This window comes from Streptomyces sp. NPDC001858 (genome assembly GCF_053594615.1).
The window spans coordinates 57,672-113,136 of record NZ_JBSFEV010000026.1 but is presented as its reverse complement, the minus strand read 5'-3'; the positions used below and the strand labels follow the sequence as shown (position 1 = coordinate 113,136).

At 71.8% G+C, this 55,465-nt stretch carries 51 protein-coding genes (2 of these 51 only partly in view); 18 read left to right on the top strand and 33 right to left on the bottom strand.

Annotation, left to right across the window (positions count from 1 at the left end; translation table 11 throughout):
* On the top strand, positions 1-1,027 hold the 3' portion of the coding sequence (locus ACWCPF_RS30395) for a bifunctional metallophosphatase/5'-nucleotidase (RefSeq protein ID WP_451048300.1). 785 nt of this gene lie to the left of the window's left edge; the window shows 1,027 of its 1,812 coding nt (coding positions 786-1,812); its start codon lies beyond the left edge, outside the window; the stop codon is at positions 1,025-1,027.
* 90 nt (positions 1,028-1,117) lie between these two features.
* Here ACWCPF_RS30395 and ACWCPF_RS30390 read toward each other — a convergent pair whose 3' ends face one another.
* From ACWCPF_RS30390 to ACWCPF_RS30365, 6 genes are all read right to left on the bottom strand, one after another.
* On the bottom strand, positions 1,118-2,533 hold the full coding sequence (locus ACWCPF_RS30390) for a lysine N(6)-hydroxylase/L-ornithine N(5)-oxygenase family protein (RefSeq protein WP_451048299.1): 1,416 nt from the start codon (positions 2,531-2,533) through the stop codon (positions 1,118-1,120).
* Positions 2,530-4,224 (bottom strand): aminotransferase class V-fold PLP-dependent enzyme, encoded by a 1,695-nt coding sequence (locus ACWCPF_RS30385; RefSeq protein WP_451048298.1) that lies wholly within the window; start codon positions 4,222-4,224, stop codon positions 2,530-2,532. The genes ACWCPF_RS30390 and ACWCPF_RS30385 overlap by 4 nt, the downstream gene beginning before the upstream one ends.
* 122 nt (positions 4,225-4,346) lie before the next feature.
* Positions 4,347-6,560, bottom strand: coding sequence for a hypothetical protein (locus ACWCPF_RS30380; protein WP_451048297.1), 2,214 nt, complete (start codon positions 6,558-6,560; stop codon positions 4,347-4,349).
* Positions 6,561-6,735: 175 nt separating this feature from the next.
* Positions 6,736-7,371, bottom strand: coding sequence for a DUF3800 domain-containing protein (locus ACWCPF_RS30375; protein WP_451048296.1), 636 nt, complete (start codon positions 7,369-7,371; stop codon positions 6,736-6,738).
* Between the two features lie 398 nt (positions 7,372-7,769).
* A complete protein-coding gene (pepN, locus tag ACWCPF_RS30370; RefSeq protein ID WP_451048295.1) occupies positions 7,770-10,253 on the bottom strand; it encodes an aminopeptidase N in 2,484 nt (827 codons plus the stop codon).
* A gap of 133 nt (positions 10,254-10,386) precedes the next feature.
* Entirely contained in the window at positions 10,387-10,734 is a 348-nt protein-coding gene (locus tag ACWCPF_RS30365; protein WP_451048294.1) for a chorismate mutase, read from the bottom strand.
* 79 nt (positions 10,735-10,813) lie between these two features.
* Between ACWCPF_RS30365 and ACWCPF_RS30360 the strand changes: the two genes are divergently transcribed.
* On the top strand, positions 10,814-11,710 hold the full coding sequence (locus tag ACWCPF_RS30360; RefSeq protein WP_451048293.1) for a hypothetical protein: 897 nt from the start codon (positions 10,814-10,816) through the stop codon (positions 11,708-11,710).
* A 76-nt stretch (positions 11,711-11,786) separates the two neighbouring features.
* Here the strand turns inward: ACWCPF_RS30360 and ACWCPF_RS30355 are convergent, their stop codons facing one another.
* Positions 11,787-12,692, bottom strand: coding sequence for an SDR family oxidoreductase (locus ACWCPF_RS30355; protein WP_451048292.1), 906 nt, complete (start codon positions 12,690-12,692; stop codon positions 11,787-11,789).
* Between the two features lies 1 nt (position 12,693).
* A complete protein-coding gene (locus ACWCPF_RS30350; RefSeq protein ID WP_451048291.1) occupies positions 12,694-13,452 on the bottom strand; it encodes an SDR family oxidoreductase in 759 nt (252 codons plus the stop codon).
* Between the two features lie 54 nt (positions 13,453-13,506).
* Between ACWCPF_RS30350 and ACWCPF_RS30345 the strand changes: the two genes are divergently transcribed.
* The 4 genes from ACWCPF_RS30345 to ACWCPF_RS30330 are packed head-to-tail and all read left to right on the top strand — an operon-like array spanning position 13,507 to position 16,874.
* Positions 13,507-14,265 carry an enoyl-CoA hydratase family protein gene (locus ACWCPF_RS30345; RefSeq protein WP_451048290.1) on the top strand — a complete coding sequence of 253 codons (759 nt, stop codon included), beginning with the start codon at positions 13,507-13,509 and terminating at the stop codon, positions 14,263-14,265.
* Entirely contained in the window at positions 14,258-15,094 is an 837-nt protein-coding gene (locus tag ACWCPF_RS30340) for a CoA transferase subunit A (protein ID WP_451048289.1), read from the top strand. Before ACWCPF_RS30345 ends, ACWCPF_RS30340 begins: the two co-directional genes overlap by 8 nt.
* Positions 15,091-15,825, top strand: coding sequence for a CoA-transferase subunit beta (locus tag ACWCPF_RS30335; RefSeq protein ID WP_451048288.1), 735 nt, complete (start codon positions 15,091-15,093; stop codon positions 15,823-15,825). Before ACWCPF_RS30340 ends, ACWCPF_RS30335 begins: the two co-directional genes overlap by 4 nt.
* The gene (locus tag ACWCPF_RS30330) at positions 15,825-16,874 is read left to right on the top strand and encodes an NAD(P)H-dependent flavin oxidoreductase (protein WP_451048287.1); all 1,050 of its coding nucleotides are present in this window, start codon (positions 15,825-15,827) and stop codon (positions 16,872-16,874) included. Before ACWCPF_RS30335 ends, ACWCPF_RS30330 begins: the two co-directional genes overlap by 1 nt.
* 63 nt (positions 16,875-16,937) lie before the next feature.
* Here the strand turns inward: ACWCPF_RS30330 and ACWCPF_RS30325 are convergent, their stop codons facing one another.
* The 3 genes from ACWCPF_RS30325 to ACWCPF_RS30315 are packed head-to-tail and all read right to left on the bottom strand — an operon-like array spanning position 16,938 to position 19,573.
* Positions 16,938-18,095 (bottom strand): acetyl-CoA C-acetyltransferase, encoded by a 1,158-nt coding sequence (locus ACWCPF_RS30325; RefSeq protein WP_451048286.1) that lies wholly within the window; start codon positions 18,093-18,095, stop codon positions 16,938-16,940.
* Between the two features lie 34 nt (positions 18,096-18,129).
* Positions 18,130-18,741 (bottom strand): TetR/AcrR family transcriptional regulator, encoded by a 612-nt coding sequence (locus ACWCPF_RS30320; protein ID WP_451048285.1) that lies wholly within the window; start codon positions 18,739-18,741, stop codon positions 18,130-18,132.
* A 22-nt stretch (positions 18,742-18,763) separates the two neighbouring features.
* Positions 18,764-19,573 carry an SDR family oxidoreductase gene (locus ACWCPF_RS30315; RefSeq protein WP_451048284.1) on the bottom strand — a complete coding sequence of 270 codons (810 nt, stop codon included), beginning with the start codon at positions 19,571-19,573 and terminating at the stop codon, positions 18,764-18,766.
* 85 nt (positions 19,574-19,658) lie between these two features.
* On the opposite strand from ACWCPF_RS30315, the gene ACWCPF_RS30310 reads away from it, so the two are divergent.
* On the top strand, positions 19,659-20,798 hold the full coding sequence (locus ACWCPF_RS30310; RefSeq protein ID WP_451048283.1) for an acyl-CoA dehydrogenase family protein: 1,140 nt from the start codon (positions 19,659-19,661) through the stop codon (positions 20,796-20,798).
* Positions 20,798-21,748 carry an acyl-CoA dehydrogenase family protein gene (locus ACWCPF_RS30305; protein ID WP_451048282.1) on the top strand — a complete coding sequence of 317 codons (951 nt, stop codon included), beginning with the start codon at positions 20,798-20,800 and terminating at the stop codon, positions 21,746-21,748. Before ACWCPF_RS30310 ends, ACWCPF_RS30305 begins: the two co-directional genes overlap by 1 nt.
* A 27-nt stretch (positions 21,749-21,775) precedes the next feature.
* On the opposite strand, the gene ACWCPF_RS30300 is transcribed toward ACWCPF_RS30305, so the two are convergent.
* Positions 21,776-22,267, bottom strand: coding sequence for an FBP domain-containing protein (locus ACWCPF_RS30300; protein ID WP_451048281.1), 492 nt, complete (start codon positions 22,265-22,267; stop codon positions 21,776-21,778).
* Between the two features lie 94 nt (positions 22,268-22,361).
* Between ACWCPF_RS30300 and ACWCPF_RS30295 the strand changes: the two genes are divergently transcribed.
* Both ACWCPF_RS30295 and ACWCPF_RS30290 read left to right on the top strand, forming a co-directional pair.
* Positions 22,362-22,931 carry a TetR/AcrR family transcriptional regulator gene (locus ACWCPF_RS30295; RefSeq protein WP_451048318.1) on the top strand — a complete coding sequence of 190 codons (570 nt, stop codon included), beginning with the start codon at positions 22,362-22,364 and terminating at the stop codon, positions 22,929-22,931.
* Positions 22,928-24,133, top strand: coding sequence for a GDSL-type esterase/lipase family protein (locus ACWCPF_RS30290; RefSeq protein ID WP_451048280.1), 1,206 nt, complete (start codon positions 22,928-22,930; stop codon positions 24,131-24,133). Before ACWCPF_RS30295 ends, ACWCPF_RS30290 begins: the two co-directional genes overlap by 4 nt.
* Here the strand turns inward: ACWCPF_RS30290 and qcrB are convergent.
* The 3 genes from qcrB to ACWCPF_RS30275 all read right to left on the bottom strand — a co-directional run bounded on the left by qcrB (position 24,093) and on the right by ACWCPF_RS30275 (position 27,133).
* Positions 24,093-25,769: a cytochrome bc1 complex cytochrome b subunit gene (gene qcrB / locus ACWCPF_RS30285; RefSeq protein WP_451048279.1), complete on the bottom strand. Its 1,677-nt coding sequence runs from the start codon at positions 25,767-25,769 to the stop codon at positions 24,093-24,095. The two genes, ACWCPF_RS30290 and qcrB, sit on opposite strands and share 41 nt — an antisense overlap.
* Positions 25,770-25,853: 84 nt before the next feature.
* Complete coding sequence (locus ACWCPF_RS30280) at positions 25,854-26,417, bottom strand: HutD/Ves family protein (RefSeq protein WP_451048278.1); 564 nt, start codon at positions 26,415-26,417, stop codon at positions 25,854-25,856.
* On the bottom strand, positions 26,414-27,133 hold the full coding sequence (locus ACWCPF_RS30275) for a vWA domain-containing protein (protein ID WP_451048277.1): 720 nt from the start codon (positions 27,131-27,133) through the stop codon (positions 26,414-26,416). The genes ACWCPF_RS30280 and ACWCPF_RS30275 overlap by 4 nt, the downstream gene beginning before the upstream one ends.
* 116 nt (positions 27,134-27,249) lie before the next feature.
* Between ACWCPF_RS30275 and ACWCPF_RS30270 the strand changes: the two genes are divergently transcribed.
* Positions 27,250-28,080: a chitosanase gene (locus tag ACWCPF_RS30270; protein ID WP_451048276.1), complete on the top strand. Its 831-nt coding sequence runs from the start codon at positions 27,250-27,252 to the stop codon at positions 28,078-28,080.
* A gap of 317 nt (positions 28,081-28,397) precedes the next feature.
* On the opposite strand, the gene ACWCPF_RS30265 is transcribed toward ACWCPF_RS30270, so the two are convergent.
* Positions 28,398-29,858 (bottom strand): glutamate synthase subunit beta, encoded by a 1,461-nt coding sequence (locus tag ACWCPF_RS30265; protein ID WP_451048275.1) that lies wholly within the window; start codon positions 29,856-29,858, stop codon positions 28,398-28,400.
* On the bottom strand, positions 29,851-34,452 hold the full coding sequence (gene gltB / locus ACWCPF_RS30260; protein WP_451048274.1) for a glutamate synthase large subunit: 4,602 nt from the start codon (positions 34,450-34,452) through the stop codon (positions 29,851-29,853). Before gltB ends, ACWCPF_RS30265 begins: the two co-directional genes overlap by 8 nt.
* Before the next feature lie 658 nt (positions 34,453-35,110).
* Here gltB and ACWCPF_RS30255 point away from each other — a divergent pair.
* From ACWCPF_RS30255 to ACWCPF_RS30230, 6 genes are read left to right on the top strand one after another with little or no spacing between them, the layout of a single operon-like run.
* Positions 35,111-36,145, top strand: a complete 1,035-nt coding sequence (locus ACWCPF_RS30255) for an ADP-ribosylglycohydrolase family protein (protein ID WP_451048273.1) — start codon at positions 35,111-35,113, stop codon at positions 36,143-36,145.
* Positions 36,142-37,437: an ADP-ribosylglycohydrolase family protein gene (locus tag ACWCPF_RS30250; RefSeq protein WP_451048272.1), complete on the top strand. Its 1,296-nt coding sequence runs from the start codon at positions 36,142-36,144 to the stop codon at positions 37,435-37,437. Before ACWCPF_RS30255 ends, ACWCPF_RS30250 begins: the two co-directional genes overlap by 4 nt.
* Before the next feature lie 8 nt (positions 37,438-37,445).
* Entirely contained in the window at positions 37,446-38,621 is a 1,176-nt protein-coding gene (locus tag ACWCPF_RS30245; protein ID WP_451048271.1) for an ADP-ribosylglycohydrolase family protein, read from the top strand.
* Complete coding sequence (locus ACWCPF_RS30240; protein ID WP_451048270.1) at positions 38,609-39,982, top strand: ADP-ribosylglycohydrolase family protein; 1,374 nt, start codon at positions 38,609-38,611, stop codon at positions 39,980-39,982. Before ACWCPF_RS30245 ends, ACWCPF_RS30240 begins: the two co-directional genes overlap by 13 nt.
* A gap of 7 nt (positions 39,983-39,989) precedes the next feature.
* Positions 39,990-41,222, top strand: a complete 1,233-nt coding sequence (locus ACWCPF_RS30235) for a CaiB/BaiF CoA transferase family protein (protein ID WP_451048269.1) — start codon at positions 39,990-39,992, stop codon at positions 41,220-41,222.
* Entirely contained in the window at positions 41,219-42,058 is an 840-nt protein-coding gene (locus ACWCPF_RS30230; RefSeq protein WP_451048268.1) for an HpcH/HpaI aldolase/citrate lyase family protein, read from the top strand. Before ACWCPF_RS30235 ends, ACWCPF_RS30230 begins: the two co-directional genes overlap by 4 nt.
* 172 nt (positions 42,059-42,230) lie before the next feature.
* On the opposite strand, the gene lgt is transcribed toward ACWCPF_RS30230, so the two are convergent.
* The 11 genes from lgt to hisI all read right to left on the bottom strand — a co-directional run bounded on the left by lgt (position 42,231) and on the right by hisI (position 51,205).
* Positions 42,231-43,283, bottom strand: a complete 1,053-nt coding sequence (gene lgt / locus ACWCPF_RS30225) for a prolipoprotein diacylglyceryl transferase (RefSeq protein WP_451048267.1) — start codon at positions 43,281-43,283, stop codon at positions 42,231-42,233.
* 95 nt (positions 43,284-43,378) lie between these two features.
* On the bottom strand, positions 43,379-44,155 hold the full coding sequence (locus ACWCPF_RS30220) for a thioredoxin domain-containing protein (protein WP_451048266.1): 777 nt from the start codon (positions 44,153-44,155) through the stop codon (positions 43,379-43,381).
* Positions 44,156-44,246: 91 nt separating this feature from the next.
* A complete protein-coding gene (trpA, locus tag ACWCPF_RS30215; RefSeq protein WP_451048265.1) occupies positions 44,247-45,065 on the bottom strand; it encodes a tryptophan synthase subunit alpha in 819 nt (272 codons plus the stop codon).
* Positions 45,062-46,345 carry a tryptophan synthase subunit beta gene (trpB, locus tag ACWCPF_RS30210; RefSeq protein WP_451048264.1) on the bottom strand — a complete coding sequence of 428 codons (1,284 nt, stop codon included), beginning with the start codon at positions 46,343-46,345 and terminating at the stop codon, positions 45,062-45,064. The genes trpA and trpB overlap by 4 nt, the downstream gene beginning before the upstream one ends.
* Positions 46,346-46,424: 79 nt before the next feature.
* Complete coding sequence (gene trpM / locus ACWCPF_RS30205; protein WP_451048263.1) at positions 46,425-46,649, bottom strand: tryptophan biosynthesis modulator TrpM; 225 nt, start codon at positions 46,647-46,649, stop codon at positions 46,425-46,427.
* 21 nt (positions 46,650-46,670) lie between these two features.
* Positions 46,671-47,480 (bottom strand): indole-3-glycerol phosphate synthase TrpC, encoded by an 810-nt coding sequence (gene trpC / locus ACWCPF_RS30200; RefSeq protein ID WP_451048262.1) that lies wholly within the window; start codon positions 47,478-47,480, stop codon positions 46,671-46,673.
* A 144-nt stretch (positions 47,481-47,624) separates the two neighbouring features.
* Positions 47,625-48,059, bottom strand: a complete 435-nt coding sequence (locus ACWCPF_RS30195; RefSeq protein WP_451048261.1) for a DUF2752 domain-containing protein — start codon at positions 48,057-48,059, stop codon at positions 47,625-47,627.
* Positions 48,060-48,138: 79 nt separating this feature from the next.
* Positions 48,139-48,399: an HGxxPAAW family protein gene (locus ACWCPF_RS30190; RefSeq protein ID WP_451048260.1), complete on the bottom strand. Its 261-nt coding sequence runs from the start codon at positions 48,397-48,399 to the stop codon at positions 48,139-48,141.
* Between the two features lie 184 nt (positions 48,400-48,583).
* Positions 48,584-49,234, bottom strand: coding sequence for a TIGR02234 family membrane protein (locus ACWCPF_RS30185; RefSeq protein ID WP_451048259.1), 651 nt, complete (start codon positions 49,232-49,234; stop codon positions 48,584-48,586).
* A gap of 70 nt (positions 49,235-49,304) precedes the next feature.
* Positions 49,305-50,783, bottom strand: coding sequence for an anthranilate synthase component I (locus ACWCPF_RS30180; RefSeq protein WP_451048258.1), 1,479 nt, complete (start codon positions 50,781-50,783; stop codon positions 49,305-49,307).
* Between the two features lie 11 nt (positions 50,784-50,794).
* On the bottom strand, positions 50,795-51,205 hold the full coding sequence (gene hisI, locus ACWCPF_RS30175) for a phosphoribosyl-AMP cyclohydrolase (RefSeq protein ID WP_451048257.1): 411 nt from the start codon (positions 51,203-51,205) through the stop codon (positions 50,795-50,797).
* Positions 51,206-51,306: 101 nt separating this feature from the next.
* On the opposite strand from hisI, the gene ACWCPF_RS30170 reads away from it, so the two are divergent.
* Positions 51,307-51,942, top strand: coding sequence for a TIGR03085 family metal-binding protein (locus ACWCPF_RS30170; RefSeq protein WP_451048256.1), 636 nt, complete (start codon positions 51,307-51,309; stop codon positions 51,940-51,942).
* A 9-nt stretch (positions 51,943-51,951) separates the two neighbouring features.
* Here the strand turns inward: ACWCPF_RS30170 and ACWCPF_RS30165 are convergent, their stop codons facing one another.
* The 5 genes from ACWCPF_RS30165 to priA form a co-directional block, all read right to left on the bottom strand.
* Positions 51,952-53,202: an MFS transporter gene (locus ACWCPF_RS30165; RefSeq protein WP_451048255.1), complete on the bottom strand. Its 1,251-nt coding sequence runs from the start codon at positions 53,200-53,202 to the stop codon at positions 51,952-51,954.
* Positions 53,203-53,210: 8 nt separating this feature from the next.
* Entirely contained in the window at positions 53,211-53,801 is a 591-nt protein-coding gene (locus tag ACWCPF_RS30160; protein WP_451048254.1) for an ArsR/SmtB family transcription factor, read from the bottom strand.
* 111 nt (positions 53,802-53,912) lie between these two features.
* The gene (gene hisF, locus ACWCPF_RS30155; RefSeq protein ID WP_451048253.1) at positions 53,913-54,668 is read right to left on the bottom strand and encodes an imidazole glycerol phosphate synthase subunit HisF; all 756 of its coding nucleotides are present in this window, start codon (positions 54,666-54,668) and stop codon (positions 53,913-53,915) included.
* Positions 54,665-55,063, bottom strand: coding sequence for a RidA family protein (locus ACWCPF_RS30150; protein WP_451048252.1), 399 nt, complete (start codon positions 55,061-55,063; stop codon positions 54,665-54,667). Before ACWCPF_RS30150 ends, hisF begins: the two co-directional genes overlap by 4 nt.
* Positions 55,060-55,465, bottom strand: the 3' portion of a protein-coding gene (priA, locus tag ACWCPF_RS30145; protein WP_451048251.1) for a bifunctional 1-(5-phosphoribosyl)-5-((5-phosphoribosylamino)methylideneamino)imidazole-4-carboxamide isomerase/phosphoribosylanthranilate isomerase PriA. 320 nt of this gene lie beyond the right edge of the window; 406 of the gene's 726 nt are visible here — the last part of the coding sequence; the start codon falls outside the window, past its right edge; it ends in the stop codon at positions 55,060-55,062. Before priA ends, ACWCPF_RS30150 begins: the two co-directional genes overlap by 4 nt.

Sequence of the window (55,465 nt, the reverse complement as noted above, 5' to 3'; positions counted from 1 at the left end):
GTCGTCGTACGGTGATCAGTTGCCGTACATCGAGAATTCGGCGGCGTTGGTGGCGCAGCAGGTGCCGGACATCGACGCGATTCTGGTGGGGCACGCGCATGTGGAGATCCCGGAGCTGAAGGTCACGAACGCGAAGTCGGGGAAGACGGTGGTGCTGTCGGAGCCGCTGGCGTACGCGGAGCGGTTGTCGGTCTTCGACATCGCGCTGGTGTTCGAGAAGGGGCGGTGGGCCGTCGAGTCCGTCGCGTCGAAGGTGCTGAACTCCAACACCGTCGCCGACGACCCGAAGATCACCAGGCTGCTGAGCGATGAGCACGCGAAGGTCGTGGCGTACGTCAACCAGGTGGTCGGTACGGCGACGGAGACGTTGACGACGGTGGAGGCGCGGTACAAGGACGCGCCGATCATCGATCTGATCACCAAGGTGCAGGAGGACGTCGTCAAGGCGGCTCTGGCCGGTACGTCGTATGCGTCGCTGCCGGTGCTCGCGCAGGCGTCGCCGTTCTCGCGGACGTCGGAGATTCCGGCGGGCGAGGTGACGATCCGGGATCTGTCGAGCCTGTATGTGTACGACAACACGCTGGTGGCGAAGTTGCTGACGGGTGCGCAGGTGCGGGCGTATCTGGAGTACTCGGCGCAGTATTTCGTGCAGACGGCGGCGGACGCGGTGGTCGATCCGGAGAAGCTGACGAATGCGGCGGGGCGTCCGGACTACAACTACGACTATGTGTCGGGGCTGGCGTACGAGATCGACATCGCGCAGCCGGCGGGTTCGCGGATCAGGAATCTGACGTACAACGGCGCTGCTCTGGACGACGCTCAGCAGTTCGTGTTCGCGGTGAACAACTATCGGGCGAACGGCGGTGGCGCGTTCCCGCATGTGGCGTCGGCGCAGGAGCTGTGGGCGGAGTCGACGGAGATCCGTACGCGGATTTCGGAATGGGTGACCGCGAAGGGTGTGCTGGACCCGAAGGACTTCGCGTCGGTGGACTGGAAGCTGACGCGTGCGGGCACGCCGGTGTTCTAGCGGTTGGTGTGACGTCGTTCGGTGTGACGTCGTTCGGTGTGACGTCGTTGGTGTGCGGCGCCGGCTTTCGAGCCGGCGCCGTCGGCGTGTTCAGCGTCGGTCGACGAGGGGGGTGAGGGTGGGTGGGGCCTGGCGGGCGTGCGGGATTCGGGGTTGTGGTTCGAGTCCGAAGGTCGTGAAGGCGGTTCGGGTGGGGAGGGGGTAGGTCTCTTTGCCGGTGAGGGTGTTGAGGATGGTGGCGCTGCGCCAGGCGGCGAGGCCGAGGTCGGGGGCGCCTACGCCGTGGGTGTGGCGTTCGGCATTCTGGACGTAGACGTTGCAGCCGGTGGCGGTGACGGAGGGGTCGAGGACGAGGCGGAAGTGCTGGTCGACGCGGGGGCGTTCGCTGTTGTCGCGGCGGAGGTAGGGGTCGAGGCCGACGAGGAGGCGGTCGAGGGGGCGTTCGCGGTGGCCGGTGGCGAGGACGACGGCGTCGGTGGTGAGGCGGGTGCGGGTGTTCTGCTGGATGTGTTCGAGGTGGAGTTCGATTTTGGTGGTGGCGATGCGGCCTGCGGTGCGGACGCGGACGCCGGGGGTGAGGACGGTGTCGGGCCAGCCGCCGTTCAGGGTGCGGCGGTAGAGCTCGTCGTGGATGGCGGCGAGGGTGTCGGCGTCGATGCCCTTGTGGAGTTGCCATTGGGTGGTGACGAGGCGGTCGCGGACGCCTTCGGGGAGGGCGTGGAAGTAGCGGGTGTAGTCGGGGGTGAAGTGTTCGAGGCCGAGTTTGGAGTACTCCATGGGGGTGAACGCGTCGGTGCGGCCGATCCAGTGGAGTTGTTCGCGGCCGGTGGGGCGGTTGCGGAGGAGGTCGAGGAAGACTTCGGCGCCGGACTGTCCTGAGCCGACGACGGTGATGTGGCCGGCGGTGAGGAGGGTGTCGCGGTGGGCCAGGTAGTCGGCGGCGTGGATGACGGGGACGCCGGGGGCCTCGACGAGGGGGCGCAGGGGGTCGGGGATGTAGGGCTCGGTGCCGATGCCCAGGACGATGTTCGTGGTGTAGGTGCGGCCGAGGGCTTCGGCTTCGCCGTCGGGGTCGAGGTGGGTGAAGTCGACTTCGAAGACGTCGCGTTCGGGGTTCCAGCGGACGGCGTCGACCTGGTGGCGGAAGTGGAGTCCGGGGAGGTTGTCGGCGGCCCAGCGGCAGTAGGCGTCGTATTCGGCGCGTGGGATGTGGAAGCGCTCGGCGAAGTAGAAGGGGTAGAGGCGTTGGTGGGTTTTGAGGTAGTTGAGGAAGGTCCAGGGGCTGGTGGGGTCGGCGAGGGTGACGAGGTCGGCGAGGAAGGGGACCTGGATGCGGGCGCCGTCGATGAGGAGGCCGGGGTGCCAGTCGAAGCGGGGGCGTTGTTCGTAGAAGACGGCGTCGAGTTCGGCGAGGGGGTGGGCGAGGGCGGCGAGGGAGAGGTTGCAGGGGCCGATGCCGATGCCGACGAGGTCGCGGGGGGTGTCGGGGTGTGGGGGCGTGTTCATGCGGGGGTGTGTCCTTCCACCAGGCGTAGGAGGGCGGTGAGGTCTTCGGTCCGGATGTGGGGGTTGAGGAGGGTGGTCTTGAGCCAGAGTCGGCCGTCGAGACGGGCGCGGCCGAGGACGGCGTGGCCGTCGGTGAGGAGGCTGCGGCGGATGTCGGCCACGGTGTGGTCGGTGGCGTGTGCGGGGCGGAAGAGGACGGTGGTGATGGTGGGTGGGGAGTGGAGTTCGAGGTGGGGGTGTGCGGTGACGAGGGCGGCGAACTCCTCGGCTTTTTCGCAGACTTGGTCGATGAGGGCGGCGAGTCCGGTGCGGCCGAGGGTTTTGAGGGTGACGGCGATTTTGACGGCGTCGGGGCGGCGGGTGGTGCGCAGGGAGCGGCCGAGGAGGTCGGGGAGGCCTGCGTCGGTGTCGTCGTCGGCGTTGAGGTAGTCGGCGTGGTGGTGGAGGGGGTGCAGGTCGTGGGGGTCGCGGAGGGCGAGGAGTCCGGCGGCGATGGGTTGCCAGCCGAGTTTGTGCAGGTCGAGGGTGAGGGTGTGGGCGGTGTCGAGGCCGGTGAGTTTGGTGCGGTGGCGGGGGCTGAAGAGGAGTGCGCCTCCGTAGGCGGCGTCGATGTGGAGGCGGGCGCCGCGGTCGCGGCACAGGGTGGCGATCTCGGGGAGGGGGTCGATGAGTCCGGCGTCGGTGGTGCCGGCGGTGGCGGCGACGAGCACGGGGCCGTCGGGGAGGGCGGCGGCGAGGGCGGCGGGGTCGAGGGTGCCGGTGGGGGTGGGGACGACGACGGGTTCGGGGAGGCCGAGGAGCCAGGCGGCGCGGGGCAGTGAGTGGTGCGCGTTGGCGCCGCAGACGAGCCGTAGTTCGCGTCCATGCGCTTCGCGAGCGAGGAGAAGAGCAAGCTGGTTGGCTTCGGTGCCACCGGTGGTGATGACGGCTTCGCCGCGATACCCGGAGCCGGACCGGCTGGGCACGCGGCCGCCGGAGGAGGAGCCGCCCGGCGTGCGACTGCCGTGAACGGAGCCACCCGGCATGCCACCGCCGGAGGCGAAGCCGCCCGGCGTGCGACTGCCGTGAACGGAGCCACCCGGCATGCCACCGCCGGAGGCGGAACCGTCCGGCATGCCACCGCCGGAGGAGGAGCCGCCCGGTGTGCCGCTGGCGGGAACGGAGCCACCCGGCATGCCACCGCCGGAGGCGGAGCCGTCCGGTGTGCCAATGTCGGGCGGGTGGCTGGGCCGCAGGCTGGCGGGGGTGCTGGCGGGGGTGTCGGCGTCGGGTGCGCGGCCGTAGATCTCGGTGGCGAGCGTCCGGGTGAGGAGTGCTTCGAGTTCGGAGGCGGCCGGGGCCTGGTCCCAGGAGTCGAGCGAGGGGTTGAGGGCGGAGACCGCAAGGTCAGCTGCAGCCGCGACAGCGAGGGGCGGGCAGTGGAGGTGGGCGGCGCAGTGGGGGTGGGCGGGGTCGGCGGAGCCTGCGGCGAGGGCCCGGACGAGGGTGGCCAGGGCGTCCGGGTCGCCGTGTTCGGGGAGCAGGTCGCCGGCGGCGTGGCGCAGGCGGGCGGCGACGGCTGGGGGGCCGCCGGCCGGCAGCGGGCCGCCCCGCGCCCGCGCACCGGTGTCGAGTGCGTCGAGGACGTCCGCGAGCAACGGCCGTAGCGCGTCGGCGCCTTGGGGTCCGGAAGCGAGCGGCTGGGTGCTCATGATGTCCTCCGGAGGGCCGCGTATGACTGGGGTTTCCAGCTTGTACACGGCCGCGAGGACACGCCCGGAGAGAACGGCGATCGGTACCCGAAAGGGGGTAGGAGATCGTCGGGAGCGGCGGATCAGTCCGCGAACTCTTCGTCCTGGTCGTCTTCGTCGTCCTGCGGTTCCCCGTCGGCCGTCTGCGTGTGCAGGGTGATCCGACCGACGAGTTGCCGCACCTCGGCGATCATCCGGTCCAGTTCCTCCTGCGATCCGAAAGGGTGGACGGTGGTGGCTCTGGCCTCGGGGCCGTCCGCGATTTTCAGCAGGCGCTCCACGGCGAACCGGGCTTCGGTCACGGCCTGCCGCAGGGCACGTCGTTCGACAGCGAGTTGCTCGGAGACGGTCTGCTGGGAGCCGGCGGCGTCCTGGTCCTTCTGCTGCCGCTCCTGTTCGGCCTGCTGTGCCTTGTCGGGGTTGGAGAGAGCGACGACGGTCCACTGGTCGAGAGGTTGGACCGCTCGGCCGCCGGCGTCCCGTGCCACCTTGTCCGCTGCCGCAAGGTCGACGGCCGGGATGGTGTACATGTCGGCCGGGTTGCGCGCCAGGAGCTGAGCGTCGGTGAAGGAGTTCAGGCACTCCCGCCTGGCTTCGAAGGCGCCGGCCGCGAGGGCCAGACTCCACAGTCCCTTCTCCGATTCGGCGAGGCCGGCCACGATCTGGTCGGTGTTGGCGCGGAACGGAACGGTCCTGCCCACGGCGGAGCCGACGTTGCGGGTGATGAGCTTGTCCGCGATGAGCGCGATTCCGCCCGCGACCGCGAGGGTCTGGCGGGCGTCGTTGTTCCCCTTCAGCGCCGGCTCGACGAGATCGGTGAAGTCCGTGACCGGGGTGGGCTGCCAGCCGCCCAGAACCCCCTTGGTGAGGACGCCGCCGTTGGCCCAGGCGTTGCGTGCCTGCTGGAGCGAGCCCACTTTGTGGCCGCGCCAGGGCAGATCGATGACGGGACCGAGGAGTTCGGCGTACCCCGAGGTCTTCATCTGGCTGGTGCCCTTGATGTCCTTGGCGAACCTCTTCACCTGCTCGAAGACCTCGGGCCGGGTGAGGAAGTGGGTCAGGTAGACGGCGCGCCAGAGGGGGGTTCCCGGGATGTCGCTCCTGCCGAAGACGGCGGACAGGTCCTCCGGCTTGCGGCGCCCCAGGGCGAGGCCGATGATCCCGTCGAGGAGGCTGTTCTGCGGGAGTCCTGGGAGCCGTACCCGGCTGATGGCACGGCTGCCGACCTCCACGTTCTGTGCGGCGGCCTCCCAGTGCCGGAATTCGACGTGGATCGAGGCGAGGATGGAGCGGACGGCGTCGTCGAAGACCTCCTCGGCAGAGAGTCCCGCAGAGCCGTGCCGGTGAATCCCGACGGTGACCTGGGCGGGCACGACGAGCGTCTGGCCGAGCCGTACGGATCGGTCCGCGGGCTGGGGCTGATTGACACCTCGCTGGAACTCCGCCAGGAGCCCGTTGAGCGCTTCTTGCCGGCCCAGTGCCATGCGCTGGCTGAGGGACCTCTCGGCGGAGCCTCGGCGCTGTGTCTTCTCGGCGGTCAGGATGCGTAGCGCCGTGGCGGCGATGTCGTCGGCGTAGGGTGCCGCGCCGTCGGTGAGCAGGGCCCAGGCGCTGGTCAGCCGGGTGATGCCGTCGCGTACGGCGAGGACGTCCATGTGTTCGTCGCCGTCGGCGAATTCGAGTCGGCAGGGGTGCGCGATGACGGCCCGGGTGATGCGCCGGGCGAGGATCGAGCGGTCGTAGGGGTTGGGGTTGGCGTGCCTGGTCTGTTCTATGGTCTGGGCGAGGTGGTCGCGGAGATGCTTACGGTCGCGGTAGCGGTAGACGACGCGGGCGTAGGGGCGTCCCTCTTCGTCGATGTCGCCGTGGACCTCTGGGTCGTCGACGGGCAGGGCACCCTGGCTGGTGCGTGGCTGGTGCCCGGGGAACAGTTCGGTCAGCCAGACCCGGGTGTGCAGGGAGCGCAGGGTGGCGCCTTCGACGTGCTCCTCGATCAGGGCCGAAGCTTGTCCCTTGGCGGAGCGCAGCTGGGCGGCTGCGGCCTCGGGCGAGATGATGGCGCGGGCGACGGCGTGCCATGCGTCCTCGTCGAGGGCGGCGCCTTCGGCGAGCAGGCCGGCCTTGACGAGCTGGGCGCGATCGCCAGGGGTGGAGGGAACGGGCAGGGTGCGTTCGAAGCCCGAGACGGTGAATTCCTCACCTTCGAAGGTGAACGAGATCGTCTCGGGGCCCCCTTCGACGTCTTCGATACTGTGATCGAAGTCGACCTGGTCCTGTGATTCGGTGGATGCGCTCACGCTCTTCCTTTCTTTGGGCTACCGATGTCCCATAAATCGCTCGCCTGTTCACTGGCCCGAGGCCACCCAGGCCGGTAGACTTGGCTGTGCAGTCAGGGCCGCGCAGGAGCGCGCGCCAGGTCTGCTTCCACGAACCCCGGCCATCGGCCGGGGTTCGTCATGTAGTGGGTGGCGGTCAGCACCGCTCGGGCGCGGGCGCCTTGGGCAGGTGCCGGCCGTACCAGCCCCACATGAACTGCCTGTTCTCCCGCCGGGCGATCGTCTGGCACCCGCAGTACGCCACGAGGTCGGCCATCTGCAGCCACGGGGAGGCGTGGGCCGGGACCGCCACGGCCGGGGCCGGGATGCGGCTCGGGCGCAGGTTCAGGTGCACCTCGTCGTAGAGGTGCTCGCTGCCGTCTCCGTCGACGATCAGTTCGGCGGTCTCGCCCCTCTCGGCCAGCCGCTGGTCGAGCGCGCGCAGAAGCCGGTCGTAGGCACGTCGCTTGGCCCGCCCCCAGTGGGCTGTGTCCTGGGTGTAGACGGTGACGATGTCGAGGCCAGGCTGCGCCGCGATCACCTCGAGGGCTTCCTGGGCCATGCGGTAGCGCTCTATCTTGAGCGGGTTGCGGCCACCGGGACGCCCGCGGCCGGCGAGAAAGCCGTTCGCGTGGAGCTCGTACTCGGGAGGGATTCCGTGGTCACGCGACCAGCGGTCGCGCAGTTCCTGCCAGGCACGCAGAACACGTGCGGCTTCGGCCTTCGGGACGCCCACAGCGGTGTAGAGCGCGAGGCCGGTGCTGGGAATGCCGGAGTCGTCGATGTGGTACACACGATCGACCGGCTGAGGTGCGCTGATGGCTGTTCCTGGCCTTCCGCTCGAATCCGCAGGGTCATCAGAACGACAGGTGGCTGCACCGCGTCGAAATGATTACTCCAGCCGGCCTTCGGGCCGGTCAGGCAAACGGATTCGGGCGATACGCGCTGCGTCGTCCATCGCTTCGCTCCTCGTCCTCTCCCTCGGTAGCCCGCTGAGATTCAAGTGATCTCTGGGGTCCACCAGTTCGAGTGCGAGTGGCATCTGGCCTGGTGCCGTCTGCTTGGTCGCGGAGCAATGAAGGGCTCGTACTCCTTTTAGGCTAGACCCACATCTTTCACACCGTCAACTTCGCTATAGAGCTCCGAAGTGGCGCTCCCCACCGCGTCCGAGCGGAGGGAGCGCCTCCGGGTTCAATCGCCCCTCACCCGCAACACCCGTGCCAGGTCGTCCAGTTGGTCGATGAGTTTGCGGCGGAGGGCCGGGGTGGGGTCGGCGTCGGTGAGGCATTCGTGGCCGAGGCGGAGGGTGTCGGGGTCGGCGGCGTGGGCGGGGAAGGCCCAGCGGCCCACGGCGTCGGCGATGGCGGGGCCGCGGCGGGCGGCGACGGCGACGGCGTCCTTGTAGAAGCGGGGGACGTATGCGCGTACGAGGTCGGCCTGTTCGGGTTGCCAGAAGCCTTGGGCGGTGGCGGTGAAGAGGTAGTTGGAGAGGTCGTCGTGGTCGAACATGGCGACCCAGGCGGTGTGTTTGGCGTCCGGGTCGGGGAGGGCGGCGCGGCAGCGGGCGGCGCCTTCGCGGCCGGTGGCGGAGGGGTCGCGGGCGAGTTCGGCGGCGATGGCGGTTTCATCGGTGGCGCCGAGGACCGCGAGTCGGGCGAGGACGCGCCAGCGCAGGTCGGGGTCGAGTTCGGGTCCGCCGGGGACGGTGCCGTCGGCGAGCCAGGCGGTGATGGTCTCGGGGTGGGCGGCGACGTCGATGAAGTGGCGTACGGCGATCAGGCGCAGGCCGGGGTGGTCGCCGTCCTCGGTGCGGCGGATGAGGTCGCGGCACAGGGCGGTGAGGGTGGCGAGGGCGGCGGGGCGCCGGTCGGGGGTGAGGTAGCGGTCGGCGACCTGGCCGGAGGCGAAGGCGAGGACGCCTTGGACGAGGGCGAGGTCGGTTTCCTGCGGGAGGTGGGCGCGGGCGGCTTCGAGGTAGGCGGTGGGGGCGAGTTCGCCGTCGCGGACGGCGTCGCGCAGGGCGTTCCAGACGACGGCGCGGGTGAGCGGGTCGGGCAGGCCGGAGAGGTTGGTGCGGACGGTCTCGAAGGATTCGGGGTCGAAGCGGATCTTGGTGTAGGTGAGGTCCTGGTCGTTGAGGAGGAGCAGGGCGGGGCGTTTGCCGATGGGCTGGGGTGCGCTGTGCGGGATGTCGATGTCGAGGCGTCGGCGCAGGGTGAGGTGGCGGCCTTGGTCGGCGAGGTCGAGGTCGTAGAGGCCGACGGCGATGCGGTGGGGGCGGCTGCCGTGGTGTGCGACGGTGAGGGTGCGGTCGCCGTTGGAGCCGTTGACGGTGGGGGTGAGGGTGTCGACGCCGGTGGTGCGCAGCCAGGCGTCGGCCCAGGCGTGGACGTCGCGGTCGGTGTGGGCGGCGAGGGAGTCGATGAAGTCGGTGAGGGTGGCGTTGGCGAACTTGTGCCGGGCGAAGTGGGTGTTGATGCCGGCGAGGAAGTCGTCCTGGCCGAGCCAGGTCACCAACTGCCGTAGCGCGGAGGCGCCTTTGGCGTAGGAGATGCCGTCGAAGTTGAGGAGGGCGGCGGCGGTGTCGTCGACGTTCTCGGGGGCGACGGGGTGGGTGGAGGGGCGTTGGTCGGCGTCGTAGCCCCAGGCTTTGCGGACGACTCCGAAGTCGGTCCAGGTGTCGGTGAAGCGGGTGGCCTCGGTGAGGGTCTGGTAGCCCATGTACTCGGCGAAGGACTCGTTGAGCCAGATGTCGTCCCACCACTGGAGGGTGACGAGGTCGCCGAACCACATGTGGGCCATTTCGTGCGCGATGACCATGGCGCGGGTCTGGCGTTCGGCGTCGGTGACGGCGGAGCGGTAGACGAACTCGTCGCGGAAGGTGACGAGGCCGGGGTTCTCCATGGCGCCGGCGTTGAATTCGGGGACGAAGGCCTGGTCGTAGGAGTCGAAGGGGTAGGGCTCGTCGAACTTCTCGTGGTAGCGGTCGTAGCACTGCCGGGTGATCTCGAGGAGTTCGTCGGCGTCGGCGTCGAGGTGGGGGGCGAGGGAGCGGCGGCAGTGGATGCCGAAGGGGAGTCCGCGGTGTTCGGTGCGCACGGAGTGCCAGGGGCCGGCGGCGACGGCGACGAGGTAGGTGGAGATGAGGGGGGTGGGGGCGGCCTGCCAGCGGCCGTCGCCGAGGTGTTCGGTGATGCCGTTGGCGAGGACGGTCCAGTTTTCGGGGGCCTTGACGGTGACCTCGAAGACGGCTTTGAGGTCGGGCTGGTCGAAGGCGGCGAAGACGCGCTGGACGTCGTCCATGAAGAGCTGGGTGTAGAGGTAGGTCTCGTCGTCGGTGGGGTCGGTGAAGCGGTGCATGCCCTCGCCGGTGCGGGAGTAGTGCATGCTGGCCCGGACGCGCAGTTCGTGGTCGCCGGCGGTGAGGTTGTTCAGGGGGAGCCGGTTGCCGTCCAGCGTCCGCGGGTCGAGGGGCTCGCCGTCGAGGGTGACGGAGTGCAGGTGGGCGGGCCTGACCTCGACGAAGGTGTCTCCGCCCGTGCGCGCGGCGAACCGGATGACGGTGTGGGACTCGAAGGTCTCGCCGCTGGTCGTCACATCGAGCTCGATGGTGTAGCGGTGGACGTCGAGGAGCGTGGCACGGCTCTGCGCTTCGTCGCGCGTCAGTACGGACATGCACGACATGCTGCCTGATACCGCAGCTCGGGCACAGGGGCGGATCGGTACGCGTGCAATGTCCGTTCCCGCGCCGGAGCGCCGCTGCGGGTCGGCCGGTGGGGCGGGGGTGGAGCGGGGGTGGGCTCGCAGGTCAGCTGGGGGCGGAGCCGTTGACGGTGTCCTCGGCGATGCGCTCGTGGTGGCGGATGACCTCGGCGATGATGAAGTTGAGGAACTTCTCGGCGAAGGCGGGGTCGAGCTTGGCGTTCTCGGCGAGGGTGCGCAGCCGGGCGATCTGAGAGGCCTCACGGGCCTGGTCGGCGGGCGGCAGGTGATGGCGGGCCTTGAGGTGGCCGACCTGCTGGGTGGCCTTGAAGCGTTCGGCGAGCATGTGGACGACGGCGGCGTCGATGTTGTCGATGCTGTCGCGCAGCCGGGCGAGCTCCTCGCGGACGGCGGGGTCGACGTCTGCGGGTCCGGGGGTGTTGCTGGTGGTCATGGGCGTCCAGCCTAGTGCGCCGGGTCCTCGTACAGTGGAACCGGGTGTACTGGGTGCACGGCGTCTTGGGGGTGCGGACGTGGCGAACGGCGGTCCGGTCGAGCACGGGTACCCGCATCTGGAGACGGTGCGGGCCGCTGTCACGGCGTTGTACAAGCGGTTGTCGTACGACACGATCCACCAGTTCGCGGCCAGTGTGGCTCCGGCGGACGTGGCGTTCTGCGATGCGGACGATCTGCATCTGGGGGCGCAGCGGGTGGCGCGTGAGCTGGTGCGTCACTATCGGTTGCCGGATGCGCGGATGATCGTCGCGTTCCGGGAGATGGAGCATGCGGCGAACGTGGAGCTGACCGCGGGGCCGGAGTACTTCGTGGAGCTGAACGATCGTTTCCGTAACCATCGGCAGGACATCGGTGCGGCGCTGGCGCACGAGATCATGCATGTGTATCTGCATCGGGTGGGGCTGTCGTTCCGGGGCACGCGGGACAACGAGATCCTGACGGACACGGCGACGGCGTATCTGGGGGCGGGCTGGCTGCTGCTGGACGCGTATCGGGAGGACGCGGCGTCGTCGCAGAAGCTGGGGTATCTGACGCCGGAGGAGTTCGGGTATGTGCTGGCGAAGCGGGCGCTGGTCTTCGGGGAGGATCCGTCGGTGTGGTTCACCAGTGCGCAGGCGTACACGGCGTATGCGAAGGGGTCTGCGCGGGCGCGGGAGGACGGGGAGCAGCCTCCGCTGACGGGGGCGGGGTGGGCGGGGCGGCGGCGGTATGCGCGGGATCGGCACCGCGCGCAGGATCACCGTCCGGTGGCGGCCGCCGGGGAGTCGCCGTACGCGTTCGCGCCCGGCCCGGAGGGCCCGTTGCGGGTGACGTTTCCCTGTCCCACGTGCCATCAGCGGATCAGGGTGCCGGTCAGGGGGCGGGTGCGGGCGCGGTGCGGGTTGTGCCGGACGGTGCTGGAGTGCGACACGTGAGCGCTGCGTTGCGGGCGGGTGCGGGTGCGTCGTGGCTGGGCGCGCAGTTCCCCGCGCCCCTTCGGGGCGCTGCCGGCTACGTTCCGTACACCGCCCCGGGGGGCTCCGCCTCGGCCAGGAGTTTCTGTACGGCCTCCCCCGCCTCCGCGGGGCTCCAGCGGGCTCCCTTGTCGGCGGTGGGGCCGGGTCGCCAGCCCTCCATGACGGTGATCCGCCCGGCCTCCGCCTCGAAGACGCGGCCGGTGACGCCCTCGCTCGCCGCGGAGCCGAGCCAGACGACGAGGGGGGAGACGTTCTCGGGGGCCATGGCGTCGAAGCCGGTCTCGGGGGCTGTCATGGTCGCGGCGAAGGTCTGTTCGGTCATGCGGGTGCGGGCGGCCGGGGCGATGGCGTTGGCCTGGACTCCGTAGCGGGCGAGTTCCGCGGCCGCGACGAGGGTCAGGGCGACGATGCCGGCCTTGGCGGCGCTGTAGTTTCCCTGGCCGACCGAGCCGAGGAGTCCCGCGCCGCTGCTGGTGTTGACGATGCGGGCCACGGGGGTGCGGCCGGCCTTGGCTTCGGCGCGCCAGTGGGCGGCGGCGTGTCTGAGGGTGAGGAAGTGGCCCTTGAGGTGGACGCGCAGGACGGCGTCCCAGTCGTCCTCGGCGAGGTTGACGAGCATGCGGTCGCGCAGGAAGCCGGCGTTGTTGACGAGGGTGTCGAGCCGCCCGTAGGTGTCCAGGGCGGTCGTGACGAGGGAGGCGGCGCCCTCGGGGGTGGCGATGTCGCCGCCGTGGGCGACCGCCTCGCCGCCGGCCGCGCGGATCTCCGCGACGACCTGCGCGGCGGGGCTGTCGGGGCCGGGCGCGCCGTCGAGGCCGACGCCGAGGTCGTTGACGACGAGCCGCGCGCCCTGGGCCGCGAACGCGAGGGCGTGCGCGCGTCCGAGGCCGCGGCCCGCGCCGGTGACGACGACGACCCGGCCTGCACAGATTCCGCTCACTTCACTCCTCCTTGTTGGCGGCGTCCTTCTTGTTGGCGGTCGCGGCGTCGAGGAACGCGGGGCGTTCCCCTCCGCCGTGCACGAGCAGGCTCGCCCCGCTGATGTACGCGGACGCGTCGGAGGCGAGGAAGACGGCTGCCGCGCCGACGTCGGCGGGCTGGGCGAGGCGGCCGAGCGGGACGGTCCGCGAGACGGCCTCGACGCCCTCGGCGCCGCCGTAGTGGAGATGGGCCAGCTCGGTGTGGACCATGCCCACGACGAGTGTGTTGACCCGTACCTCGGGCGCCCATTCGACGGCCATGGAGCGGGCGAGGTTCTCCAGGCCGGCCTTGGCGGCTCCGTAGGCCGCCGATCCGGGCGAGGGGCGGCTGCCACTGACGCTGCCGATCATCACGACGGAACCCGCGGCCCGTCTGAGGTGTTCGTGGGCGGCCAGGGAGACGGTCAGCGGGGCCAGCAGGTTGAGCTCGATCACGCGCGCGTGGCGTGCGGCGTCGGCCTGGACGAGCGGCCGGTAGGGCGCGCCGCCGGCGTTGTTGACCAGGACGTCGAGCCGGGGCAGCCCGGCGAAGAAGTCGCGTACGGCGTCGGCGTCGCGTACGTCGAGGCCGATGAACTCGGTTCTGGGCAGGGGGACTTCGGGTGGGCGGCGGGCGACGACCACGACCTCGGCGCCGGCGCGCGCGAAGGAGCGCGCGATGCCGGCGCCCACTCCGCGGGTGCCGCCGGTGACGACGGCGACCTTCCCGTCCAGCTCCATTCGCTGCTACCTTTCACCTAACAAACGTTTGGTGGAAAGGTAGCTGATGCTTCCATGACTGTCTCCACCTCGTCCCCCGAAAAGGGGATTTCGGTACTGACCGTTGACTTCCCGCCCGTCAACGCGCTGCCGGTGAGCGGCTGGTTCGCGCTGGCCGACGCCGTGCGCGCGGCCGGCCGCGATCCGGGGACCCGGTGCGTGGTGCTGGCCGCCGAGGGGCGGGGGTTCAACGCGGGCGTGGACATCAAGGAGATACAGGCGCGGGGCGCGGGCGCGCTCATCGGCGCGAACCGCGGCTGCTTCGAGGCGTTCGCGGCGGTGTACGAGTGCGAGGTCCCGGTGGTGGCGGCGGTGCGGGGGTTCTGTCTGGGCGGCGGCATCGGCCTGGTGGGCAACGCGGACGTGATCGTGGCGAGCGAGGACGCCGTGTTCGGGCTGCCCGAGCTGGACCGCGGCGCGCTCGGCGCGGCCACCCACCTGTCCCGGCTGGTCCCCCAGCATCTGCTGCGCGCCCTGTACTACACCTCGCGCACGATCACCGCGGCCGAACTGCATGCGCACGGCTCGGTGTGGCGGGTGGTGCCCCCGGCCGAACTGCACGCTGCCGCACTGGAGTTGGCCGGCGAGATCGCCGCGAAGGACGGCGAGCTGCTGCGGCTGGCCAAGGCGGCCCTCAACGGCATCGACCCGGTCGACGTGCGCCGCAGCTACCGCTTCGAGCAGGGCTTCACCTATGAGGCGAGCGTCGGCGGGGTCGCCGACCGGGTCCGGGACACCTTCGGCAAGGACAGGGAGGGGCGTGGGCGTGAGTGACAAGACCATGACCGCCGAGGAGGTCGTCTCCCGGCTGGAGAGCGGCATGACCCTCGGCATCGGCGGCTGGGGCTCACGCCGCAAGCCGATGGCGCTGGTGCGGGCGCTGCTCCGCTCGGAGGTCACCGACCTGACGGTGGTGTCGTACGGCGGCCCGGACGTGGGGATGCTGGCGGCGGCCGGGCGGATCCGCAAGCTGGTCGCCGCGTTCGTCACGCTCGACTCGATCCCCCTCGAACCGCACTACCGCGCGGCCCGTGAGCGCGGTGCGTTCGAGCTGATGGAGATCGACGAGGCGATGTTCATGTGGGGGCTGCGGGCGGCCGCGAACCGGCTGCCCTTCCTGCCGGTGCGGGCGGGCCTCGGCTCGGACGTGATGCGGGTCAACCCCGGTCTGCGGACGGTGACTTCGCCGTACGACGACGAAGAGACGTTCGTCGCGATGCCCGCGCTGCGCCTCGACGCGGCGCTGGTGCACGTCAACCGGGCCGACCGGCTGGGCAACGGGCAGTACCTGGGCCCGGACCCGTACTTCGACGACCTGTTCTGCGAGGCGGCGGACACGGCGTACGTGTCGTGCGAACGGGTCGTCGACACGGCCGAGTTGACGAAGGAGGCGGCCCCGCAGTCGCTGCTGCTGAAGCGAAATGTGGTGACGGGTGTCGTCGAGGCCCCGAACGGGGCGCACTTCACGTCCTGCGCCCCCGACTACGGCCGGGACGAGGCGTTCCAGAAGCGGTACGCGACCACGCCCTGGCCGCAGTTCGCGGCCCGGTATCTCGCGGGCGACGAACAGGCGTACCGGTCGGCGGTCGGGGAGGAATCATGACGCAGCCCACAGATCGGGCCGTGACGCGCGCGGAGTACTGCGTGATCGCCTGTGCCGAGGCCTGGCGCGGCGCGGGCGAGATCGTGGCCAGCCCGATGGGCCTGATCCCGTCCGTGGGGGCACGCCTCGCGCGGCTCACCTTCGCGCCGGACCTCCTGCTCACCGACGGCGAGGCGCTGATCGTCCGTCCGGACGGCACCGCCGAGGGCTGGCTGCCCTACCGGCAGCACCTGACGCTGGTCACGAGCGGGCGGCGGCACGTGATGATGGGCGCGAGCCAGATCGACCGGTACGGCAACCAGAACATCTCCTGCATCGGCGACTGGGCGCGGCCGACGCGGCAGCTGCTCGGGGTGCGCGGAGCGCCGGTCAACACCCTGAACAACCCGACGAGTTACTGGATACCGCGGCACTCCCGGCGGGTGTTCGTCGAGAAGGTCGACATGGTGTGCGGGGTGGGCTACGACCATGCGGCCGGCGCCCGCTTCCACCGCATCCCGCGGGTCGTGTCCGACCTGGGCGTCTTCGACTTCGCCACGCCCGACCGCTCGATGCGACTTGCCTCGCTGCATCCGGGCGTCACTCCGGCCGAGGTCCGGGAGGCGACCGGCTTCGAGCTGACCGTCCCGGACGATGTGCCGACGACCCGTGAGCCCACCGCCGAGGAGCTGCGGCTGATCCGTGAGGTCCTCGACCCCGCCGGGGCCCGCTCCCGGGAGGTCCCCGCCTGATGGACACGCCACTGACCAGACTCGTGGGGGTCCGCCATCCGATCGTGCAGACCGGGATGGGCTGGGTGGCGGGCCCGCGCCTGGTGTCGGCGACGGCGAACGCGGGCGCGCTGGGCATCCTGGCCTCCGCGACGATGACCCTCGACCAGCTGCGGTCGGCGGTGCGCGAGGTGAAGTCCCGCACAGGCGCGCCGTTCGGGGTCAATCTGCGGGCCGACGCGGCGGACGCCGGCGACCGGGTGCGGATCATCGTCGACGAGGGGGTGCGGGTCGCGTCCTTCGCCCTCGCGCCCTCCCCCGAGCTGATCGCCGAGCTCAAGGAGGCGGGGGTCGTCGTCATCCCCTCCATCGGGGCCCGCCGGCATGCCGAGAAGGTCGCCGCGTGGGGCGCGGACGCGGTGATCGTGCAGGGCGGCGAGGGCGGCGGCCACACCGGGGAGGTGGCGAGCACGGTGCTGCTGCCGCAGGTGGTGGACGCCGTGGACATCCCGGTCGTCGCGGCGGGCGGCTTCTTCGACGGACGGGGGCTGGTGGCGGCGCTGGCGTACGGGGCGGCGGGCGTCGCGATGGGCACGCGGTTCCTGCTGACGTCCGACTCGACGGTGCCGGACGCGGTGAAGGCCCGCTATCTGGCGGCGACGGTCCGGGACGTCACGGTCACCCGGGCGGTGGACGGCCTGCCGCACCGCATGCTGCGCACGGAGCTCGTCACCGACCTGGAGGCCGCCGGCCGCACCAGAACCCTGCTACGGGCCCTGCGCCACGCGGCCGGCTTCCGCAAGCTGTCCGGCCTCACCTGGCCGCAACTGGTCCGCGAGGGCCTGGCGCTGCGCCACGGCAAGGAGCTGTCCTGGAGCCAGGTGCTGCTCGCCGCCAACACCCCGATGCTGCTGAGATCGGCGATGGTGGACGGCCGCACGGACCTCGGGGTCATGGCCTCCGGGCAGGTCGCCGGGGTGCTCGACGACCTGCCGTCCTGTGCGGAACTGGTGGACCGGATCATGAAGGAGGCGGACCAGGTCACAGCCCGGCTCACCGCCTCCCGCTGACCGCCCCGCCCCCCGCCACAGCCACCGTCACACCCTCCGTCACAGCTGCCGTCACACCCTCCGTCACAGCCGCTCGATGATCGTCACGTTCGCCTGACCGCCGCCCTCGCACATCGTCTGGAGGCCGAACCGGCCTCCTGTCCGCTCCAGTTCGTGCAGCAGGGTCGTCATCAGCTTCACGCCCGTCGCGCCCAGCGGGTGTCCGAGGGCGATCGCGCCGCCGTTGACGTTGACCTTGTCCGGGTCGGCCCCCGTCTCCTTCAGCCAGGCCAGGACGACGGGCGCGAAGGCCTCGTTGATCTCGACGAGGTCGATGTCGTCCATGGACAGCCCGGTCTTCTTCAGGGCGTGCGCGGTGGCCGGGATCGGGGCCGTCAGCATGCGGATGGGGTCCTCGCCGCGTACGGAGAGGTGGTGCACGCGCGCGCGTGGCGTCAGCCCGTGCTCGCGCACCGCCCGCTCGGAGGCGAGCAGCATCGCGGCCGACCCGTCGGAGACCTGCGAGGAGCAGGCGGCGGTGACGGTCCCGCCGTCGATGACGGGCTTCAGCGCGGCCATCTTCTCCAGGGTGGTGTCCCGGCGCGGCCCCTCGTCGGCGGTCACCGGCCCGTGGGCGACGGTCTCGCGGGCGAACCGGCCCTCGTCGATCGCGCGCACCGCCCGCTGATGCGAGCGCAGGGCGAACTCCTCCTGGTCCTGCCTGCTGATGCCCCACTTGGCGGCGATCATCTCGGCCCCCGCGAACTGGTTGACGGGCCGGTTCCCGTACCGGGCGCGCCAGCCCTCGCTGCCGGCGAAGGGCCCTTGGGTGAAGCCGAGCGGCTCGGCGGCCTGCCGGGTGGCGTAGGCGATGGGGATCTGCGACATGTTCTGCACGCCGCCCGCGACCACCAGGTCCTGCGTCCCGGACAGCACGCCCTGGGCGGCGAAGTGCACGGCCTGCTGCGAGGAGCCGCACTGCCGGTCCACGGTCACGCCCGGCACCTCCTCGGGCAGCGCGGCGGCCAGCCAGCAGGTGCGGGCGATGTCCCCGGCCTGCGGCCCGACCGCGTCCAGGCAGCCGAAGACGACGTCCTCGACGGCCGCCGGGTCGATGCCCGAGCGGGCGACCAGCTCCTTGAGGACATGCGCCCCGAGGTCGGCCGGGTGCACCCCGGACAGACCTCCCCCGCGCCGCCCCACGGGCGTGCGGACCGCTTCGACGATGTAGGCCTCGGCCATGGCGACTCCCCAACGAGTACCGGTGAACAGTGGGTTATGTGCGTACGGCGATCCCGTCCAGCACCATCGACAGGTACTGCCGGGCGATCTCCTCCGGGCTGTGCTGTCCGCCGGGCCGGTACCAGGAGGCGGCGACCCACACCGTGTCGCGGACGAAACGGTAGGTGAGGCGGACGTCGAGGTCGGCCCGGAAGACCCGCTCCTCGACCCCGCGCTCCAGCGTGGACAGCCACGCCTTCTCGAACCTTCGCTGCGAGTCGGCGAGGAACGCGAACCGTTCCTGCGCGACCAGCTGCTTGCTCTCCTTCTGGTAGATCGCGACGGCGGCGCGGTGCCGGTCGATCTCCCGGAACGACTCGGTGACCAGCGCCTCCAGCGTCTCGCGGGGGCCGCTCCCGGCGTCCAGGACGGTGTCATAGCCGTCCCAGAGTTCGTCGAGGAAGGTGCGCAGGATCTCCTCCAGCATCGATTCCTTGGAGTCGAAGTGGTAGTAGAGGCTGCCCGCGAGCATGCCCGCGTGGTCGGCGATCTTGCGCACGGTGGTGGCGTTGTAGCCCTGCTCGGCGAAAACCTCGGCGGCGGTGTTCAACAGCTCGCCGCGGCGGGCCGGGGCGGCGGTCACCTGGGGCTTCTTCTTGGTCGGCACGCGTCCATTGTCGTCGGTCGCCCTACGGGTGCTGGCTGCTGACGGAGACGACCTCGCCGGTCAGGTACGAGGAGTAGTCCGACGCCAGGAACACGATCACATTGGCCACCTCCCACGGCTCGGCGTATCTGCCGAAGGCCTCGCGCTCGGTCAGCTCCGCCAGCAGTTCGGGGGTGGTGACCTTGACCAGGTGAGGGTGCATGGCGAGGCTCGGCGAGACGGCGTTGACCCGTACCCCGTACGCGGCCGCCTCCATGGCCGCGCACCGGGTCAGCGCCATCACGCCCGCCTTCGCGGCGGCGTAGTGCGCCTGACCGGCCTGGGCGCGCCAGCCGACGACGGAGGCGTTGTTGACGACGACGCCTCCCGCGCCGGCCTCCCGCATCAGGCGCAGGGCGGCTCTGGTGCAGCGGAAGGTGCCGTTCAGCGTGACGTCCAGGACCCGCGACCACTGCTCGTCTGTCATGTCCACGAGCGGTGAGGTCCCGCCGAGTCCCGCGTTGTTGACGACGATGTCCAGCCGCCCGTGCGCGGCGACGGCCGTGTCGAACAGCGCCCGCACCTGGCTCTCGTCGGTGACGTCACAGGGCAGCGCCGCCACGGCCGCCGCGCCGAACTCCTCGGCCAGTTCGGCCTCGTGGGCCTTGAGCCGCCGGGTGTGGGCGTCGCTGATCAGCACGCGCGCGCCCTCCTCCAGGAAGCGGCGCGCGGTCGCCCCGCCGATGCCCGCGCCGGCCGCCGCGGTGACGACGGCGGTGCGGCCCTTCAGCAGCCCGTGTCCGGGCACGTAGGCCGGACTCTGCGCACTGCCCGGACTCTCGACGCCTGTCATGGCTCCACGCTAACCTACCAAACACTTGTTAGGGAAGAAGCGGCAGCAGACGAGCAGCGGCAGCAGACCGGGAGGGACGGGGCGTATGGATCTCGCCGTCACGCAGGAGGACGACGCCTTCCGCGCCGAGGCCCGCGCCTGGCTCGCCGCACATATGCCGCGCACTCCCCTGCCGTCCCTGGAGACGGCCGAGGGCTTCGCCGCGCACCGCGTGTGGGAGGCCGAACTGGCCGCGGACCGCTGGTCGGCGGTGAACTGGCCGGCGGAGTACGGCGGCCGGGACTCGGGGCTGATCCGGTGGCTGCTGTTCGAGGAGGAGTACTGGGCGGCGGGCGCGCCCGGACGCGTCAACCAGAACGGGATCAGCCTCCTGGCGCCCACCCTCCTCGACCACGGCACGCGCGAGCAACGCGCGCGTGTGCTGCCGCCGATGGCGGCCGGCGAGGTGGTCTGGGCGCAGGCCTGGTCGGAGCCGGAGGCGGGCTCCGACCTGGCCGCGCTCCGATCGAGGGCGGTCCGCGCGGACGGCGGCTGGCTGCTGAGCGGCCAGAAGACCTGGTCCTCCCGCGCGGCCTTCGCCGACCGCGCCTTCGGCCTGTTCCGCAGCGATCCGCAGGCCCCGAGGCCCCACCAGGGCCTGACCTACGTCATGTTCGACCTGCGCGCCCCGGGCGTCACGGTCCGCCCGATCGGCCGGCTGGACGGCAGGCCGGCGTTCGCCGAGCTGTTCCTGGACGAGGTGTTCGTGCCGGACGAGGACGTGATCGGGGAGCCCGGCGCGGGCTGGCGGATCGCGATGTCCACGGCGGCCAACGAGCGCGGCCTCACCCTGCGCTCCCCCGGCCGCTTCCTCGCCGCCGCCGACCGGCTGCACGCCCTCTGGCAGGCGCAGGGCAGCCCCGCCGCGGCGGCGGACCGGGTCGCCGACGCGCTCATCGGCGCACGCGCCTACCAGCTGTTCACGCAGGCGGCCGCGTCCCGTTTCCTGGCGGGGATACGGCTCGGCCCGGAGTCCAGCCTGAACAAGGTCTTCTGGTCGGAGCTCGACATCGCGCTGCACGAGACGGCACTCGACCTCCTCGGCGAGGAGGGCGAGCCGGGCGACACCGACTGGGCGGAGGGCTATGTGTTCGCCCTCGCCGGGCCGATCTACGCGGGGACGAACGAGATCCAGCGCGACATCGTCGCCGAGCGCCTGCTCGGCCTGCCGAAGGGACGCCGCTGATGCGTTTTCTCCTCGACCCCGAGCAACGGGCGTTCGCGGACTCCCTGAACGCCCTGCTGACGGCGGCCGACACACCGGGGGTGATCCGGGAGTGGAGCCGCGGCGAGCACGCGCGCGGGCGCGCCCTGTGGTCCCGGATCGCCGAGGCCGGCGTGTTCGCGCTGGCGGTGCCGGAGGCGTACGAGGGTCTCGGGCCGCGGCCGGTGGAACTCGCCGTCGCCTTCGTCGAGCTGGGACGCCACGCGGTGCCGGGGCCGCTGGCGGAGACGGTGACGGCGGCGGCCCTGATCCGGGAGCCGGGCCCGGCGAAACGGCTGCTGCCCGCGCTGGCCTCGGGCGAGTCGATGGCGACGGTGGCGTACGCGGGGTCGTACGCGCCGGACGGCGACGCGGCGGACGTCCGGCTGTCGTTGGCCCCCGACGGTCTGCGCCTCGCCCCCGGTCACGACGCCGTACGGCCCTCCCTGGACCCGGCGCGGCGGCTCACCCGGCTCGCGCCGGGCGGGGAGCTCCTCGCCGTCGGCCCGCCCGTGTCGCAGGCGCTGCTGTGGGCTCGGCTGGCGACCGCCGCGCAGGCCCTCGGCGTCGGACTGGCGCTGCTCGACCGGACGGTGGCGTACGTCGGGCAGCGCACGCAGTTCGGGGCGCCCGTCGGCTCGTTCCAGGCCGTGAAGCACCGGCTGGCCGATGCGAAGATCGCGCTGGAGTTCGCCCGGCCGCTGGTGTTCGGGGCCGCCGTCACGATGAGCGCGGCGGATGTCGCCGCGGCGAAGGCGAGCGCCTGCGAGGCGGCCTACCAGGCCGCCCGTGCCGCGCTCCAGCTGCACGGCGCGATCGGCTACACGGCGGAGTACGACCTGTCGCTGTGGCTGACCAAGGCCCGCGCCCTGCGCACGGCGTGGGGCACACCGGCGCAGTGCAGAGCCACCGTGCTCGCCGCCCGCACATGACGGTCGGGCGGTCGGGAGCCGATGCGGTCAGGCGGTCACCTTGGCGATGAAGGCGGCGAGGTTGGCGACGGTCCGCGCGATCTTCTCCTCCAGCGTGAGCGTCTCGTGCAGCCGCGCGCCGATGCCCGCGTCCCGCTTGCCGCGCACGTACAGCGAGCAGGCGAGGTCGCTGCAGATGTAGGCCCCCACCGAGTTGCCCTGCTGGCCGGCCCGCCCGGCCTTCGGCGCGACCAGCAGCGAGACGCCGCCGGAGTGGGTGGTCAGGCACATCGTGCACATGCTGCGCCGGGACTGCCCGACCGCGCCCGGCGAGGCCCGTAGGGCGAGCGCTTTCAGGTCGCCGTCCAGTTCGGCGACGAGGTAGGCGCGGTCGGGGGCCTGGGGGTCGCGCCAGCCGAGGTAGTCCAGGTCGTCCCACGGGCTCTCGGCCAGGTCGCGCGGCACGGACAGACGCTTGGCCTCGCCCTTCGTGCAGTTCACGAAGGCGGCGCGGATCTCTTGCTCGGTCAGCGGCTTCATAAGCATGAGGCTAAGTTGCCTAAATCTTTTAGGCAAATGCATAATGAATTCAGGCTGATGAAGGCTGATGCAGGCTGTTGAAGGGACGACGACCATGGGGCGCGTAGGGCTGACCACGGACCGCCTGGTCCGGGCCGGAGCGGAGTTGGCCGACGAGGTCGGCTTCGACGAGGTGACCGTCTCGGCGCTCGCCAGGCGGTTCGACGTCAAGGTCGCGAGCCTGTACTCGCACGTGAAGAACTCCGACGACCTCCGGACCCGGATCGCCCTGCTCGCCCTGGAGGAGCTCGCCGACCGGGCCTCCGACGCGCTGGCGGGCCGGGCCGGCAAGGACGCCCTGACCGCGCTGGCCAACGTCTACCGCGACTACGCCCATGAGCACCCCGGCCGCTACGCCGCCGCGCAGCTCAGACTCGATCCGGAGACGGCCGCCGCGAGCGCGGGCGGGCGGCACGCGGAGCTGACCCGGGCGATCCTGCGCGGCTACGACCTCACGGAACCGGACCGCACGCACGCGGTCCGGCTGCTCGGGAGCGTCTTCCACGGGTACGTCAGCCTGGAGCTGGGCGGCGGCTTCAGCCACAGCGCCCCCGACACGGACGAGACCTGGACCCGGGTCCTGGACGCCCTGGACGCCCTGCTGCGCAACTGGCCCGCAGCATGAGCGGCACGAGCGGTGCGGCCGAGCACGAGTGGATCACCACACCCGTCACCGCCGAGCTGCTGCGCGGCGCGCTCGACGTGGAGCGCACCACGCACGGCGTGCTGCCGCACCGGCTGCCCGCACGCGCGCGTGCCCAGTGCGCCGACCCGCAGCTCGCGATGGCCGAGTCCCAGCCCTCGGGCGTGCGGCTGGTCTTCCGCAGCGCCGCCACCGCCGTCGAGCTGACGGCCCTGCCCACCCGGCGGATCTATGTGGGCGCGCCGCCCAGGCCGGACGGCGTGTACGAGCTGCTCGTGGACGGCCGCCGGGCCGGACAGGCCGGCGTGACGGGCGGCGGCCGCACGGTGACGATCGACCTGGCCGCGGGCACCACCGAGCTCCGGGCCGGGGAGCCCGGCGTCGTCCGCTTCGCCGGACTGCCCGAGGGCGTCAAGGACGTCGAGATCTGGCTCCCGCACAACGAGACGACCGAACTGCTCGCCCTGCGCACCGACGCCCCCGTCGAGCCCGCCCCGCCCAGCGGCCGCCCGGTCTGGCTGCATCACGGCAGCTCGATCAGCCATGGTTCGGACGCCGTGCTCCCCACGGCCGTCTGGCCCGCGCTCGCCGCGTCCCTCGGCGGAGTGGAGCTGATCAACCTGGGCCTGAGCGGCGGCGCCCTGCTCGACCCGTTCACCGCCCGGGCGCTGCGGGACACCCCGGCCGATCTGATCAGCGTCAAGCTCGGCATCAACGTCGTCAACACCGATCTGATGCGGCTGCGGGCGTTCGGGCCGGCCGTCCACGGCTTCCTCGACACCGTCCGCGAGGGCCATCCGACCGCGCCGCTGCTGGTCGTCTCGCCGATCCTGTGCCCGATGCACGAGGAGACGCCCGGCCCGACCGCCCTGGACTTCACCGCCGTCGCCGAGGGCCGGCTGTGGTTCCAGCCCATGGGCGACCCGGCCGAAGTCGCGCACGGGAAGCTGACCCTGCGCGTCATCCGCGCGGAACTGGCCCGGATCGTGGCCCAGCGCGCGGCCGACGACCCGAACCTGCACTACGTCGACGGCCGCGATCTGTACGGCGAGGCCGACGCCGCCGAGCTGCCGCTCCCCGACGGCCTGCACCCGGACGCGGCCGGCCACCGGCGGATCGGCGAGCGCTTCGCGCAGCGGGTGCTCAGTGCCCATGTCCTCCCGAGTGCCCGGACCCGCTCGTGAGTTCGCGGTACTCCTCCGGCGTCGGCTTGGGGACGTGCGTGTCCTGACCGAACATGGCCCGCGCCAGCCGGGCCCGCACCCGCTGGGCGGCGGTGACCGGCCGGCGCACGCCGTTGTGGTCGACGAGCGGCCCGATCGCGTACGGCGGTTCCTGCTCGTGCTGGGTGAGGGTGAACAGCTCGGCCTGGCCCAGGGGCTCATGGACCTCGACGTACTCGCCGTGCGGCAGGCGCTTGATGGTGCCCGTCTCGCGGCCGTGCAGGACCTTGTCGCGGTCCCGGAGCTGCAGTCCCAGACAGATCCGCTTGGTCACCATGAAGGCGAGGACGGGGCCGGCGAACACGGACACCCGGACGAACCAGGTGATCGCGTTGATGGACAGATGCAGATGCGTGGCCACGATGTCGTTGCCGCCGCCGATCAGCAGCACCGCGTACAGGGTGAGCCAGGCCACGCCGAGGCCGGTGCGCACGGGCGCGTTGCGCGGCCGGTCGAGGATGTGGTGTTCCCGTTTGTCGCCGGTGATCCAGGCCTCGATGAACGGATAGAGGCCGATGGCGAGCAGGATCAGCGGGAACAGCGAGAACGGGATGAGGACGCCCAGTGCCAGGGTGTGGCCCCAGGCGTTGATCTCCCAGCCCGGCATCACCCGGATCAGCCCCTCGGAGAAGCCGAGGTACCAGTCCGGCTGCGCGCCGGTGGTGACCAGGTCCGGCCGGTAGGGGCCGAACGCCCACACGGGGTTGATGCTGGCGACGCCGCCCATCAGCGCGAGCACGCCGAAGACCAGGAAGAAGAACCCGCCCGCCTTCGCCATGTAGACCGGCATGAAGGGCATGCCGACCACGCTCTTCTGGTCGCGTCCGGGCCCGGGGTACTGGGTGTGCTTGTGGAAGAACACCAGGATGAGGTGGGCGACGACGAGCCCCAGCATGATCCCCGGCAGCAGCAGCACATGGATCGGGAAGAACCGCGCGATGATGTCGTGCCCCGGGAACTCCCCGCCGAAGAGGAAGAACGAGAGGTACGTCCCGACGATCGGGATGGACAGGATCGCGCCGTCGGCGAACCGGACGCCGGTGCCGGACAGCAGGTCGTCGGGGAGGGAGTAGCCGGTCAGACCGGTGAGGATGCCGAGGAACAGCAGGGTCCAGCCGAACAGCCAGTTGATCTCGCGCGGCTTGCGGAACGCGCCGGTGAAGAACACCCGCATCATGTGCACGAGCATGCCGGTGACGAAGACGAGCGCCGCCCAGTGGTGGATCTGCCGGATCAGCAGCCCGCCGCGCACATCGAAGCTGATGTCCAGCGTCGACTCGTACGCCCTGGTCATCGTGATGCCCTGGAGCGGGACGTAGGAGCCGTTGTAGACGACCTCGGCGCTGCTCGCCTCGAAGAACAGGGTGAGGTAGACGCCGGTGAGGATCAGGACCAGGAAGCTGTAGAGGCAGATCTCGCCCAGCATGAAGGACCAGTGGTCCGGGAACACCTTGCGCAGGTTGGCCTTGGCCACCGCGTACAGCCCGAGCCGGCTGTCCGCCCAGTCGGCGACCTTCTCACCCTTGCCGGGCTCGCCTCGCCGTCTCGAACTCCCGTCGTCCGCCGCGTGGTTCACCGCTTGCGCACCGTCGCTCATAGCTGGTCGTCCTCCCCGTCGGATCATCCTCAGGGTGGCACGGCGGCGCGGCTGAGCCAACGGTGCGGACAGCGGAGATCGCCGTTATGGCCTAAGGCCGACGACCGCCGTCCGGCCGTGCGCGTGCAGCAGCGCGTTCTCCCCGGTCAGCAGGACGGCGTCATGGCGCCCGAGCCGCACTCCGCGCCCGCCCTCACCGGCCTCCACATCGACGTCCGCGTCGGCTTCGAGGGAGACGATCAGGGCGTGCGCCGCCCGCAGGGCGAGCCGGCCGCGGACGACGGCGACGGTCGGGGCCGGCGCGCCCCGGCGCCACATCACGTTGAGGTTGACGACGGGCCCGTCGAGCAGCCGGCAGTCGGTGGGCACGTCGCCGGGGAAGTCCTGGGGCGCGTAGCGGGTGTCCACGAGCCGTCGCCGCCCGCCCAGGGTCAGGTCCATGCCCGCGCCCTCGACCAGGGTGAGGGTCCGTTCCACCTCGGGGAACGCGGAGAACGGCCCGTCGGCCGCGACCTCGGCGAGGCTGACGCGCCAGGCGAAGTCGGCCATGCCGGCGCCCGCCGGGGAGACGGCGAGCTCACGGGTCACCCCGCCGCCGTTCTTCCAGGCCACGGCCGCGCGGTCGGCGGCGGGCAGCAGGACGCTCATCGGGCGATCCCCTGCGCCCGGGCGGCCACCAGCCACTTCGGGAACTCCCCCACCAGCCGGTCGTACAGTTCCGCGTCCGGCATCTTCGCCGGTTCCGGACCCGCGTGGAAGAAGCCGGCGTTGTCGACCGCGCGCTTCGTCGGCACGGGCAGCTCGTCGAGCTTGCGCAGGAAGTCGAACTGTTTGCTGCCCCGGTCGCCGAAGCCGATGAACTGCCAGAACAGCGGCAGTCTGGACGCCTTGCAGAGGTAGCGTTCCGCGGCGAGCTTGTTGATGGGGCCGCCGTCGGTCTGGAAGACGACGAGCGCGGGCTGTCGCGACCCGCTGTCGAGATAGTGGTCGATGACGGCGTCCATGGCGAGGTGGTAGCTGGTCTTGCCCATGTGCCCGAGCCCGGCCACGATGCGGTCCACCCGGCCCTGATGGTCGGCGAGGGCGATGTCGGTGACGGCGTCGACGTCGGTGGAGAAGAAGACCACCGGCACCCGGCCGTCGTCGTCGAGGTGCGCGGACAGCCCCAGCACCCGGTCGGCGAGCGCCTGGACACTGCCGTCCTGGTAGAACGGCTTCATCGACCCCGAGTAGTCGACGACGAGGTAGACGGCGGCCCGCTGCCCGTCCAGGCCGTGCTTGGTGAGAGACACCCCGGCGCTCTTGTACAAGTCGACCAGCGCGGGTGCGGTCTCCTGGACCTTGGTGAGACTGATCGCGACCATGGCCGACAGCCTCCCACACCCCTTCGTCACGCCTTCCATTCGCCTATTTGTTCGTTCATCAGCTAATTAGGATGGAATGACAAGGAACACGACATTCCGGCCTTAGGGTGTGCGGCATGAAACGTGCCGCCGTCCTGGTCTGCGCCGCCGTCGCCTCGACGGCGTGCCTCTTCACTCCCGCCCGGCCCGCCCAGCCGACCACCGGCATCGTGGCGACGAGCGAGGTGCGGGCCACCCCGCCGAGCCTCGCCGCCCCGGCGCAGAAGGAACTGGCCCAGCAGATCGTGGCCAGCGCCGAGAACGGCACCCTGAACTGGCGCAGCGCATACGCCTACATCGAGGACATCGGCGACGGCCAGGGGTACACGGCGGGCCTGATCGGCTTCTGCACCGGCACCCACGATCTGCTCACCCTGGTCGAGCGCTACACCCGCGACCATCCGGGCAACGCCCTCGCCCGCTATCTCCCCGCCCTGCGCCGCGTCGACGGCACCGCCTCGCACGCCGGTCTGGACCCGGGTTTCCCCGCCGCCTGGCGGACCGAGTCGGCGGTGCCCGCGTTCCGGGCCGCCCAGGACAAGGAGCGCGACCGCGTCTACTTCAACCCGGCGGTCGGCCGCGGCCGGTCCGACGGCCTGGGCGCGCTGGGCCAGTTCGTCTACTACGACGCCCTGGTCTTCCACGGCCCCGGCCCGGGCCCGACCAGCTTCGACGGCATCCGCGCGCGGGCCGTGCAGCAGGCCCGCACCCCCGCCCAGGGCGGCGACGAGGCCGCCTACCTGAACGCCTTCCTCGACGCCCGCCGCCGCGCCATGCTGAGCCGGCACCCCGGCATCGACACCTCCCGCGTCGACACGACCCAGCGCCGCTTCCTGCGCGAGGGCAATCTGGAACTGCAGCCGCCGCTGCAGTGGCAGATGTACGGGGAGACGTACCAGGTGCGGTAGCGCTCCGCTGCAGGTGCCGTGATGTGCCGTCGTTTCGCTGCGGCGCCGTTGTGGCTGGTCGCGCAGTTCCCCGCGCCCCTTCGGGGCGCTGCCGCACCGCAGCCGACTTCGCCCGGCCCGCTTCGCCCCAGGTTCCCGGCACTCGGTTCCTGCGGCGCCGTCGTGGCTGGTCGCGCAGTTCCCCGCGCCCCTTTGGGGCGCTGCCGCAGCCGCGACGGCGCCTGCCCGGTCGTCCGGTCGGGGACTGTTGGGCAGGCGCTGTCCGTGTTCCGCACGCCTTTGTGCGGGACGTATGGGGGCCCTGGTCGGCGGGGCCGTCAGACCATCAGCGAGCGGTCCGTCGGGCGGATCGGGGCGGGCAGCTCGCTGGCGCCCGTGAGGAACCGGTCGACACCGCGGGCGGCCGAGCGGCCCTCGGCGATCGCCCACACGATGAGCGACTGGCCGCGGCCCGCGTCACCGGCGACGTACACGCCGGGCACGTTGGTCTGGAAGTCGGCGTCGCGGGCGATGTTGCCGCGCTCGTCGAGCTCCAGGCCGAACTGCTCCACCACGCCGTTCTCCCGGTCGGTGCCGGTGAAGCCCATCGCGAGGGTGACCAGCTGGGCGGGGATCTTGCGCTCCGTGCCCGGCTTCGAGGTCAGCTTGCCGTCGACGAACTCGACCTCGCTGAGGTGCAGCCACTGGACGTTGCCGTCCTCGTCGCCCTCGAAGTGGGCGGTGGAGACGGAGTAGACCCGCTCGCCGCCCTCCTCGTGGGCCGAGGTGACCTTGTACAGCGTCGGGAAGGTCGGCCACGGCTGGTGCGACGGGCGGTCCTCGCTCGGCTGGGGCATGATCTCCAGCTGGGTGACCGAGGCCGCGCCCTGGCGGTGGGCGGTGCCCACGCAGTCCGCGCCGGTGTCGCCGCCGCCGATGACCACGACGTGCTTGCCCTCGGCCGAGATCGGGGGCGCCACGAAGTCGCCCTCCTGGACCTTGTTGGCCAGCGGCAGGTACTCCATGGCCTGGTGGACGCCCTTGAGCTCCCGGCCGGGGACCGGCAGATCACGGGCGGTGGTGGCGCCGGCCGCGATGACGATCGCGTCGTAGCGCTTCTTCAGGTCGGTCGCCTTGAGGTCGCGGCCGATCTCGATGCCGGTGCGGAAGCGGGTGCCCTCCGCGCGCATCTGCTCGATACGGCGGTTGATGTGCCGCTTCTCCATCTTGAACTCGGGGATGCCGTACCGCAGGAGGCCTCCGATGCGGTCCGCGCGCTCGTAGACGGCGACGGTGTGACCGGCCCGGGTCAGCTGCTGGGCGGCGGCGAGGCCCGCCGGGCCCGAGCCGATGACCGCGACGGTCTTGCCGGAGAGGCGCTCCGGGGCCTGGGGGGCGACATCGCCCGTCTCCCACGCCTTGTCGATGATCGAGACCTCGACGTTCTTGATGGTGACGGCCGGCTGGTTGATGCCGAGCACGCACGCCGACTCGCAGGGAGCCGGGCACAGCCGCCCGGTGAACTCCGGGAAGTTGTTCGTGGCGTGCAGCCGCTCGGAGGCGTTCTGCCAGTCCTCGCGGTAGGCGTAGTCGTTCCACTCGGGGATCAGGTTCCCCAGCGGACAGCCGTTGTGGCAGAACGGGATGCCGCAGTCCATGCACCGGCCGGCCTGCTTGCTGATGATCGGCAGCAGCGAGCCGGGGACGTAGACCTCGTTCCAGTCCTTCAGACGCACGTCGACGGGACGGGACTTGGCGACCTCACGGCCGTGGTTCAGGAAGCCCTTCGGGTCAGCCATTGGTCGCCGCCTCCATCATCTTCTCGGTGATCTCGGACTCGGAGAGTCCCGCCTGCTCGGCGGCGTCCTTGGCGGCGAGCACTGCCTTGTACGTGCTGGGGATGATCTTGCTGAAGCGCTCGACGGCCGTGTCCCAGTCGGCGAGCAGCTTCTCGGCGACCGTCGAGGCGGTCTCCTCGGCGTGCCGGCGCACCACGTCGTGCAGCCACTGCTTGTCGCTGTCGTCCAGCGTCTCGACCGCGCCGAGGTTGCCGGCGTTGACGTTGTCGCGGTTCAGGTCGATCACATAGGCGACGCCGCCCGACATGCCGGCCGCGAAGTTGCGGCCCGTCTCGCCGAGGACCACCGCGTGACCGCCGGTCATGTACTCGCAGCCGTGGTCGCCCACGCCCTCGGAGACGACCGTCGCGCCGGAGTTGCGGACGCAGAACCGCTCGCCGGTGCGGCCACGCAGGAACAGCTCGCCGCCGGTCGCGCCGTAGGCGATGGTGTTGCCCGCGATCGTCGAGTACTCGGCGAGGTGGTCGGCGCCCCGGTCCGGGCGGACGACGATCCGGCCGCCGGAGAGGCCCTTGCCGACGTAGTCGTTCGCGTCGCCCTCCAGGCGCAGCGTGACACCGCGCGGGAGGAAGGCGCCGAAGGACTGGCCGGCCGAGCCGGTGAAGGTGATGTCGATGGTGTCCTCGGGCAGGCCCGCACCGCCGAACTTCTTCGTCACCTCATGGCCGAGCATGGTGCCGACCGTGCGGTTGATGTTGCGGACCTTGACCTGGGCGCGCACCGGCTGGGCGTCGGTCGCGGAGTCGGCGGCGAGGGCGTCGGCGGCGAGCTTGATGAGCTCGTTGTCGAGCGCCTTCTCCAGTCCGTGGTCCTGGGCGATGACCTGGTGCAGGGCGGCGCCCTCGGGCAGCGCGGGCACGTGGAAGAGCGGGGCCAGGTTGAGGCCCTGCGCCTTCCAGTGGTCGACGGCGCGCTCGACGTCGAGGACCTCGGCGTGGCCGACGGCCTCCTCGATCGAGCGGAAGCCCAGCTCGGCCAGCAGTTCGCGGACTTCCTCGGCGATGAACTTGAAGAAGTTGACGACGTACTCGGCCTGGCCGGCGAACCGGTCGCGCAGCACCGGGTTCTGGGTGGCGATGCCGACGGGGCAGGTGTCCAGGTGGCAGACGCGCATCATGACGCAGCCGGAGACGACGAGCGGCGCGGTCGCGAAACCGAACTCCTCGGCGCCGAGCAGCGCGGCGATGATCACGTCACGGCCGGTCTTGAGCTGGCCGTCGGTCTGCACGACGATGCGGTCGCGCAGGCCGTTGAGCAGCAGCGTCTGCTGGGTCTCGGCGAGGCCGAGCTCCCAGGGACCGCCCGCGTGCTTGAGGGAGGTGAGGGGCGAGGCGCCGGTGCCGCCGTCGTGGCCGGAGATCAGCACGACGTCCGCGTGCGCCTTGGACACACCCGCGGCGACGGTGCCGACGCCGACCTCGGAGACCAGCTTCACGTGGATCCGCGCCTGCGGGTTCGCGTTCTTCAGGTCGTGGATCAGCTGGGCGAGATCCTCGATGGAGTAGATGTCGTGGTGCGGCGGCGGGGAGATCAGACCGACACCGGGGGTGGAGTGCCGGGTCTTGGCGACCCACGGGTAGACCTTGTGGCCGGGCAGCTGGCCGCCCTCGCCGGGCTTGGCGCCCTGGGCCATCTTGATCTGGATGTCGTCCGCGTTGACGAGGTACTCGCTGGTGACGCCGAAGCGGCCGGAGGCGACCTGCTTGATGCTGGAGCGGCGCGCCGGGTCGTACAGCCGGTCCGCGTCCTCGCCGCCCTCGCCGGTGTTGGACTTGCCGCCCAGCTGGTTCATCGCGATGGCGAGCGTCTCGTGCGCTTCCTTCGAGATGGAGCCGTACGACATGGCGCCGGTGGAGAAGCGCTTGACGATCTCGGAGACCGGCTCGACCTCGTCGATGGAGATCGCTTCGCGGCCGCTGCTGAAGCCGAAGAGGCCGCGCAGCGTCATCAGCCGCTCGGACTGCTCGTTCACCCGGTCCGTGTACTGCTTGAAGACGTCGTAGCGGGCCGTGCGCGTGGAGTGCTGGAGGCGGAAGACCGTCTCCGGGTCGAACAGGTGCGGCTCGCCCTCGCGGCGCCACTGGTACTCGCCGCCTATCTCCAGGGCACGGTGGGCCGGCGCGATGCCGCTGGCCGGGTAGGCCTTGGCGTGGCGGGCGGCGACCTCCTTGGCGATGACGTCGATGCCGACGCCGCCGATCTTGGTGGCGGTGCCGTTGAAGTACTTCTCGACGAAGGCGTCGTCGAGACCGACGGCCTCGAAGACCTGGGCGCCGCGGTAGGAGGCGACCGTGGAGATGCCCATCTTGGACATGACCTTCAAAACGCCCTTGCCGAGCGCGTAGATCAGGTTGCGGATCGCCTGCTCGGGCTCCATGCCGTTGAGGAAGGTGCCCGCGCGCAGCAGGTCCTCGACCGACTCCATGGCCAGGTACGGGTTGACGGCGGCGGCGCCGAAGCCGATCAGCAGGGCCACGTGGTGGACCTCGCGGACGTCGCCGGCCTCGACCAGGAGGCCCACCTCGGTGCGCTGCTTGGTGCGGATGAGGTGGTGGTGGACGGCCGCGGTGAGCAGCAGCGAGGGGATCGGCGCGTGCTCGGCGTCCGAGTGGCGGTCCGACAGGACGATGAGCCGGGCGCCGTTGTCGATGGCGGCGTCGGCCTCGGCGCAGATCTCCTCGATGCGGGCGGCGAGGGATTCGCCGCCGCCGGAGACCCGGTACAGGCCGGAGAGCGTGGCGGCCTTGAAGCCGGGCATGTCGCCGTCGGCGTTGATGTGGATGAGCTTGGCCAGCTCGTCGTTGTCGATCACCGGGAACGGCAGGGTGACGGTCCGGCAGGACGCGGCGCTCGGTTCGAGCAGGTTGCCCTGCGGGCCGAGGGAGGAGCGCAGCGAGGTGACGAGCTCCTCGCGGATGGCGTCCAGCGGCGGGTTGGTGACCTGCGCGAACAGCTGGGTGAAGTAGTCGAAGAGCAGCCGGGGGCGCGCGGAGAGCGCGGCGATCGGCGAGTCGGTGCCCATGGAGCCGAGGGGCTCGCCCGCGGTCTTGGCCATCGGCGCGAGGATGATGCGCAGCTCTTCCTCGGTGTAGCCGAAGGTCTGCTGGCGGCGGGTGACCGAGGCGTGCGTGTGCACGATGTGCTCGCGCTCGGGCAGGTCGACGAGCTCGATCTCGCCGGCCTCCAGCCACTCCGCGTAGGGCTTCTCGGCGGCGAGGCCGGCCTTGATCTCGTCGTCCTCGATGATGCGGTGCTCGGCGGTGTCGACGAGGAACATCTTGCCGGGCTGGAGGCGGCCCTTGCGGACGACCTTGGCGGGGTCGATGTCGAGGACGCCGACCTCGGAGCCGAGGACGACGAGGCCGTCGTCGGTGACCCAGTAGCGGCCGGGGCGCAGGCCGTTGCGGTCGAGGACCGCGCCGACCTGGGTGCCGTCGGTGAAGGTGACGCAGGCCGGGCCGTCCCAGGGCTCCATCATGGTGGAGTGGAACTCGTAGAACGCGCGCCGGGCGGGGTCCATGGAGTCGTGGTTCTCCCACGCCTCCGGGATCATCATGAGCACGGAGTGCGGCAGTGAGCGGCCGCCGAGGTGGAGGAGTTCGAGCACCTCGTCGAAGGACGCCGAGTCGGAGGCGTCCGGCGTACAGACGGGGAAGATCCGCTCGATGGACTTCTCGTCCGTCCCCCCGAACAGGTCGGAGACGAGCTGCGACTCGCGGGCGCGCATCCAGTTGCGGTTGCCCTTGACGGTGTTGATCTCACCGTTGTGCGCGACGAAGCGGTACGGGTGCGCGAGCGGCCACGACGGGAAGGTGTTCGTGGAGAAGCGGGAGTGGACGAGCGACACGGCCGAGGCGAAGCGGCGGTCGGACAGGTCCGGGAAGAAGGGCTCGAGCTGGCCGGTGGTCAGCATGCCCTTGTAGACGATCGTGCGGGCGGAGAGCGACGGGAAGTACACGCCGGCCTCGCGCTCGGCGCGCTTGCGCAGCACGAACGACTTGCGGTCGAGGTCGATGCCCTGGCTGGAGCCGTCCGTGACGAACACCTGCCGGAAGGCGGGCATCGTGGAGCGGGCGGTCGCGCCGAGCAGTTCGGGGGCGACGGGGACCTCGCGCCAGCCGAGAACGGTGAGGCCCTCGTCGGCGGCGATCGTCTCGATCTGTGAGACGGCGCTCTGAAGGCCGTCCTCCGGGAGGAAGGCGATGCCGACGGCGTAGTGACCGGCCTCGGGGAGTTCGAATTCGGTCACCGCGCGGAGGAACGCGTCCGGGACCTGGGTCAGGATGCCCGCGCCGTCGCCGGAGTCGGGCTCGGAGCCGGTGGCGCCGCGGTGTTCGAGATTGCGCAGAACGGTGAGCGCCTGCTCGACCAGCGTATGGCTCGCCTCGCCGGTGAGGTTGGCCACGAAGCCGACGCCGCAGGCGTCGTGCTCGTTACGGGGGTCGTACATACCCTGCGCGGCAGGGCGAGCATCCATGAAGGACCAGTTCTGGCCATTCGCGGAATGCTGGGACGGCTGGCGCGGCGTACGCATCGGCTCTCCCGTCGTCGTCTCAAGTGGCTGTGGATTCCTCCCAGGCCCTCGGGGCTCTGGGGGAGCTGCTTGCGAAGGGACGACGTTGGCCCTCTGCGAGTGCAAAATTTCACGCAGGTTACATGATGGAGCGGTTCTCGGGAACCGGATACTCCGTTCCAACATGCGGACGCCACGGGCGCAGACAGGGGTGTCTCGCACATGGCTGAAAGTATGTGGGGACCGAACGGGACGAGATCGATCAGATCGGCGTCTTCCGGTCCGGAAGGCGAGGGGAGCGGCGTCACTCACCCCGCGAGTGCGCCGCAGGCGTCATTGCCCACAGCGCTTACGGCTCATGCCCGCTGGTTAAGCAGCCGAAACCAGTCAGTAACGACTACTTATGCGGCCCAACGCATAAGTAGCATCCGATCTATCCTACGGCCCCTCCCCGCAAGCTGCCCAGGGCGTACGTCACACCGGCGCGAGCAGCCCGGCCGGCCTTGGTGAGGCCGCCCCAACCTGCGGCTTTACCTTCGATCGCTCATTCGATCAAGGCCCTGCACAAATGTCGACCGGGTGACATGAAGAGGTTTCAGGCTGAGGTCAACCGCCGATGGTGGGACACATCCGCAAAGGGTTCCGCGCCCGTGCGGGACCCCCGAAGGAGAGGCCGCGCATGCCATCGATCCGTGAACGGGCCCGCGGCGCCCTGCTCGGCCTCGCCGTGGGCGACGCCCTGGGCGCCCCCGCGGAGAACATGAAGCCGTCACAGATCCGCGCCCGCTGGGGCCGCATCACGGGCTATGTCACCGACCGGCCGGCCGGCACCGACGACACCGAGTACGCGATCTTCTCCGGTCTGCTGCTCGCCCGCCACGGCTCCGCGCTCACCCCCGCCCATGTGGAGTCGGCCTGGCACCAGTGGATCGCCGACCTCGACGAGGGCCCCTTCCGCGGCGCCGGCTTCAGCGAACGCGGCACTCTGGAGAACCTCCGCCGCGGCCTCGCGGCGCCCATCTCGGCACAGCACCGGCACGCCTGGAGCGACGGCCTGGCCATGCGCGCGGCGCCCTTCGGCGTCTTCGCCGCGGGCCGCCCGGCGGAGGCCGCCCGGCTCGTCGCGATCGACGGCGCGGTGAGCCACGACGGCGAGGGCATCTTCGGCGGCCAGGCGGTCGCGGCGGGAGTCGCGGCGGCGATGGCGGGCGCGTCGACGATGGCGGTGGTGGCCGCGGCCCTGGCGGTGGTCCCCGAGGACTCCTGGACGGCACGTTCCCTGCGCCGCGCGGTGGCCGTGGCCCACCGGGGCGAACGCGCGGTCCGCTCCGCCGTCGTCATCGGCGGCTACCCCTGGACCGACCTGGCCCCCGAGGCCGTCGCCCTCGCCTTCGGCGCGTACGCGGCAGCCGACGGCGACTTCCGCGAAGCCGTCCTCACCGCGGTGAACATGGGCCGCGACGCGGACACGACGGCCGCGGTGGCCGGCGCGCTGGCCGGCGCCGCCCGGGGCGTCGCCGCGATCCCGGCGGACTGGGCGGCCGCCATCGGCCCCGCCCGCGGCAGCTGCCTCCCGTCGATGGCCGGCCACCACGTCCTGGACGTGGCGGAGCTGCTGGTGCCCGAAGAGGGCGGGAAGTGGGGCGAGGGAATGATCGCGGAGGAACTCGTACCGAGCCTGATGGGCCACGCCGGGGCGGAGGCACGACCGTGAGGCCGCCGGGACCGTGGGACGAGGGCATGTCGGCGGGAACGGCGACGGCGCACCCGATCACCGCGACGGACGCCGACGACGCAACCGCCGTCGTCAGCACCGCCCCACCGGTGGGTACGGGCCGCAACGACCGGGCCGAAGGCGCGGCGCAGGCCGTGGAGTCCGCGCGCCCGCGGCACGCGCGCCGCATCGAAGGCCTGCTGCTGGGCCTCGCCGCGGGCGACGCCGCCGGCTGGCCCGCCGCCCGCCACCGAGCCGCCCGCATGCCCGAGTGGACCCGCCGCCTCACCCGCGAACTCGACACCTTCGCCGAGCACAACGCGACGACCACCCTCCCCGTCCCCATCGCCCTCAACCAGCCCCCCGAACCGCTGCGCCTGGGCCCCTCCGACGACGCCGAATGGGCGGCGTTCGCCGCGGAGGCGGTCCTGCGGGCAGGCGACGACACCGCCCTCGGCGACCTCAGCAGGGCACGCCGGATGCGCGCCGCGATCGACCTCGCCTGGAACGCCCTGGCCAGCGAGGTCGCCGCGGCGGCGGACCGCGCCCCCGAGATCGAGTCCGCCGTCCTCCCGCTGCGCGCCCGGATCTCCGTCCGGGCCGGCCTCGGCAACCTCGCCGCCGGACTGCGGCCCCCCGCCACCGGCCACGACAACCCCCACTACTTCGACGACGCGGCCTGCGTACGCGCCTGCGTCCTCGCGGTGGCCCACCCCGGCGACCCCCGACTCGCCGCCGAACTCGCCGAGTTCGACGCCCGCTACACCCAGGACGGCGACGGAGTGCACGGCGCCCGCGCCATGGCGGCGGCCCTCGCGCTGGCCCTGGTCGGCGCGGACCCCGAAGCCTGTGTGACGGCGGCGCTCGCCGAACTCCCCGAGCACACCGAGATCGGCCGCAACGCCCGGCACGCGCTCAAGCTGGCCCACGACGCCGACAGCGCCTTCACGCTCATCCCCCTGCTGGAACACGAGATCGTCGACCACGTCTACAGCTACGGCATCGCGGCGGCGGAGACGGTCCCGGTGGCCCTCGCCCTGGTGACGGCGTCCCACGGCCGGATCTCCGAGGCGGTGCCCGCGGCGGCCTGTCTGTCCCGGGTCGCGGACTCGGCCCCGGCCCTCGCGGGCGCGCTGACCGGCGCGTTGGGCGGCGGCGCCGCGATCCCCGCCTCGTGGCGGGACAGCTGCGGCGCCCTCTCCGGCTGCGTGCTGCCCCGGCTCACCGGAACGGATCTGGTGGAACTCGCCGAACTCCTGGAAGCCACACAACCGGCCCCACCAGGAGGATGATTCGGTCTATGAGCCCCAAACCACAAGAAAGCGACGGCGTACCCCTCGCCGAGCGCATCACCGGCGCCCTGGTCGGCGCGGCCGTCGGCGACGCCCTCGGCGGCCCCGTCGAGGGCTACTCCCCCGAGCAGATCGTCGAACGGCACGGCGGCCGGGTCCACGGCGTCGTCGGCCCCTGGAACGGCGACGACTGGCGCACCGCCCGCCCCATCGCCCCGTACCACAAGGGCGACGGGCACGTCACCGACGACACCTTGATGACCCATGCGCTGATCAGGGTCTACGCCACGGTCCGCGACCACCTCGACGCCTACGCGATCGCCGACCACCTGGTCCCGGACCTGATGACGACCCCCCGCTGGATCCCGGAGCTGGAGGCCGAGGCGCTCCCCCTCCAGCGGATCTTCCTGGCGGAGAAATGGCTGGTGACAAGAGTTCACTACGGCCACGCCGACCCCCGCGAGGCCGGCGTCGGCAACATCGTCAACTGCGGTGCGGCGATGTACATGGCCCCCGTGGGCCTGGTCAACGCGGCCGATCCGGCGGGCGCGTACGCCGAGGCGCTGGACATCGCGGGCGCCCACCAGTCGTCGTACGGCCGTGAGGCGGCAGGCGTCTTCGCGGCGGCGGTGGCGGCCGCGTGCGCTCCGGGCGCGACGGCGCGGTCGGTCGTGACGGCCTGTCTCGCCCTGGCGAAGGACGGCACCCGCACGGCGATCGAGCAGGTCTGCGAAACGGCGTCCCGCCACACCGACTTCGAGTCCGCGCTCGTCCCGCTGCGGGAGGCGGTCGCGCCGTACGACACGGTGGGCCCCGACTACCGTCGGCCCTCCCTGGCCGCCCGCCGCCCCTCCCGCGTGCACGCCATCGAGGAACTCCCCATCGCCCTGGGCATGTTGCTGGTCGCGGACGGCGACTACCGGCAGGCGGTCCTCGGCTCGGTGAACTACGGCCGCGACTGCGACTCGATCGCGACGATGGCGGGGGCGATCGCCGGCGCCCTCGGCTCGCCGGTCCCGGAGGACTGGTCGAAACAGGTCGCCGAGGCCAGCCGGCTCGACCTCTGGCAGCCGGCGGCGACGCTCACCGAGGTCGCCCGCGAGGTCTTCGACCGCGACACCGAGCGCCACCGCACCCGTGAGCAGGCGTTCCGCGCCCTCGGAGGCCCGCGATGCTCCGACTGACCTGGGTCCAGCCCGAGGACCTCCTCGGCCACGAACTGCGCCAGGCCGCCGAGGACGGCCGCGAGCCATGGGCGATCGCCGCCCGTTGGAAGGCGGCGGGCGGCTGCGAACCGCCGCCCCGAGCGGGCGCCTCCCCCCACCGCGTCTCCCGCTATCTGCGGCTCCTCGCGGAAGACCTGCTGGACGAACTGGCCGACCTGCCCAGCAGATTGACGGACGACGAGCCGACCGAACTGGTGCAGATCAGGGCCCTGTGCCCACAGTGGCCGAGCCCGCCCGACGGCGATGGAGCCCCCTCCCCGTCCCGGCTGGAAGCCGCCTGGCTGGGCCGGGCCGTCGGCTGTCTGCTCGGCAAGCCCGTCGAGAAACTCCCCCTCGACGCCATCCGCGACCTCGCCCGCGCCACCGGCAACTGGCCGCTGAGCTCCTACTTCACCGCCCGGGGAGTCCCGCAGCCGCTGCTCGACGCCCACCCCTGGAACCGCCGCTCGGCGCCCACCACCCTCGCCGAGAACATCGACGGCATGCCCGAGGACGACGACCTCAACTACCCGCTCCTCAACCTCCTCCTGCTGGAGCGTCACGGCAGCCGCTTCACCACCGCGGACGTCGCCCGGCTCTGGCTGGACGAACTCCCCGCGGGCCGCACCTTCACCGCCGAACGCGTCGCCTACCGCAACCTCCTGGACGGCATCGAGCCCCCGCAGACCGCCCGCTTCCGCAACCCCTTCCGCGAATGGATCGGCGCGCTGATCCGCGCCGACGTCCACGGCTGGACCAACCCCGGCGACCCGGCCGCCGCGGCCGAGCAGGCCCACCGGGACGCCGTCCTCACCCACACCGCCAACGGCGTCTACGCGGCGATGTTCACGGCGGCCGCCATCGCCACGGCAGCCACCGGCGCCCACGACGTCCACGCCTGTCTGCGCACCGGACTGAGCGTCGTCCCACCCCGTTCCCGCCTCGCCCGGGCCGTCGCCCACGCCGTCCGACTCGCCGAGGAACACCCCGACTTCGACACGGTCGTCGACGAACTCCACGCCGCCCACAAGACCGCCCACTGGGTGCACGCCGTCCCCAACACCGCCCTGATCGCCGCCGCCCTCACCCACGCGGACGGCGACTTCACCGGCTCCATCTGCCGTGCGGTGTCCGGGGGTTGGGACACCGACTCGAACGGCGCGACGGCCGGCAGCATCGCCGCCCTCCTCACCGGCGACCCGGCCGCCCTCCCCGAGCAGTGGACGGCCCCCCTCAAGAACCGGCTGGCCACCTCCGTCGCCGACTTCAACGGCGTCGGCTTCGACGCCCTGGCCCAGCTCACCTGGTCCCTCACCCACCGGGAGGCTTCCCAGCCATGACCGCGTCATGACCGACACCACCACCGAGACCACCACCACAACGACCAACGAGAAGACCGCTCCCCTGCACGGCGTGCGCGTGCTCGACCTGGCCACCCTCTTCGCCGGCCCCCTCGCCGCCACCATGCTCGGCGACTTCGGCGCGGAGGTCGTCAAGGTCGAGCACCCCACCCGGCCCGACCCGTCCCGAGGCCACGGCCCGTCCAAGGACGGGGTGGGCCTGTGGTGGAAGCTCCTGGGCCGCAACAAGCGCACGATCACCCTGAACCTCTCCAAGCCCGGCGGCCGGGCCACCCTCCTGCGGCTCGCCGCCACCGCCGACGTGATCATCGAGAACTTCCGCCCCGGCACCCTGGAGAAGTGGGACCTCGGCTGGGAGGAACTGTCGGCGGCCAACCCCCGCCTGGTCCTCGCCCGCGTCACGGCCTTCGGCCAGTTCGGCCCCTACGCGCACCGCCCCGGCTTCGGCACCCTCGCCGAGGCGATGAGCGGATTCGCCGCGATCACCGGAGAACCCGACGCCTCCCCCACCCTCCCGCCGTTCGGCCTCGCCGACTCGATCGCGGGCCTGGCCACCGCCTACGCCGTCATGACGGCCCTCGCCGCACGCGAGCGCACCGGCGAGGGCCAGGTCGTCGACATGGCGATCATCGAGCCCATCCTGACCGTCCTCGGCCCCCAGCCCCTCTGGTACGACCAGCTCGGCTACGTCCAGGCCCGCACCGGCAACCGGTCCGCCAACAACGCCCCGCGCAACACCTACCGCACGGCCGACGGCAGTTGGGTCGCCGTCTCGACCTCGGCCCAGTCGGTCGCGGAGCGGGTGCTGCGGCTGGTCGGCCGCCCCGAGCTGATCGACGAGCCCTGGTTCGCGACCGGCGCGGACCGGGCCGCCCACGCCGACGTCCTCGACGAGGCGGTCGGCGCCTGGATCGCCGCCCGCAGCCGCACCGACGTCCTCGCCGCCTTCGAGAAGGCCGAGGCCGCGATCGCCCCGATCCAGGACGTCCGGGACGTGATGACCGACCCCCAGTACCAGGCCCTCGACACCATCACCGCGGTGGACGACCCGGAACTGGGCCGGATCCGTATGCAGAACGTCCTCTTCCGGCTCTCCTCGACCCCCGGCGCGATCCGCTGGACCGGCCGCCCACACGGCGCCGACACCGAGACCGTGCTGACGGAGCTGGGCCTCACCCCGACCGAGCTGAGCGCCCTGCGCACCGAGGGCGCCCTATGACGGCACCCCCTCTGACCTGGCTCTACGTCCCCGGTGACCACCCAGCTACCGTCACCAAGGCCCTTGCCTGCGGCGCCGACGTCGTCATCATCGACCTGGAGGACGCGGTCGCCCCGGACCGTAAGGAGTACGCCCGCACGGCCACCGCCGAACGCCTGTCCGAACCCCAGCCGGTCCCGGTCCACGTCCGGGTGAACGCCCTGGACACCCCGTTCGCCGCAGCGGACGTCCGCACGATGGCCGCCCTCCCCGGGGTCTCCGGCCTGCGTCTGCCCAAGGTGACCTCCCCGCACCAGATCACCCGGGTCGCCGAGACCGCGCCCCGCACCGACGCCGGGGCCACCCCGCTGCACGCCCTGCTGGAAACAGCCCTCGGCATCGAACACGCCTTCGCCATCGCGTCCGCCCACCCCTCCCTGCGCGGCATCGCCCTCGGCGAGGCGGACCTCCGCGCCGACCTGGGCGTCCGCGAGGACGCCGGCCTCGACTGGTCCCGCTCCCGCGTGGTCGTCGCCGCCCGGGCCGCCGGCCTCGCACCCCCACCCCAGTCGGTCCACCCCGACATCCGCGACCTGGACGGCCTGGCCACCAGCTGCGCCCACGGCCGCACCCTCGGCTTCCTGGGCCGCGCCGCGATCCACCCCCGCCAGCTCCCGATCATCGAACGGGCCTACCTGCCCACCCAGCAGGAGCTGGAGGACGCCGAGACGATCGTCAAGGCCGCAGCCACCGACCAGGGCGCCCAGGCCCTCCCGGACGGCCGCTTCATCGACGCGGCAGTGGTGGCCACGGCCCACCGCACCCTCTCACTGGCCCGCACAGCGCCTAGCACGTAGCACCTGAGCGGGGTCGGGCGAAGTCAGCTGCGGTTCGGCAACGCCCTGAAGGGGCGCGGGGAACTGCGCGACCAGCCACAACGGCGCCGCAGCAAAACGACGGCACATCGCGGCACAGACGACGAGGGCGCCCGGCAATCCCGGGCGCCCTCGTCGTATGTACGACCAGCAGTCAGCTCTTCTTACCGGCCGACTCGGCTTCGTCCTGCTTCACATCAGCACCGTCGGACTCGGCGTCGGCCTCGCCCTTCGCCTCGACACCGTCCTTGGCCTTGGCCTCGACGTCGGCATCCGCCTCGGCGTCATCCTTGGCCGCGCCCTCCGTCTTGCCCTCGTCCTTGCCCTCGTCATCGCCGTCGGCGTCGCCATCGCCGTCACCGTCGGATTCCGCATCACCGCCGGAGGCCTCCGCCCCCGGCTCGACGACCGCTTCGCGCCCCGGCCGCTTCTTCGCCGAGATCACGATGTAGATCACCGCGAGCAGGAACACGATCAGCGCGGTCCAGACGTTGAGCCGCAGGCCGAGGATGTGGTGGGCGTCGTCGACGCGCATGTTCTCGATCCACGCGCGGCCCACGCAATACCCGGCGACGTAGAGCGCGAACGCCCGGCCGTGGCCCAGCTTGAAGCGGCGGTCGGCCCAGATGACGAGGAGCGCGACGCCGATGCACCACAGCGACTCGTACAGGAACGTCGGGTGGTAGTAGCCCGGCACCCGGCCGTCCGCCGAGGACGTGATGTGCAGCGCCCAGGGGAGGTCGGTCTCCTTGCCGTACAGCTCCTGGTTGAACCAGTTGCCCCAGCGGCCGATGGCCTGTGCGAGCGCGATGCCGGGCGCGATGGCGTCCGCGTACGCGGGCAGTGCGATGCCCCGGCGACGGCAGCCGATCCACGCGCCCACCGCACCGAGCGAGATCGCGCCCCAGATGCCGAGGCCGCCCTCCCACACCTTGAACGCGTCCACCCAGTCACGGCCCTCGCTGAAGTACAGCTCGTAGTCCGTGATCACGTGGTAGAGCCGGCCGCCCACCAGTCCGAAGGGCACCGCCCAGACGGAGATGTCGGCCACCGTGCCGACCCGCCCGCCCCGGGCGACCCATCGCCTGTTGCCGAGCCAGACCGCGACGAAGACGCCGATGATGATGCAGAACGCGTAGCCGCGCAGCGGAACGGGGCCGAGGTACAGCACTCCGTGCGACGGGCTGGGAATGTAGGCAAGTTCCATGGCAGGGTCGACGCTACCCTGCCGGACCGGGCCGACGGCGGGCAGCCCGGCAACGGCTCCATAACAGGCGGGTGTGAAACGGGCCCACCGCTGCCTCACCCGTTGTCGGCGTCCTCCACCATCTGCTTCAGTTTCGCCGGGGTCATCGACTGGTCCTGATAGATGTTCTTGCCGTTGAACAGCACGGTCGGGGTGCCGCCGAAGTGGCCGTTCTGGAAGGCCTGGTTGGACTTGTCGACCCAGCTGCTGTGCGTGCCGTCCTCGACGCACTTGCGAAACGCGGGCGTGTCGAGACCGTCGACCTCGGCCGCGAGCTCGATGAGTCTGCTGTTCTCGGCGTAGGCGTCCTTCGTTTCCTCCGGCTGGTTCTCGAACAGCACGTCGTGGTAGGCGGTGAACTTTCCGACGTCCTGTGCGCAGGCCGCCGCGTTCGCCGCGTTGCGGGAGCCGCTGCCGCCCATGTTCCCGTCGATGAGGGTGGCCAGGTGGTACTCGACCTTGAGCTTTCCGGCTTCCGCCAGCTCATGGATCGTGGGCCGGTACGCCGTCTCGAAGGCCTTGCAGGCCGGGCAGCGGAAGTCCTCCCACACCGTGAGCGTGGACTTGGCGGTGTCCTTGCCGACGGGGATCGCGAGCGCGTCCTCGCCCTGCGCGCCCGAGGGCGCCACGACCGGGCCCGCCTTGTCGCTGCTGTCGTCCTTGCCGGAGTTCGCGGCGACGACGCCGATCACGGCGGCCAGCCCCAGCACACAGACCACGCTCGCGCTCACGATCAGTGTGCGCCGACGCCGCTCGGCGGCCTTCTGCTTGTCGCGCTCCGCCGCCAGCCGCTCCCGGGCAGTGCGCTTTCCGTCACGATTCTTCTCGCTCACACCCCCAGAACGAACCGGGGAGGCGCATTGCGCCTCCCCGACCCCAGGTCCACCCGTTCGGGTGACCTGACCTCCCGTTACGCCTGACGGCTCACGCCTGTCCGCGCACGCCCTTCGCCAGCTCGCCCGCGAGCGCGCGGACCGCCTCGACGCCGGCCGCGTCGTCCGGCGCGTCCAGCATCCGCTTGACGAAGGCCGAGCCGACGATCACTCCGTCGGCGAAGCCCGCCACCTCGGCCGCCTGCCGGGCGTCGGAGACGCCGAGGCCGACGCAGACGGGCAGGCCGGTGCCGGTGGCCCGGGTCCGCTCGACCAGGTCCTGGGCCTGCGCGCCGACCGACTCACGGGTGCCGGTGACGCCCATCAGCGAGGCGGCGTAGACGAAGCCGCTGCCCGCCTCGGTGATCTGCGCGAGCCGTGCGTCCTTGCTGCTCGGCGCCACGACGAAAACCGTCGCGAGGCCGTGCTTCGCGGCGTGCTCCCGCCACAGCGCCGCCTCCTGCACCGGCAGGTCCGGCAGGATGCAGCCGGCCCCGCCCGCCTCGGCCAGCTCGGCCGTGAAGCGCTCGACGCCGTAGCGGTCGATGGGGTTCCAGTACGTCATGACGAGAATCGGACTGCCGGTCGCCTCGAAGGCCTCGCGGACCGTGCGCATGACGTCCGCGATGCGCACCCCGCCGCGCAGGGCGATGTCGTCGGCGGTCTGGATGACCGGGCCGTCGAGGACGGGGTCGCTGTGCGGCAGCCCGACCTCGACCACGTCCGCGCCGCCGTCGAGGACGGCCTTGATCGCCTCGATGCCGCCGTCCACGGTCGGGAACCCGGCCGGGAGGTAGGCGATGAGCGCGGCCCGGCCGTCCGCCTTGGCGGCGGCGAGGGTGTCCGACAGCAGTTGGATGTTGCCGCTCACTTGGCGTCCCCCTCGATCTCGGCGGTGTCGGCCGCGTTGGCGGCGACCTCGGCGTCGGTGTCGTACAGCCCGAAGTAGCGGGCGGCCGTGTCCATGTCCTTGTCGCCGCGGCCGGACAGGTTGACGATGATCAGCCCGTCCTTGCCGAGTTCCCTGCCGACCTCCAGGGCGCCGGCCAGCGCGTGGGCGCTCTCGATGGCCGGGATGATGCCCTCGGTGCGCGACAGCAGCCGCAGTGCCTGCATGGCCGCGTCGTCGGTGACCGCGCGGTACTCGCCGCGGCCGCTGTCCTTGAGGTAGGAGTGCTCGGGGCCGATGCCCGGGTAGTCCAGGCCGGCCGAGATGGAGTACGGCTCGGTGATCTGGCCCTCGTCGTCCTGGAGGACGTAGGAGCGGGAGCCGTGCAGGATGCCGGGCTCGCCGGCGGTGAGGGTGGCCGCGTGCTCGCCGGTCTCGATGCCGTGGCCGGCCGGCTCGCAGCCGATCAGCCGGACGCCGGCGTCCGGGATGAACGCGTGGAAGAGGCCGATGGCGTTGGAGCCGCCGCCGACGCAGGCGACGGCCGCGTCGGGCAGGCGGCCGGCGCGCTCCAGGATCTGGCGGCGGGCCTCGACGCCGATGACGCGGTGGAAGTCGCGGACCATCGCCGGGAACGGGTGGGGGCCGGCGACCGTGCCGAACAGGTAGTGGGTGCGGTCGACGTTGGCGACCCAGTCGCGGAAGGCCTCGTTGATGGCGTCCTTCAGCGTGCGGCTGCCGGACTTCACGGCCACGACCTCGGCGCCCAGCATGCGCATGCGGGCCACGTTGAGGGCCTGGCGCTGGGTGTCGATCTCGCCCATGTAGATCGTGCAGTCGAGACCGAACAGGGCGCAGGCGGTGGCCGTGGCCACGCCGTGCTGGCCCGCGCCGGTTTCGGCGATCACGCGCGTCTTGCCCATGCGCTTGGTGAGCAGCGCCTGGCCGAGCACGTTGTTGATCTTGTGGGAGCCGGTGTGGTTGAGGTCCTCGCGCTTGAGGAAGACCCGGGCGCCGCCCGCTTCCGCGGCGAACCGGGGGACCTCGGTGAGCTGCGAGGGTCGGCCGGTGTAGTGGACCAGCAGGTCTTCGAGCTCGCGCGCGAACTCGGGGTCGTGCTTGGCCTTGTCGTACTCGACGGCGACCTCGTCGACGGCGGCGACGAGGGCCTCCGGGATGAACTTGCCGCCGAACGCGCCGAAGTAGCCTTCGGCACTCGGGACTTGACCCTCGGGGTCGGGAATGAAGAACTCGCTGGGCATGCGTATACCTCACGGTGAGTGCGTGAAAAAAGACACTGTTCGCCGTGGGGGCGGGGATATGTTCGTCGGCTGCGGGCCGTCAGTGGCCGGTCGCGCCCTCGCGGCGGTAGCCGCACATCAAATACAGCCCCGCGCCCCTGAAGGGGCGCTGCCATCGGCGGCCGTTGACCTGCCCGGGTTCGTCACCGATGACGTAACGCACGCGACGGCCGTGCACCCTGCGGGCGGGCGCGCGGCAGCCACGGGGGCGGCAGCCGCGCGCGAGGCGGGCGTACCGGTCCGTGGTGGCCGTCGTGAGGTTCATCGGGGGAAGCCTATCGAACGATCAGCTGCGGCCGTGGCGCAGTGCCGGGTGTTCGCCCGCTGCGACCAGGTCGGCGACGGCCGTCTTCGGGTCGCGTCCCGTCACCAGGGACTCGCCGACCAGGACCGCGTCGGCGCCGGCGTTGGCGTAGGCGATGAGGTCGTGCGGGCCCCGGACGCCGGACTCGGCGATCTTGACGATATGGGCCGGGATCTCGGGCGCGACGCGCTCGAAGGTGCCCCGGTCCACTTCGAGGGTCTTCAGGTTGCGCGCGTTGACGCCGATCACCTTCGCGCCCGCGTCGACCGCGCGCTCGACCTCGTCCTCGTCGTGGACCTCGACGAGCGGGGTCAGGCCGATGGAGACGGCGCGCTCGATCAGCGACTCCAGGGCCGACTGTTCGAGGGCGGCCACGATCAGCAGGGCGAGGTCGGCGCCGTACGCGCGGGCCTCCCACAGCTGGTACGAGGTGACGATGAAGTCCTTGCGCAGGACCGGGATGTCCACGCGGGCGCGGACGGCCTCCAGGTCGGCCAGCGAGCCGCCGAAGCGGCGCTGTTCGGTGAGGACGGAGATGACGGCCGCGCCGCCCGCCTCGTAGTCCGCGGCGAGGCCGGCCGGGTCGGCGATCGCGGCCAGCGCGCCCTTGGACGGGCTGGAGCGCTTGACCTCGCAGATGACCTTGACGCCGTCGCCGCGCAGTGCCGCGACCCCGTCCTTGGCCGCGGGCGCCTTCGCCGCGCGCTCCTTGAGCTCGTCGAGGCCGACGCGCGCCTGCCGCTCCGCGAGGTCGGCACGGACTCCGTCGATGATCTCGTCGAGCACACTCACGCGAGCGGCCCCCTTCCAGCTGAGAGACGGGTGACAGTTCCAGCGACCAGCGAAAAAGGTGGTCACTGCGATGGTATCCGGAGGAAGGCGAAGGCCTCACATCCGGTTGACGGCGGTCCCAGTACCTGGACGTCCGCCTGTTGATCAAGGGTGTAGCCAGCCACCGACCGGCAGGTTCCGGACAACCGTGAAGACCAGTAGCAACGCGCCCGCCGCCCAGAGCTGCACCGAGGTGAGGTCGACGCGCATCGGCCGGCCACGGGCCACGCGGACCACCCAGACGGTCCAAAGAGCCGCGAAGCCCAGATAGGCCAGGACGGCGAGCGCGTTGTCCTGGAGGGCGGCCTGGAAGTCGCCGTGCACGACGGCGTGCGCGCTGCGCAGGCCGCCGCAGCCGGGGCAGTACAGGCCCGTGTAGCGCAGCAGGGGGCAGGCGGGATAGTGGCCGGGCTCGTTGGGGTCGACGGCTCCGACGTAGGCGAAGGCCCCGGCGACGGCCGCGAGGATCCCGGCGGGCACGGCCAGTCGTCCGACGGTCGTAGACGTCACCCTCTGGCGGTCGGCGTTCACGCCTCGCATTGTGCCCCGTGGCTGCGCCACGCGCGCGTGAGGGGCGGCCGGTTGCGCACCGGCCGCCCCTCATCAAGTCGCGGGAGACTCAGCCCTCGACGCTCGCCGGCTCACGGGTCGCGGTGGGCGCCGCGACCCGGTGCACCGGGTGCGCGGTCCGCTGCTGGCCGAGGCCCGCCGCGCGCATCGCCATGCCGACGACGCCGGCGAGAGCCACGATCGCCATGCCGGCCCAGAAGCCGAGCGGCTCGGCCATCACCATGAACGCGCCCGCGACGCAGAACCCGACGATCGCGATGGTGACACCGGTCCAGGCGGCCGGGGTGTGTCCGTGGCTACTGCCCGCCATGTGTTGCTCCTCAGTGCTGTCTCTGTGTCCGTCCGAGCCGGACGCTCATCGTCCATTGTCCCGTACGCGCACGCGTAACGGACGCGGGGGTGGTCATCGGTTGCGTCTGATTCACCACATCGAGAACCGGCTCCGAAGTGGTCGGAAGGGGTCGGGAGGGGGCGGGAGGGGTCGGGAGAGGCGGTCAGGCCGGATCCGCGCCCGTCGGGTCCTCGCCGCGGTCCAGGGCCTTCCACATGTCCTCGGGGCGGTCGGGGTCGACGGGCCGGGCGGTGCGCCGGGGGCGCGGGGCGCCGTCGCGCTCGTAGCGGCCGGACATGGCGGGCCACAGCCGGCCGTAGCGCAGGGCGAGCAGGCCGGCCAGGAGGATCAGGGCGCCGCCCACGGCCGCGGCGTACGGCCAGGCGGTGTGGGTGAAGGAGGCGACGGTGGCCGTGGTGTCGCCGGAGGCCTTGGCGGCCTGTTCGTCGAGGGCGGCGCCGTCGGTGGCGCCGAGCAGCGCGGCGGTCATGATCCCGGCGCCGGAGAGCGCGAGCAGGGCGGAGACGGCGAGGCGTCCGGCCCTGCGGACGGCGAAGACGGCGACGAGCGCGGCGAGGCCCACTATGGCGAGCGCCGCGGGCACGCCCGTGACGTCGCTGCCGGTGGCGGTCAGCGGGAAGGCGCCGCCGGCGACCGTCGCCGTGCCCTCCGACCATTGCTGCCGGGTGGACAGCAGGGCCACGGCCGCGCCCAGCGCGCCGCCCAGCAGGGCGACGGCGAGACTCAGACGGCCCGACCGGGCGGAGGCGGCTTCGGAACGGGGGTGCGGAACAGCAGCAGTCACGTACCCCACTATCGCCTGAAGCCCGGGCGAACCGTCACCCGGGGTTCACGTGATACGCGCCCCACTGTCCGGACGGCGGTTATCCGGCGAGCCGGTTTGCGGTGTGGACCGCGCGCAGTACGGCCGCCGCCTTGTTGCGGCACTCCTGGTCCTCGGCGACCGGATCGGAGTCGGCGACGATGCCCGCGCCGGCCTGGACGTAGGCGGTGCCGTCGCGCAGCAGGGCCGTGCGGATGGCGATGGCGGTGTCGGAGTCGCCCGCGAAGTCCAGGTAGCCCACGCAGCCGCCGTACAGGCCGCGGCGGGAGGGCTCCAGTTCGTCGATGATCTGCATGGCGCGCGGCTTGGGGGCGCCGGAGAGGGTGCCGGCCGGGAAGCAGGCGGTGAGGACGTCGAACGCGGTGCGGCCGGTCGCGACCTTGCCGGTGACCGTGGAGACGATGTGCATCACGTGCGAGTACCGCTCGATGGACATGAAGTCGACGACCTCGACCGAGCCCGGTTCGCAGACCCGGCCCAGGTCGTTGCGGCCCAGGTCGACGAGCATGAGGTGCTCGGCGCGTTCCTTGGGGTCGGCGAGCAGTTCGTCGGCGAGGGCCTGGTCCTCCTGCGGGGTGGCCCCCCGGTGCCGGGTGCCGGCGATGGGGTGGACCAGGGCATGGCCGTCCTCGACCTTGACCAGGGCCTCCGGGGAGGAGCCGACGACGTCGAAGCCCTCGAAGCGGAACAGGTACATGTACGGGGAGGGATTGGTGGCGCGCAGCACCCGGTACACGTCCAGCGCGCTCGCCGTGCACGCCGTCTCGAAGCGCTGGGAGGGGACGACCTGGAAGGCCTCGCCCGCGCGGATGCGCTCCTTGACGTCCTCGACGGCTGCCTGGAAGTCGGGGCCGCCCCAGCGGGCGGTGTACTCGGGGAGCTCGGAGGGCGGCAGGACGGCGGGCGGCTGGGCGACCGGGCGGGCGAGGTCGGCCTCCATGGCGTCGAGGCGGGCCGTCGCGTCCGCGTAGGACTCGTCCACGCCCGTGTCGAGGTCGTTGTGGTTGATCGCGTTGGCGATCAGCAGGACGGAGCCCTCCCAGTGGTCCATGACGGCGAGGTCGCTGGTCAGGAGCATGGTCAGCTCGGGGAGCCGCAGGTCGTCCCGCTCGCCGGGGCCGATCTTCTCCAGGCGGCGGACGATGTCGTAGCCGAGGTAGCCGACCATGCCGCCGGTGAAGGGCGGCATACCCTCCTGGTGGGGGGTGTGCAGGGCCTCGATGGTGGCGCGCAGCGCGGCGAGCGGGTCGCCGTCGACGGGGACGCCGACGGGCGGGGTGCCGAGCCAGTGGGCCTGTCCGTCGAGCGCGGTGAGGGTGGCCGAGCTGCGGACGCCCACGAAGGAGTACCGGGACCAGGAGCGGCCGTTCTCCGCGGACTCCAGCAGGAAGGTGCCGGTGCGTTCGGCGGCGAGCTTGCGGTAGAGCGCGACCGGGGTGTCACCGTCGGCGAGGAGCTTGCGGGTGACCGGGATGACCCGGCGGTCGGTGGCCAGCTTGCGGAACGTCTCGAGGTCCATGGCGGCTGACCTTACTGATCCGAGGCGGGTACGCCGGAATCGACGCCGCCGGCGTCGTCCGCGTCCTTCAGGAGCACATCGGCGTCGAAGCAGGTGCGGGCGCCGGTGTGGCAGGCGGCGCCGACCTGGTCGACCTTGACGAGCACGGTGTCGGCGTCGCAGTCGAGGGCGACGGACTTGACCCACTGGAAGTGGCCGGAGGTGTCGCCCTTGACCCAGTACTCCCGGCGGCTGCGCGACCAGTAGGTGCAACGGCCGGTGGTGAGCGTGCGGTGCAGCGCCTCGTCGTCCATCCAGCCGAGCATGAGCACCTCGCCGGTGTCGTACTGCTGGGCGATGGCGGGGACGAGCCCGTCGGCGCTGCGCCTGAGGCGCGCGGCGATCTCGGGGTCGAGGGTGCTGGGCTGGGGCGTGCTGGTCATGCCTGCCATTGTGCCGCGCGCCACTGACAGTGACGGGCTGTGTCCACTGGTTGGTCGGGCGACGGGTGGGCGGACCTGGTACGTGGTCGTAGGCTGACTCCATGTCGACTTTCGCCAAGCGTGAACGGCTTCTGCTCGCCGACCTCTTGGAAACCGCGGGTCCCGAGGCGCCGACCCTCTGCGAGGGCTGGCAGACCCGGGATCTGGCGGCGCACGTGGTGGTGCGCGAGCGCCGTCCGGACGCTGCCGGCGGGATCCTGATCAAGCAGCTCGCGTCCCGCCTGGACAAGGTGATGGAGGAGTTCGCCGCCAAGCCGTACGAGGAGCTGCTCCAGCTGATCCGCACGGGTCCGCCGCGCTTCTCCCCCTTCCAGCTCAAGCAGCTCGACGAGGTGTCGAACACGATCGAGTTCTACGTCCACACCGAGGACGTCCGCCGTGCCCAGCCCGACTGGACGCCGCGCGAGCTCGACCCGGTGTTCCAGGACGCGCTGTGGTCCCGGCTGGAGCGCACCGCGCGCCTGATGGGCCGCGGAGCCGCGACGGGCCTGGTCCTGCGCCGCGCGGACGGCCGCACGGCGGTCGCCAACCGGGGCACGCCGGTGGTGACGGCGACCGGGGAGCCGTCGGAGCTGCTGCTGTTCCTGTACGGCCGGCAGAGCGTCGCCAAGGTGGAGCTGGACGGCGAGCAGGACGCGATCACCAAGCTGTCGGCCGGCAAGCAGCTCGGGATCTGAGCGGGCGGCTCAGCGGGGAAGTTCGGCCCGGCGCAGCTGCCCTGAGGCCAGAGCGACGACGGCGCTCAGTCCGCACACCGCGGCACAGCCCGCGAACACCGGTCCGGTGCCCCATGCCTCGACGGCCCGGCCGACCACCGGGAAGGTGAGGGGCGCGAGGCCGAAGCCGACCAGGGTGGAGACCGAGGTGACGCGGCCGAGGTAGGCGGGACCCGTGTGGGCCTGGAGCAGCGCCCCGGTGAGGGCCCCGGCCAGTCCGGCGAGCAGCCCGATGGCGAGGGCCACGGCGGCCGCCCCGGCGACGGTCGGCACGCGCGCGAGGGCGCCGATCGCGACGGCGCCGGCCAGGCTGGTGAGCGCTGTCACGAGGCCGGCGCGCGGCACCCGGCCGCGCCAGGCGAGCAACGACGAGGCCGCTCCGGCCCCGACGCCGAACCCGGCGAGCACCAGCCCCATGCCGGAGGCGCCCCAGCCGCGCTGCTGCGCAAGCAGGGTCAGGCCGATGTTCATGGGTCCGACGAATCCGAGGTCGGCGAGGGCGGCGAAGAGCACCAGGGGGCGCAGGACGGGGTCGCGTCCGATGTGGCGCAGCCCGTCGCGCAGTTCGGCCAGGGCGCCGACGCGGGTGTTCGTGTCGTCCGGCGGCAGTGGTCCGACCCGCACGGCCCGCAGCGCCGGGAGGGACGCGCCGATCAGCAGGGCGGCGAGCCCGAAGGCCCCCGCGGTGCCGCCCAGGGCGATGCCCAGGCCGCCGAGCGGAGCGCCGAGCACGTTGGCGAGCCGGACGGCGAGGCCGCGCATGCCCTGTACCCGGGCGAGCTGTCCGGGGCCGGTGATCCGGGCGGGCAGGGCGCCGGCGGCGGGCAGGAAGACGGCGTCGACGATCCCGAAGACGACGGCCACCGTGCCCAGCGTCCACAGCCCGGGGCCGGTCGCGAGGAGCAGCACGGCCGCCGTGAGGGCCAGCAGGCAGCGCACGCCGGTGCTGCCCACGACGACCCGACGGGGCCCGTAGCGGTCGGCGATCACTCCCCCGCCCAGCATCAGCAGGGCGCGCGGCACGGCGCTGACGGCGGTGACGAGCCCGGCCTGGGCGGGGCTGCCGGCCTGGACGGCGGCCCAGGACAGGGCGAGGTAGTAGACGTTGTCACCGACCGAGGACGACAGGTATCCCCCGAGCCAGCGCAGGACATTGGGATCGCGGTGGGCGTCGCGCTCGGCTACGCGCGCGTGCTCGGTGAGCGTGCGGGGCGCGGACATGGGCCCTCTCAGAATCGGAACGGGAAGCCGTACGTGTGCACCGCGACGTTCTCGCGGCCCTCGGTGTCGCCCGCCGCCTCGGCGGCCTTGCCGCGCTCCTCGTACTTGCGGACGACGGCGTACATGTCCTTGGAGAGCGTGGCGAGTTCCTCGGCGGTGAGTCGGAGCAGCCACTCGGAGGAGTCGGACGCTGTCTTCCACGCGTCGCTCCAGTGGGCCCGCTCGTCGAGGTGGCGGCGGTACATCTCGGTGCGCTGGTCGAAGAAGAGGCGGCTCGCCGCGGTGTGCGCGGCGGCCTTCTCCGGTGCGTCCCGGAAATCCGCGTCATGGATGGCGATGCCGTCGGAGGAGGGCTGCCACCAGCGCTCACGGCCGTCCGTGCTCTGGGCCTCGGCCTCCTCGATCAGACCGTGCTCGGCGAGCTTGCGCAGGTGGTAGCTGACCAGCGAGACGGCCTCGTCGACCTGGTCGGCGAGCTGGGACGCGGTCGCCCTGCGGGCGAGGGTCAGGCACCGGTACAGCTGCGCCCGCAGGGGGTGGGCGATCGCCTTGAGCGTGCCCACGTCCTTGATGCTGCGGTCTCTCTCACGGTCGGTCACAACCCTCACCGTAGATGCGAAAGAAAACTTGCGCAATACAAGTTGCGCAACTTTCCTTTTGCATCTGCCCACGAGTAAGCCCCGCCCACCAGGTGGACGGGGCTTACAGGCTCACCGCACGGGGTGTCCGGCGCCCCGCAGCGCGTCCTTCACCTGACCGATCCGCAGGTCGCCGAAGTGGAACACCGACGCCGCCAGGACCGCGTCCGCGCCCGCCTCGACGGCCGGCGGGAAGTCGGCGAGCCGGCCGGCGCCGCCGGAGGCGATGACCGGGACCGTCACATGCCCCCGCACCGCGGCGATCATCTCCAGGTCGTAGCCGTCCTTCGTGCCGTCCGCGTCCATCGAGTTGAGCAGGATCTCGCCCGCGCCCAGCTCGGCCGCCCGGTGCGCCCACTCGACGGCGTCGATGCCGGTGCCCTTGCGGCCGCCGTGCGTCGTCACCTCGAAGCTGCCCGACGCGGTGCGCCGGGCGTCCACCGACAGCACCAGGACCTGGCTGCCGAACCGCTCGGCGATCTCCTTGATCAGCTCGGGTCGGGCGATGGCCGCGGTGTTCACGCCCACCTTGTCGGCGCCCGCCCGCAGCAGCTTGTCGACATCCTCGGGAGCGCGCACCCCGCCGCCGACGGTCAGCGGGATGAAGACCTGCTCGGCGGTGCGGCGCACCACGTCGTAGGTCGTCTCGCGGTTGCCCGACGAGGCGGTGATGTCCAGGAACGTCAGCTCGTCGGCGCCCTCGGCGTCGTAGACCTTGGCCATCTCGACGGGGTCGCCCGCGTCGCGCAGGTTCTGGAAGTTGACGCCCTTGACGACCCGGCCGTTGTCCACGTCCAGGCAGGGAATGACTCGTACGGCCAGGCTCATGGTGCGGACTCCCCTCGGAACGCCTCCACCTCGACCTCGACGACCAGACTCGGGTCCACGAGGCCGGAGACGATGATCATGGACGCGGCGGGCCGGACGGCGTCGAACAGCTCCTTGTGCGCGCGTCCGACCTCGTCCACGTCCCGGGCGTGGGTGAGGTACATGCGCGTGCGCACGACGTCGTCGCTGCCGAGGCCCAGCCGCCCCAGTGCCGCGAACGCGACGTTGAAGGCGTTGACCGTCTGCTCGTAGGGGCCGCCGCCGGCGATCTGGCCGTCCACTATGGAGGTGCAGCCGGAGACCAGCACCAGGCCGTTCGGCAGCTCGACCGCGCGGGAGTAGCCGAAGGCGTCCTCCCAGGGCGCGCCGGTGGCGACGCGTCGCAGCTCGCTCACTCGGCCACCGCCTCCAGGGCCTCTTCCAGGGTGAACGCCTTCGCGTAGAGCGCCTTGCCGACGATGGCGCCCTCGACGCCGAGCGGCACCAGCTCGGCGATGGCGCGGAGGTCGTCGAGGGAGGACACGCCGCCCGAGGCCACGACCGGCCGGTCCGTCGCCGCGCACACGGTGCGCAGCAGCTCCAGGTTGGGGCCCTGCAGCGTGCCGTCCTTGGCGATGTCGGTGACGACGTAGCGGGCGCAGCCCTCGCCGTTGAGCCGCTCCAGCGTCTCGTAGAGGTCGCCGCCGTCCCGGGTCCAGCCGCGGCCGCGCAGGGTCGTGCCCCGGACGTCCAGGCCGACCGCGATCTTGTCGCCGTGCTCGGCGATGACCTTGGCGACCCAGTCGGGCGTCTCCAGA

What these genes read in the sequence shown, in the direction of transcription:
- ACWCPF_RS30350 (WP_451048291.1), bottom strand. Translation starts at nt 13,452, where the DNA reads ATGGAGCTGGACGGGAAGGTCGCCGTCGTCACCGGCGGCACCCGCGGA.
- ACWCPF_RS30265 (WP_451048275.1), bottom strand. Translation starts at nt 29,858, where the DNA reads ATGGCTGACCCGAAGGGCTTCCTGAACCACGGCCGTGAGGTCGCCAAG.
- ACWCPF_RS30385 (WP_451048298.1), bottom strand. Translation starts at nt 4,224, where the DNA reads ATGAGCACCCAGCCGCTCGCTTCCGGACCCCAAGGCGCCGACGCGCTA.
- gltB (WP_451048274.1), bottom strand. Translation starts at nt 34,452, where the DNA reads ATGCGTACGCCGCGCCAGCCGTCCCAGCATTCCGCGAATGGCCAGAAC.
- ACWCPF_RS30335 (WP_451048288.1), top strand. Translation starts at nt 15,091, where the DNA reads ATGACGCAGCCCACAGATCGGGCCGTGACGCGCGCGGAGTACTGCGTG.
- ACWCPF_RS30270 (WP_451048276.1), top strand. Translation starts at nt 27,250, where the DNA reads ATGAAACGTGCCGCCGTCCTGGTCTGCGCCGCCGTCGCCTCGACGGCG.
- ACWCPF_RS30275 (WP_451048277.1), bottom strand. Translation starts at nt 27,133, where the DNA reads ATGGTCGCGATCAGTCTCACCAAGGTCCAGGAGACCGCACCCGCGCTG.
- hisI (WP_451048257.1), bottom strand. Translation starts at nt 51,205, where the DNA reads ATGACCAGCACGCCCCAGCCCAGCACCCTCGACCCCGAGATCGCCGCG.
- trpB (WP_451048264.1), bottom strand. Translation starts at nt 46,345, where the DNA reads ATGCCCAGCGAGTTCTTCATTCCCGACCCCGAGGGTCAAGTCCCGAGT.
- ACWCPF_RS30170 (WP_451048256.1), top strand. Translation starts at nt 51,307, where the DNA reads ATGTCGACTTTCGCCAAGCGTGAACGGCTTCTGCTCGCCGACCTCTTG.
- ACWCPF_RS30330 (WP_451048287.1), top strand. Translation starts at nt 15,825, where the DNA reads ATGGACACGCCACTGACCAGACTCGTGGGGGTCCGCCATCCGATCGTG.
- ACWCPF_RS30325 (WP_451048286.1), bottom strand. Translation starts at nt 18,095, where the DNA reads ATGGCCGAGGCCTACATCGTCGAAGCGGTCCGCACGCCCGTGGGGCGG.
- ACWCPF_RS30345 (WP_451048290.1), top strand. Translation starts at nt 13,507, where the DNA reads ATGACTGTCTCCACCTCGTCCCCCGAAAAGGGGATTTCGGTACTGACC.
- ACWCPF_RS30300 (WP_451048281.1), bottom strand. Translation starts at nt 22,267, where the DNA reads ATGAAGCCGCTGACCGAGCAAGAGATCCGCGCCGCCTTCGTGAACTGC.
- ACWCPF_RS30315 (WP_451048284.1), bottom strand. Translation starts at nt 19,573, where the DNA reads ATGACAGGCGTCGAGAGTCCGGGCAGTGCGCAGAGTCCGGCCTACGTG.
- ACWCPF_RS30305 (WP_451048282.1), top strand. Translation starts at nt 20,798, where the DNA reads ATGCGTTTTCTCCTCGACCCCGAGCAACGGGCGTTCGCGGACTCCCTG.
- pepN (WP_451048295.1), bottom strand. Translation starts at nt 10,253, where the DNA reads ATGTCCGTACTGACGCGCGACGAAGCGCAGAGCCGTGCCACGCTCCTC.
- ACWCPF_RS30190 (WP_451048260.1), bottom strand. Translation starts at nt 48,399, where the DNA reads ATGGCGGGCAGTAGCCACGGACACACCCCGGCCGCCTGGACCGGTGTC.
- ACWCPF_RS30180 (WP_451048258.1), bottom strand. Translation starts at nt 50,783, where the DNA reads ATGGACCTCGAGACGTTCCGCAAGCTGGCCACCGACCGCCGGGTCATC.
- qcrB (WP_451048279.1), bottom strand. Translation starts at nt 25,769, where the DNA reads ATGAGCGACGGTGCGCAAGCGGTGAACCACGCGGCGGACGACGGGAGT.
- ACWCPF_RS30165 (WP_451048255.1), bottom strand. Translation starts at nt 53,202, where the DNA reads ATGTCCGCGCCCCGCACGCTCACCGAGCACGCGCGCGTAGCCGAGCGC.
- ACWCPF_RS30245 (WP_451048271.1), top strand. Translation starts at nt 37,446, where the DNA reads ATGAGCCCCAAACCACAAGAAAGCGACGGCGTACCCCTCGCCGAGCGC.
- ACWCPF_RS30390 (WP_451048299.1), bottom strand. Translation starts at nt 2,533, where the DNA reads ATGAACACGCCCCCACACCCCGACACCCCCCGCGACCTCGTCGGCATC.
- hisF (WP_451048253.1), bottom strand. Translation starts at nt 54,668, where the DNA reads ATGAGCCTGGCCGTACGAGTCATTCCCTGCCTGGACGTGGACAACGGC.
- ACWCPF_RS30280 (WP_451048278.1), bottom strand. Translation starts at nt 26,417, where the DNA reads ATGAGCGTCCTGCTGCCCGCCGCCGACCGCGCGGCCGTGGCCTGGAAG.
- ACWCPF_RS30365 (WP_451048294.1), bottom strand. Translation starts at nt 10,734, where the DNA reads ATGACCACCAGCAACACCCCCGGACCCGCAGACGTCGACCCCGCCGTC.
- ACWCPF_RS30295 (WP_451048318.1), top strand. Translation starts at nt 22,362, where the DNA reads ATGGGGCGCGTAGGGCTGACCACGGACCGCCTGGTCCGGGCCGGAGCG.
- ACWCPF_RS30195 (WP_451048261.1), bottom strand. Translation starts at nt 48,059, where the DNA reads ATGCGAGGCGTGAACGCCGACCGCCAGAGGGTGACGTCTACGACCGTC.
- ACWCPF_RS30255 (WP_451048273.1), top strand. Translation starts at nt 35,111, where the DNA reads ATGCCATCGATCCGTGAACGGGCCCGCGGCGCCCTGCTCGGCCTCGCC.
- ACWCPF_RS30310 (WP_451048283.1), top strand. Translation starts at nt 19,659, where the DNA reads ATGGATCTCGCCGTCACGCAGGAGGACGACGCCTTCCGCGCCGAGGCC.
- lgt (WP_451048267.1), bottom strand. Translation starts at nt 43,283, where the DNA reads ATGGAACTTGCCTACATTCCCAGCCCGTCGCACGGAGTGCTGTACCTC.
- ACWCPF_RS30230 (WP_451048268.1), top strand. Translation starts at nt 41,219, where the DNA reads ATGACGGCACCCCCTCTGACCTGGCTCTACGTCCCCGGTGACCACCCA.
- ACWCPF_RS30240 (WP_451048270.1), top strand. Translation starts at nt 38,609, where the DNA reads ATGCTCCGACTGACCTGGGTCCAGCCCGAGGACCTCCTCGGCCACGAA.
- ACWCPF_RS30235 (WP_451048269.1), top strand. Translation starts at nt 39,990, where the DNA reads ATGACCGACACCACCACCGAGACCACCACCACAACGACCAACGAGAAG.
- ACWCPF_RS30290 (WP_451048280.1), top strand. Translation starts at nt 22,928, where the DNA reads ATGAGCGGCACGAGCGGTGCGGCCGAGCACGAGTGGATCACCACACCC.
- trpM (WP_451048263.1), bottom strand. Translation starts at nt 46,649, where the DNA reads ATGAACCTCACGACGGCCACCACGGACCGGTACGCCCGCCTCGCGCGC.